This is a genomic window from Pedobacter sp. GQ55 (assembly GCF_059758925.1).
Genome location: NZ_JCAXEI010000020.1, coordinates 1 through 43,691, shown reverse-complemented (window position 1 = coordinate 43,691; position 43,691 = coordinate 1). Strand labels below are relative to the sequence as shown.

Here is a 43,691-nt window from a genome sequence, read left to right as displayed (position 1 = left end):
GCAGTTCCCTGACTTCAATCATTCCGTTTGGATCAAGGCCGTTTGTAGGCTCGTCAAGGATTAGCAGGCTAGGCTGATGCAATAAGGCCATTGCAATGCTTAACCTTTGTTTCATGCCAAGAGAGAAGCGCCCGGCTTTTTTACTTCCTGTTTGGGCAAGTCCAACCATGTGCAGCACTTCGCCAAGTCGTGATGCCGGGCACTGGTAGATGTGCTGCAGAATTTGCAGGTTCTCAGTCGCCGTCAGGTGTCCGTATATCGAAGGTGATTCAATCATCGCACCTATATCTTTCAAACTTTCCAGGCGATGTTTTTCGAATGATTTGCCGAATACCATTACCTTGCCGTGCTGGATTTTAAGTAGTCCGAGTATGAGCTTTAAGGTGGTCGTTTTACCCGCACCATTTGCTCCGAGAAATCCATAAATTGAACCTGTCGGAACTTCCAGATTAATGTCTTTTATTACCAATGAGCCGTCACCAAAAGCATGGGTTAGCTGCTGTGTCTCCAGGATTAAGTCGCTTTTCATGCCACAAAAGACAATCATTTTGGATGCCTCTGAAAACTTTTTAGACATGCACAGGCAAACGTTCTGCAAAACACTTGAAAACTGCTGCAAAGCAATAGAAGGTCTTTTTCTAAATTCTTCCTCTCGCACTTAACGCTAGCCAGATTTGTAATAGGTACGCGGGGTAGTTTTTACTTTGTTTCCGTAGTGATTGGCTAGCAAAATTTATCTGGCATGGAGTCAATAATTGAAATACTGAGCAATATATGTTGGTATTCAACGATGCCAATTTGAGTGAATTAGTTGACAGGATTGTCAATCCTGTTAATTAAAATTCTTATATTATCAACTATTGATTTGGGGTCATCAAGGTGAATGTAATGGCCGGCATCGGTAAGGTAGAGCAAAGCACCTGGTTTGCCAGTAGAATGAATCAGTTTTCTCCACCTCTCCATGTTTGCAGAATTTTTGATATGGAAAAAGACTTCCTGGTCATAATCCTTACTTCTTTGGGCAACTGGTACTTCGAATTTCCCACCTACGAAAAAAAGTAGGGGAACAGCAGGCAAAGGTAACCTTGTTATTTCTGCAAAATCTGTTTTTCTTAGCTCATTCAAAATCCTTCTTTCACTCCAGGGACCAAAATTTAGTGAATCTACTTTCTGATCCGGTTGGTAAAGGCGATTGTACAACATTTCATCAATCTTCTTCTCGGGTAGTCCCATTTTTCTAAAAATATCATTCCAATCATTTTTTGTTTCCGTAAAGTCGGCGGGATCAATAAATACAAGTCCCGAAATTTCTTCTGGATAGAAGCCGGCATAGCCCCGTATATATAACCCGCCAAGGGAATGTCCAACCAAGATATAAGGAGGAGCAATGTTCAATTTCTTTAGGATATCATGCAAGCTTTCTGCGGCGAACTTAACGGTTGGCATTTGGAAGATTTTATCTGATTTGCCTATTCCAGCTCTGTCGTAGGCAAAAACTGGTGCCATGGTCGAAACTTGTGCTATAATTTTCTTCCAATTCCCAAGATCAACACCCATTCCGCTTTCGAAAATAATTACTGGAGCATTCGGTTTTCTTTTCTCAAGACCCTGTGTGAAAACATGGTAACGATGGTCATTTACCTCAACAAGTTTCTCTTGCCCAAATGAAGCAAAGGATAATGAAAAAAGACAAAGCGTAATAATGGCTTTCATGCGGGTGATCTTTAGCTACTTTGATATTTTCAAGTTGGCGAAATCTCCGTTTGAGTTATTGCCCACCCAAAATCCAATTTTTTTACCAGCAGGATTTGGATTAAGCGTTGTAACCTCCAGGCAGGGCACTTCCCCTCCGTTCAACAAAACTTTAATCCTGTTCTCTTTCACTTCAATTTTGACATGGAACCAATCTGTTGCTTTCAGTGTTGGCGAATTGATGCCCGATTCGTATTTGTCCTTGTGTGTATTACGGAGCTGTTGAAATCCGAACTTTGGCTCAAATGAGTATTGTACAGCGTGGATCCTGCGCACCGAATCAGAAGACTGGAAATTGAAGGGACGAAAATAGACCGTTTCATAAGTTTCATTATCAATGCCATGGAAAGCAATCCCAATAAAACTTTTTTGCATAACATCACGGCCTTTTGCATCAAACTCAATAGTGCCTTCCGAAAAGAGTAAATCTTTTACCCAAGCAACTCCGGCTCCGGTACCTTCACTTAGTCTTACGATCGACCTGCCGTTTTCTGTAACCTGTTCAACGGTACGATTGTAGGGAATATACTCAGCTTGCTGTGATTTTGATTCTTGAGACCGCGCCATTGAGAAAGAAAAGCAGGTAAGAATGAACAATATGTTAAAATGTTTCATGGTTATGGATTTTAAACAACTAATAGTGAAAGGCTTAGTAAAACTAATAAATTAGTTTGAACTTTACAATAGGTACATTAAGGTGTTCATTTTTACATCTTCCAGAGAGCGCCCCAGACCTTACTCCGATTTATTCACAGCGACTATCGCTTCATCAATTCCCTTTGAAAAATTTTTTACTGAATATGTAACAGGAATATCTGGTATCAGCGGCCCATCATGCCCCTTCCAGTTTTCCCAATACCGGGTAGAATAGCCAACACTGATTTTGGTACGGGGCAGCTGAAAGCTCCTTACTTCTCCGAAATGGTTTACATTACCGCTGGTCGCTTCCCCAAGTATGGTTGCATAGGTATCTTTTTTCAAACTTACTGCATTCATCAGGGCAGAAGAGAAAGTTTGTTTGCCGACAACCACAAACAGCTTCTCTTTTCTATTCAAATCGCTTTGCCTGATGCGTTCGATAAAAGGTCCCAGAATTGCAGAGTTACCACCACTATTATACCGCAGGTCAATAACCAGGCGCTGGGGCTTATTTTTAGCGATAACTGCAAAAAGCTCATCATTGAAAACCGAAAACGGAAGTGAATTTTGTTCCTGACACCTGTTGTAGTTAAAATAAAGTGTGCCGGTTCCCGGATTATAATTATACCAGTAATATTCCTTGTTCATTTGCGAAAGCATTCCGTTTTTCACTTCTGCTAAAGGCAGGTTACGGGCATTTTGGCCTGCCACCGATTTAATGGTGCGTTTAATTGTTTTTCCATCAGGGGCGGTTAAATCAAATGTGACTTGATCCGTGCTGCTACTGATTCCAAGCCCTTTTAAAATAACCGGATTGTTGATGAAATGCAGAAAAGCTACCTCAAAATACGATGGGTTTTCGCTTTGGATGATTTCTTTAAAACGGTTGGTTACCTCAGCGATTGCATGCCCGTTTACACCGCTTAGCCGGCATAGTAAAATATCTGCATGAAGGGTGTCGGTTGCGGTGACATATATCCCCTCGGTAAACTTGTTAAACCTTATGGGCAACACTTTGGTGAATACCGGCCTTATTTGCGTATGCTCATCGCCAACCGCTACAATAAGTTTAAAAAGTTCCGCGATAAATGCCTCCTCATCCCGATGCGTTAAGCGTGATTCAATTGCAGCGATTTGCCCGTCGAAATCGGGTTTGCTAATCTTCGCAAACAGATTGATGTGCCTTTTAGGCAGGGTATCTTTTAAATAGTGCAGATCTTCCAGGTAATCGGCTTTAGTTAATGACTGGCAAAAACCTGCACCAGCCTGAAGTAAAATAAAGCTCAGAATAATTGTTATTTTTATCATGATTGTTCCTTTATCTTAGCGTTTACAAGACACCACAAACATACGAAATGTTGCAGGCTGGTTACACTCCGAATTAAACCAGCCCTTCAGCGAGCTCAGCGCAGCTAAATATCGTGAATACAAATCCTTTACAATTATTTAATCCGCCGGGATTATCTTTACGCCGTGGACTTCGCAGGGGAACAATTACTTTTAGAACGCATTAGGGCTTCAGATTATGAAGCTTTCGAGGAAATGCATAAACTGTATTACCCCTTGCTGTTCGGTCTGGCGCTAAAAAAACTGAATGACACTGATGAAGCGTATGACCTTTTGCAGGATATGTTCCTGGAACTCTGGGAAAAACGTCAAACTTTTCACATCAGCAATCCCCTACCCAACTACCTGAAAAACCGGCTTTGGTTTAAGCTCTCCGGTTACTTTCGCAGACAAGGGTTTCGCGACAAACACCTCACAGCCTTTGCGCAGTACCTGGACCGGGAACTTGTGTCACCTGAAGATCTGATTGAACTGCAGGACCTGGAAATGGAGTACCAGCAGCTAATAGACCGTATTGACGAGGTAGTAGATGCGATGCCTGACAAAATGCGTACAGTATTCCGCTTAAGCAGAGAAGGCAACTATGCCATTGCTGAGATCGCCGCCCAACTGGGTATTTCTCCCAAGACTGTTTCCCGTCAGATCAACATGGGACTGGAACACATCAGGCGGAGCATCGGCGACATACCGCTTTCTGCACTCCAATTGGTTATCCTGGTGTACTTAACAAAAAGCTAACCTAAGCTTAACAATTTCTTATGAGCCATAATGGCTTCCGCTGCTTATTACTAATATATGCAGCAATACAATCAACCATTTAAAGAACAGCTTGAGCGCTACCGCCGTGGCGCTTCAGACCAGCCAGAACGCAGCCGAATCTTCAGGTGGCTGATCAGGCTAGATTTGTTTGGCCCTATACCCCCCGAAGTCATAGTGGAGAAACAAAGGCAATCGGCTGCCGGCCTAAGAAAAGAGATTTTTCCTGAGCCTAAGATACGGCATCTTAATCATCCCATGTGGATCCGTACGGCCGCGGCAATATTGCTGCTATTGGGTGCGCTATGGATGTGGCAATACCAGCGGGATCAACCTTCAGATACCGTAAAATGGGCGCAGATGTCCACAGAGGCCGGGGAAATGAAAAAGGTGACGCTTGGCGACGGTTCAGAAATCGTGCTGAACGCGATGAGCTCACTGAGCTATCCGGTAAAATTTGCAGCTGGTAAACGCGAGGTCAGACTTACAGGTCAGGGCTTTTTTACCGTAAGCCACAATCCCTCTAAGCCGTTCAGGGTTGAAACTGGCAGGATCAGTGTCCAGGTACTGGGCACCTCATTTGACGTCAGGGCCTATGCCGATGATGCTGAAATACAAGTGGCAGTTGCGACAGGAAAGGTCGGAGTACTTGAAAACGGCAAAAACGGTTCAAAACCCCGATTCCTGACACCGGGACAGGGACTTAGCTACAAGATAACTTCAGGTGTCTTTATTTCGTCGACACTTGAGCCAAAGGATGCGGGCAGCTGGCAGCAGCGTAAAATATCTTTTAGTGAAACACCGCTCGCGACCATTACCAAAGAGCTGGAACGCCAGTACAAAGTGAAATTCATCTATAAAGATACACGCCTTAAAGACAAGCCGCTCAGCCTGAACGTGCGAAACCAGCGCATTGAAACAATAATGAAGGGCTTGAGCATTTCAGGAGAATTCAAATACAAAATAGAAAAGGGGACCATAACCATTATGCCTATGTAACACCAGACATTTAGCCATACACGGATGAAAAACGGAAGTGCTGCAAACACTCCCGTTTAAATGAAAATTAAAGATCCGTCATTATTTAGGACAACAAACCATTTAACAATCATGTACAATTTTACAAAAATTAATCTAACAAACTACTTGTTGGCTATGACAAGACTTGCCTTTTTTACACTGGTCATTTCACTCTCCCTCAGCAATCTTCTGGTTGCGGCCGAAGGGCATTCCCAGGGTTTGGAAAGCACTGTGGTCCAGATCACCGAAGACCGCCAGAGTGTTGCGTCTATGCTGGCCGAAATTGAGCGGCAAAGTCACTTTACATTTACCTTCCCTGCTGAGGTAGGCCGCAGGCAGATTTCCGGAACATCAGCAGGAAGGATCGCGGTAGCAGACCTGCTAAAAAAACTCAAAGACCGTTACCGGATCAACTTTACCCAGTTGGGTGAGCTGATCGCCCTGAGCCAGCTTCCTGTTCCACAGGAGGCAGGCACCATCAGCGGAAAGATCCTTGACAATAATGGGCAGCCGCTTCCCGGTGCCGGCATCCGCGTTGAGCAAACCGGGCAAACGACTCAGAGCGCCGTGGATGGTGCCTATCGTATTGACCTGCCAGCGGGAAAATATACCCTGGTGATCAGTTATATCTCCTTCGGTACCCGAAGGATTACCGATGTAACCGTTACTAGCGGCAGCAACACGCCATTGGATGTGGCCATGCAGGAAACTGCAAACGCCCTGGGCGAGGTTGTGGTTACCGCTTCCTATAAAAAAGCTTCGGTAGAAGGATTGTATGCACGTCAAAGGAACGCAGCTGGCATGACTGATGGAATCTCCGCAGATCAGATCAGGGCAACACCAGATAACAATACCGCACAGGTACTGAAACGAGTTTCTGGTCTTACCGTGCAGGATGAAAAGTTTGTAACCGTACGCGGACTTAGCGAGCGGTACAACAATGTAACGCTGAACGGGGCTTCATTGCCAAGTACCGAGCCTAACCGCCGAAATTTCGCTTTTGACATCATTCCCAGTGCGCTGGTTGATAATATCGTGGTCAGTAAAACAGCGACACCTGACCAGAGTGCCGAATTTGCCGGCGGGCTGGTACAGGTGACCACACGCGATATACCCGATGAGGATTATACAAGCCTTACCATAGGCAGTGGTTACAACACCAACAGCAAGGGTAAATCTTTTTACAGCCTGAAACGGGGAAATAGCGAGCGCTTCGGCTTCACGCCTCCCGACCGCAACTGGTTCAGCGGCGGTAAATTTGATGCCGCTGCATACCGGCAATACAGCATTGACCGTAATGAAGTACAAGTGGCTGAACTCAGTAAAACGATCCCCAATACCTTCGGTGCAAGAGACTATGGTTATCAGCCGGTCAGTAACCTCCAGTTTGCAGTCGGCAGAAGAATGCTCTTTAAAGGCGGCGACCTGCTGGCCATATCGGCCGCGGCCAGCAACCGCTATGAGGAACTGACGCTCAAAGAACAACGCTATTATCCCAGCTATTATTTTTACAGCGACTCTGCGTCCAGGGCTTACCAGTCCAGCAGCGCCCTGGCCGGCCTGGGCAGTATCGCCTACCAGCATGGTGGCCATAAGCTGGTTTTTAAAACTGTTTACAACCGCAGATTAACCAACCAACTTTTTGACTATTCGGGATTCTCCTGGTCTTCTCGTCCAGGACCTGTTCAGTTTAGCAACAATATATTGCAGGTAAGTTCTCTATGGAACAACCGCCTTGAAGGCGAACATGTGCTGAGCAGATCCCGGATCAAGCTGGACTGGTCGGCTGATGTCACTCGCCTGGATAAAGACCAGCCTGACAACCGCGTTTCCAATGCCTATTCGGTGAGCAATACGGATTCTTACTACGTACTGACCGATCAGAATGGTTTTTTAAGCGAAGGGCTGACCTCGTTCAATTCCTCACTGGATGAAAGGAAATATAACGGGGCATTCAATCTGCAGATGCCCATCAAGATCCTGGGCCGGGAACATAAATTGAAAGCGGGTTATGCTTATACCAATCGCAAGGCATCCACAGAGACATTAGGTATGCGTCTGTTTTACAACAACAGTACGGGCAAACACAACCCAGATGATTTTTACGATGCTGTTTTCGGATTGCCAGACTATAAACTGGCCGCAGCGGACCTGATGGCGCCTGGCCTGTTATATTATAAGATCACCAGCGTCAACGGGCTTGGCGCTTCAGATGACTACAGCGGGAGGCAGAATATTCAGGCAGCCTATGCAATGGCTGACCTGAAATTGACTGAACGTGTCCGACTGGTCGGCGGTTTTCGCATGGAGGACAACCAGATGAACCTTTCAGGGATCACCTACAGCCTCCAAACCGGACGCCCGATTGATTCACTGGTAAAATATCATAAAACTGACTGGCTGCCTAGCGTAAACCTGACCTGGAACTTTCGCCCTGATATGAACCTGCGTGCAGCTTACTCACAAACACTCGCCCGTGCTGACTTCCGGGAACGCGCCAATTATCTGTATTATGATGCCACCGAAAAAACGGTGATCACCGGGGCTACCAGGCTACAGGATGCAAATATTGAAAACATTGACCTGCGCTATGAATATTTTTCCGGGCCGGGCGAGATCTTGTCATTTTCGCTGTTTTATAAAAAATTCCGCAACCCGGTTGAACTCGTTTCTACTGCTGATGCTTCAGGTGGGCTGATCAATTATTATTTCAACCTGGAATCTGCTGTTAGTAAAGGCATCGAGGTGGATATGAGAAAGTCCTTCGGTTTTTTAAATGGCTCTTCGGATGTACTTAAACATTTATTCATTAGTGGCAATTTCTCCTGGATGAAGGCAAACGTAAAATACAATGTCAGCAAACTGCTGGCACTGGCCGGACAGGGAACCATTATAGGTGATGGTAACCGTGAACGGCCACTGCAAGGCTTATCGCCTTATGTGATCAATGGCGGCATTGGCTATCTTGGTGATAAAGCCGGTATCAATCTCAGCTATAACCGCTACGGAAGGCGGATCATTACTGCCGGGCAGTACTCCTATCAGGATCAGTATGAAAATCCGCGGGACGTATTGGACCTGCAGCTGAACGCCCGTTTTCTAAAAAAGCGATTGGAGGCCAGATTAAACATCAGCGATCTGCTGCAGCAAAAAAGCATTATCTATCAAAATGTATCTGTTACCCAGGGAAAAGGCAACGATCCCGGTGCTTTTCTTGGCATCGATGCTGCCCATCTGGATAGTCAGAACATCAACAACGACCCGAAAGGAAAAGCATTTAACAAAGCACTCGATTATGTCCGCTATAGCAGCTTCAGGGGTAGAAACATATCAGTAAACTTCACTTATAATTTTTAAAAACATGAGATTTAAAGCATATATCATCACATTCTGCTGCATACTCACATTAACGCAAAGCGCCTGTAAGAAGGAAGGGGTGCTCAGGGAAACCCCTGTTATTGGTAAGATCCGGCTCAAGAACGTGTCACTCGGCACAGCTGCCTATAGCATCAGCTTAAACAATACGGTACTGGAAGACTCATTAACCAGCACACCTGCCCAGGCCTATTTATATACCATTCAGGAGGGACAGAGCCAGCTGCAGGTCCGGTCAGCGTCAGACAAGAAGCTTTTGCTGGATACGGTGATCGCATTGCCGAAAAGACCCGTTGTCACCATACTTTCAATAAGCAGTGAACCCGGTGCAAAACCTGAAATCATCATTTCAGAAGATGCCAATGTCGCCCCTGCCCAGCGAAAGCTTGCATTTTATTATACCGGGGCCGGGTTGCAGCCAGGCCTTCCGGATCAGGCGCTACCTGATGAGGTGACGGTTACTTTGTTAAAGTTCGAAAACGCAAACCCGGTTAAAGTAGACACGCTTGCAAAGTTTGAGAACATTTTGAAGGGCAAGCTTTCTGAATTTCAGCTGATCGATTTTGATGACAATAGCAATACCTATACCTTCGACATCAGAAATAAGCAGGGACAACTCCTGGCTCCCGCTTTTGATCTTTCAAATCCCTACTCAGGGAATCTGCTGATGGGAAATTATACCTCATCACAGCAAATGATCTATGACCTGCAGGTCTTTGACATAGGCACCCAGTTTGTATATTATTCTTTTCCCCTGTTGTTATTTTAGGGCAAATTCTGCGCATACACTTCAATGGCGGGTCCTTCCCGCCATAGTTGTAATTAACAGGCAGATTACCGACAACTTTCACGTCACTTAACTCAATATGTGATGTAAACTCATTTTCCAGATGGGCTTTAATATGTTTTACGTGTAATTCACTCGTGCATACATTTAAGAAAGATTGACTAATTCCTCTACTTGTGTTTAACCTGTTTTCCCTAAGCCACGAATAATTAACCAAATATGAGAAACTAACATAAACTAAAATTATTAGTATAATGTTAATAATTTACTAATATATTTAGTATAACTTTGTAAAACCTAATTTTTGATTGTTATGAAAGAGTTAAAGCTGTTCAGGAGGGGCACAGCCCAAACCCTTATTCCGCTATATGCGGAAGCCATTCATGCCGGATTCGAGAGTCCAGCCGCTGACTATGAAGAAGCACGCATCGACTTAAACGAATACGTTTCCCATTATCCAGAAGCCACTTTTTTCGCCCGGGTAACTGGCGAATGCATGATCGATTCAGGCATTTATCCCAATGACCTGCTGGTGGTCGACCGCTCATTAACCCCGAATCAGGGCGACATCGTCGTGGGCATCATCGACAATGAATTTATCCTGAGATCGTATTATAAGAAGAACGGTAAAGAATACCTGATGCCAGACAACAAGTATTTCGCGCCTATTGAGAAAACAGATGCAACCCTATTTGAAATCTGGGGTGTAGTACCACATAGTGTTTTAGATCAAAGAAGGAGGAACAGTGCTCGCGTTAATAGATTCGAACAACTTTTACGTTAGTGCCGAACGGGTATTCCAGCCTGAGCTTCGCGATAAGGCTGGTTGCGTCCTGAGCAATAACGACGGCTGCGCCATTTCCCGCAGCAATGAGGCTAAGGAAGTGTTGGGCATCAAAATGGCCACGCCCTATTTTATGATGCGTGAACACCACGACCAGGGCAGGTTATGGTGGCGCTCGTCCAACTACACCTTATACCAGGATATGATGCGCCGGATCACAGGCATTGTGCGCAAAACCTTTCCCGACCAGGAGATCTATTCAATCGACGAATGCTTTTGCGACCTCACCGGCCATAAATTTGCCGATCTGGAAAAGGAAGGCACTGCATTACGCGCCAAGATCCTGCAATATACAGGAGTTCCAGTTTGCATTGGTATAGCCCCAACACGTACATTGGCAAAGATCGCCAACAAACTCGCCAAAAAGCGTAACGGTCAAACCGGTGTGTACCTGATGGACAGCCCTGAGAAAATTGAAGAGGGCTTACGGGCAACCGAAATCGGCGATGTTTGGGGTATCGGGCCGCAGTATGCCATCAAGCTCGTCAAAGCTGGCGTGTATACTGCCTGGGATTTTACCCAGCTGCCAGAGGATTACGTACTGAAACTGATGACTATTCAAGGCCGACGGACTTTCCGCGAGCTCAAAGGCGAACGCTGCATCCCCATGGAATATGTCCGCCCTGACAAGGAAGGCATCACCACCGGCAGGAAGTTCGGCCGCGTGGAAATGGAACTCGCACCAATCGAAGAGGCTCTTGCAACTTATGTGGCCAATGCTGCGCTCAAACTGCGCAGACAGCACTCAGTCTGTGCAAAGATCTTTGTGTTCCTGCACACCAGTAAGTTTGCGACACTTTCCGAAAGGTACACCACAGAAACCACGATACAGCTACCGGTCGCAACCAACGATACCGCGGTGATCATCAAAGAAGCCCTGAAAGGGCTGCGGAGGATTTTCATCAAAGGCTATCGCTACGAAAAGGTCGGCGTTGAACTTAAAGACCTGAAGCCGCTGAGCCAGGTACAGGCTTCGGTGTTTGAGCAAGTGAATCCCGAAAAGCAGGCTAAAATGCAGCGGGCGCTAAAGATCATGGACAAGCTCAATGTCGATTACGGCAAAGACACGATCCGTTACGGCGCGATGGGCTATGAAAAAAAATGGTTCATGCGTCAGGAATTCCTATCCCGGAAATACACCACCAGAATAGAGGACATCATTATCGTAAAAGCAATTTAATATGGCAAATTATCCGAATTCAGTCAGAATGACCCCGGAGCAGCGAAAGCAAGGCGATTTTAACCGATTGATGCCGATCATCACTGAAGCTTTGCTCCAAAAAGTATGGCTCTACCATAAAAAATTTGGCTCCTGGTACACACCGGAAGAGTTCAGCAAAGAATATTCCGGCCGTTTCATCAATAATTATGAAGTAGAGCAGCTGCTGGCAAATTTGGTTCTTCGGGACCCACGTAGCGGGAACAATGCCTTTCAGAAAGCGATCCTCCAGAAGACAGCACAATACCAGAAAGAGTTGGCCGACCTAACCGGCAAAGGAGAAAGATTTTTAAATAAAGTGATTGATTATTACAGAGATAAAAACACAGGGCTATGAAAATAAGAAGAAAAACACCAGTTTTTTCCGCAGTAGTGCTTCGGGTACTGGAAATAAGATTCAAAGAGATCATGAAAGTAAACCTTGCCAACGAAACCGTTTTTGATTTAGCGGTTAAAGGACGGGTACCCATAGAAAAATTCATTCTGGACTTTGACGGCTATATGGTACATCTGGTATCAGAATTCGGCGAGGTTGACCAGGTATACCAGTTCAATATTTATCAGGCGAAAATACTCCGAACTGAACTGTTTTATAATGACCTAAACAAGGTCAATGAATTAATTGTTAACTTGTGTCCAAAGCAGCAACATGGAAACTAAAAACACGGACCTACATAATATGGAGACCCTGGGCCACAATTTAAAGGCTAAATTTCCAGAAATCTCCGAGATCACCGCAGGGGCTGATTTCACTTGGTTTATCATCAATGTCAATGAAGCTGTTAATTCTGCACCCTTGGTCAAGGCCCTAAATGAATATCTGACCCCCTACATTGCTGAGCACGGCAATCCAAAAGAGGAGTATGATTTTAGCATAAAACGAGGGAAGGAACTCATTGACATCCTGCACTTCAATAATCCTGACGCAGCACATCGGATCACCCTGGACCTGTTCGGCCAAACACAAAATTTACGCGTTCAGGATGTAATGGGCGCAACGGGCGACTACACGATATTTAATGAAGATTTTGAAAAGATCGGCTACCTTTCTGCTGGTACAGCGCCGCCAACAAACGCGGACGGAAGTTTAGTCAACCCGGATGACATGGACAATTTCAACGATGAAGTGTGTGTGGATTTCAGCAATCCAAACATCTGGCAAATCTACCCTGATGAATTAAAACCGTACCTGAATGAGATTCTGCAAAAAGTGCAGGAGGACATCGATAACAATGCAAAGTCGCTCGAAGTAAATGTAGATGATCCCGAAGACCTCGCCTTCTGGGCAGAACAGTTCCAGCTCAGCGAATCCGATCTCCGTAAAGCAGTTCTTGCTGCTGGAAAATCTGTTGACAATATTACCACCTACTTACAAAAATAAATATGCCTGAACTACCCGATCTAGAAGTTTTCGCCGCCAATCTGGAAAAACGCTTTAAAAACAAAACGCTCGAAAAACTTGACATCACCGTCGCCAAAAAACTCAATGTACCGGAAAAGGAGCTGAAAGCTGCACTGGAAGGCCATCAACTCCAAAGTGTCCATCGCGAAGGCAAGACTCTGCAGCTCCATTTTGGAGGATCAAATGTGCTCGGTCTCCATCTGATGCTCCATGGCGAGATCCAGCTGATCGAAAAAGATGACGAGGTCAAATTCAAGATCATAGAATTCCATTTCAAAGGCGACAACAGCTTTGCCCTGACCGATTTCCAGAAACAGGCCACACCAACCTTGAACCCGGAACCTGTTGACGTACCAGATGCTTTATCAAAGGATTTTAACATCACCTACTTTAAAAATGTGCTGGCCAAAAAAAGCGTACAGGTTAAACAGGTACTTATGGATCAAAAAATTGTCCGCGGTATCGGCAACACCTATGCCGATGAGATCCTCTGGCATGCCAGGCTATCCCCTTTCGCGATAGCTAAAAAGATTCCGGAGAAAAAGGTAAAGGACCTGCACCAGGCGATTGACGAAGTCCTTCGCAAAGAAATCATGAATTTGACCAAGGCAATTCCCGACAGCTTCAATGCCGAGGTACGTGATTTTCTAAAGATCCACAACCCAAACCTGACTGAAAGTCCAACCGGACATCAGATTCTGGTTGATAAAAATGGTGGCCGAAAGACTTATTATACCGTAGAGCAGTTAGACTTTCAATAGCCATAAATCAATTCAGCCGGGAAATTGTTATCTTCGGATAACCTGAAGAAGTATGTGTGTCCGTTATACGCTAACCGCCGAGGAGAAGCAGGTTCTTAAAGAGAACCCCTACCAGATGACCGGGCCTTATGAGCCGGATGCTAACATCGCGCCTACTGATTTTGGCTTTATCGTCACATCCGACGAGCCCGATCTCATACAGAAGATGCATTTTGGCATCATACCACACGATGCCAAAACCAATAAACTGACTTACGATACCTGGAATATCCGCAGCGAGGAAGTGATGGAGAAAAGGACCTATAAGCCGCTTATGGTCCACCGCAAGACCTGCCTGATCATCATGGACAGCTTTTATGAATGGCAAAGAAAAGACGGTGAAAGTCTTCCTTACCGCTTTACCGTTCCCGGAAGGAAAACCTTCTGCGTTGCCGGTTTATGGAGCCGCTGGGTTGATCCGACCGGTGCAAATTACGATACTTTCGGAATGATGACCTGTGCTGCCAATGACCTGGTTGGCGAAATACACGAGAAAAAGAGAATGCCGGTGATCCTTCATAAGATCGATGAAAAGAACTGGCTAAACAAGAAACTTTCTGTCGATGAACTTTTAGCACTTTGTGTACCCTTCCCAGACAAGTGGATGCACCGATACCGCGTAAGCAAGAAAGTTAATAAAGTCTCTACCAAGCTAAATCCGAACAAGGGCATTGAACTGACCCTTCCTTTGGATCTCGATGAAGAAACCATGAAACCCATATTACCTAAAGAGCCCAAACCTAAAAAACCAAATATTCCGAAAGAACCGCCACCTGCTGACCAGCCTGATTTATTTAGTTAGTTTTTTTAAGTATTTACGCTGAGCGGCGGAGTTTCCTGATGTTCGCCTCCACCCTAAGGTAAAACCGTACCCTTTTGATGTCTGTCTTAGTTTTAGCCATCCCTTTCCGGCGCACAAGATCAGCTTTGTACGCGTTACAAAACCTTTTTTTTAGTTTCCTGGGTAAATGGCCAAACTGGTTAAGTGGCGGCAGATTGCCGATGTTTAGCCTGCGCTTTTCAAAAGACCTGCGGGTAATATCCCCACCCACTTTATGGAGCAGTAAATACCGGTATTTTCTTTTGTTCGCCATGAGGCCAAATTACAAAATTTTCTCAAGCCCCGAATACTCAAACTCTTTCCTTGACCAATTGTTCACTAATAAAGATGATTATGAACTCATTTGATATACAATTGTTGGAAAGCCATTTAACTATTGAACCGCAGGACAATGGGACATACCGGGTCATGGAAGGTGAAAATAAGCTCGGCGTAATTTATCCGGAACCCATGGGCGACCAGGTGATCTGGAACACACAGGACGACATGAACTTTGATTTTGTCCAGCAGATTGGTGAGCTGATTACCGAACATAACATGTAACTTTAATTCTTAAAGGACCTTTAACCAATTAACGATGAGCGAAGAGATCGACGAACCTTTTGAAATCGAAGTCCAGGACTTGCAGTTACTGGTTATTCCCCTGGAAGATGGTACCTTCGATGTCTATAAAACAGGAATTAAACTTTGCAATGTCTTTGCGGACATTGGCATCGATACCGAACCGGTGTGGGCAACCAGTGATCTGATCAGTCAGGAATTGGTTGATGAAATTGGGTATGCGATAGAAATGAAACAGATATAACTATGGATTATGGAAAAGTGCCGGATTCGGAAATCCCGGTGATTGATTTTAAGCTTGCTCCAGACGGAGCGCAAACGCTGAAAACTTTAAGTGGACTGGCAAAAGCGGCCAAGCCGGAATTTTATGTGGGCGCGAGTAAATGGGGTCGGAAGGAATGGCTGGGCGTACTTTATCCTGTAAAAACGAAAGAGGCGAATTTCCTGTCTGAATACGCAAAAATTTTTGACAGTATTGAACTTAATGCGGTATTCTACTCCATCCCTTCAGCTGATATCGTAGATAAATTCAGGCGGAAGGTGGAAGATGCCGGGAATCGCAACTTTAAATTCTTTCCGAAATTCTCTAGAACCATATCGCACGTCAAAAGGCTGGAGGATTGCGAGGTGGCTACTCAGATGTTCCTGGAAAATATTAGTCGTTTGGGCGATATGCTTGGGCCCTGCTTTCTTCAAATGGGGGATAATTTTGGTCCAAACAATTTTCTGAAACTGGAAAGCTATCTGAAAAGTTTACCGACTGATCAGCAGTTTTTCTGCGAAGTGCGGCATGAGGACTGGTTCGGTAATCCTATCGCAAGGCGACAGTACTTGAGTATGCTGGCTGAAAATCGTATCGGTGCGGTCATTACAGACACTGCCGGCCGCAGGGATGTATTACACATGGAATTGAGTACTCCTGAAGTATTCATCAGATTCGTAGCCCTAGGTGGAGATCACCTGCAAACAGATTATGCCAGAATTGACGATTGGATATCCAGAATTAAAAAGTGGGTAGATCTGGGATTACAAAAAGCCTATTTTATGATCAATCCGATCGACGAGCGAAACACCCCGGAACTTGCCTGGTATGCGATAACCCGGTTTAACAGTGAACTTAATGCAAATCTGCCCCCAATCCGCTTTATCCCCCCTGCTGAGGTAACGATAGCTCCGCCACTGCCAGGCTTTTGATATTTTTAGTTCGAAGATTAATCTTTCCCCAACGGCCTTCCCCAAGGTGATTTAATATCTGCGACATTTCCTAGTCCTATAGGATCGCAAAGTTTAAGTCGAGCTTAACGTGTTCTACTTCTATTTTGCTTAGATCAGAATTATCATCAAATATATGGAGTAACGTCCAATGAACTAATATGATACTATTTTTGAAGGACATGGTCATCAATCTAGAATTATTTCGAATTTGGCCAATCTTTCGCGGAACACGGTTCTTACCAACTCTTCACTTTGAAATCTACACTTTAATCCTAACCCTTTTTAATAAAAATTATTTGTTGTTGTTGCAAGAGGGTTTAAATTTTATTTAGGTTCAACTGCCTCTGCCGTTTCTACTGTTTCACCATACTCTTTGATGATAAGTTGACCTTTGGTCCCTGATTTTTTCTTGAATGAAAACGTAAGGTCCCGTTCTTTCATAAAAAACGAATTTTCGTTTTCTGGATAGATTGAAAAAGTTTTTTCACCTATCGTTAATTTAAGGTGGTCGCCATCAATATCAACAATCATATTTCCAGTTTGACTGCCTTTGTAATTGCCCGTCAGTTGTTGTAGCTGATTTTTCGAAAGTGATATTGGTTCGCGTTCATTGATATATTTTGCCGGTCCATGGTCATAACTAAATACTCGGGAAAGTTTCCATTGATTGTTTTTCAACAGCCAGAGATTTGCAAATGGAGCGTGGCCATCCAGACGCTCTGGCTTACCTTTTGGTGTCAGGTAAAACACGTGTTCACCGGTGAACAATGCGCCATATACGGTATCATTTTCCCGGAGCAAATGCAATTTCACTGTGCTGTCTATGGCTTTGCGACGCAAACGAAAATCACCATTGCACAGGTTTTTAATACTTTTCAGCATGGCAGCTTTACCCAGGGTGATGCCACCCTTGTCATGATAAAATTCAATATCATCTGCGATCAGACTGGACTGCAGCGCGGAATCGCAACCGTTGTAACCTTTCCAGAATAAACTGTCTTGTTGCCTGACGGTACGCTGGATCGCTTCAACATTTTCCTGCGCGTTTAGTACAACTGGTGTGCTGACGAAAATTAGTAGCGTCAGGATGAGTAGGTTATTGTAGATTTTCATTGTTATCTCTTTTTAATTAGACTTCCGAAGATCCAAAATGTTTCAACGTGGACAGGTCATTTGCAAATGCCGCTTCGAAGTTGCCGGTTTCACGAGGCTAGCCGGTTCTAAATTATAATCTTATGTAAGTTTCTCCAGTTTCATAGTCTTCATCATCCAATTTACGTGGATACTTGCCATATTGGGCAACAGGCTCGCGTACCTCCAGACCAACTGATAGTTGTTCAAATAGTATGCGTCTCTGATTTTTGCTTGGAGTCCAGGCTAATGCAAAGACATTTATTTTTGCCGATGGGTATTTTGCTATTATTTGTCCTACAATGGTTCTTGAAGTTACCCCGGTAGTCACAACATCGTCTATCAGAATAATCTGCCGATTTTCCAGACTAAACCCTAAGTCACGCAATCCATACACACCGGCAATTTCCTGCTCCCTTCCTAAAGCATTAAATCCTTTCAAGGGCTTCGTTATACGCTTTTTACACAACAACTGCGGAATATATATACCTTGGATCCCGGTGGCAATCCCCTGCCCTAGCGTATCCATAGCAGTCACTTTTTCATCCCCAGCCTTCAGTTCAGTACTCCTCAAAGCCCTGATCACAATGATCTCCTCCTTCAGTTGGTGAGCCCGCAATTCCCGAAGCGCACACTCCAATAGATATGCCGTTGCAGAGGGACTATCGTTCTTGAAATCAAGAATCAATTGCGCATTATTATCCCAGTTCGATTTCCTGGGGAAATAATAAAATAAATGCCAAAGCTTGATGAATCCTCGTTCATCAAATTTAATTTTCCGCTCCATTTACTTTTATAGATGGTACGGACTAAAGTATATATATCACCAATCCGACCGTTAATATTTCAACTAAATATTTTTTATCGATCTGATTTTCTTTGACTTAAAATTCCTTTCCCTCAGACCGACAAGCTATTTAATAATTTGATAACATGCTGAGCTTAACAGATTTCATTTTAAATTATACACATTTGTAATTTAAATTGCGAGATTTATAACAGGGGAAATAACCAACTGATTTTTTATTTTCATGTTAACTGGAAAGGTTCATAGTTCTGAGGATACCCTATTGCTCTCTCAATTGAGGGATGGCAAAAGTATGGCCTTTGAAGCCTTGTACGAAAAGTACTGGGCGGATGTGCTGGATGAAGCTTTTCGGAGGCTGGGTGATATCGACCAAGCAAAAGACGTTGCCCAGGAAGTGTTTACTTACCTTTGGACAAGAGCTACCGATAATCCCATAGCAAATTTTCCAGCATGGCTAAACACTGTCGTTAGAAATCAGGTCTACAGGCAGATCAAAAAACAAGGGAACTTTGTCCCGATTCCAGAAATAATGCTGGAACTCGAAAGCCACGGTGACCACGCTGATGCTAAAATTCTGAGCTCAGAATTGCAAAGAACCTATCAAGCCATGATTGATGCCCTTCCTGAACAACAGCGGGTCATATTTAAAATGCGCTATGAGGAAAACCTTACTCCAGAGGAAATTGCGTCTGCATTGCAAATCTCCCCAAAAACAGTTCGGAATCATCTAGGCCGGGCGTTGGGTAAGCTGAAAACTGCATTGGTACTATTTCACGTACTATTGTTTCTCAGCGGTAAGTAAGCATATCCCATTTTATAGCTTAAACTCCGTTAAAAATATATTTTCATAGTGACTGGGCAAAATGCTGATTTAGTGACACGTGTATTAAAAAGTGATACATGGATCATATTCAAAAAGAACAGTTTCTGCTCATTCTTGAAAAGTATGAACAAGGAAATGCAACTCCCGAAGAGGTTGAATTTTTGGAGGCTTATTATAGAGCGTTTTCTCTACGCTCCTCTTACACTTCAGGCCTAAATAAAATAGAGCTGAGCGATTTAAAAAACGAAATACTCAATAATATTTATAAAAATACTTCCAATAATAAAATTGCATCGGACAGCAAACCTAATAAAAAGCTGTGGCCGCGGATTGCCGCAGCTGCTTCTCTCATTGCAGTTATTGGTGCAGGTTTGTTTTATTTCAACGGCAAGGATAGCCGGTTAGATCCGGATAAAACCGTATACAAAAATGACATTGCCCCCGGCAAACAAGGCGCAACCCTTACCCTTGCCAATGGTAAAAAGATCGTTTTGTCGAGTGTTTCCGATGAGGAACTGGAGGAGCAGGCAGGCATGAACGTTTCTAAAACAGATGCTGGTGCACTTGATTATGAAAGGATTATCTATCCGCCACTTTCAGCTTTGGGGGCAACAGATGATTACCATACACTGTCAACGGCCAAAGGCGAAACGTATCGTGTAGGCCTGCCAGATGGAAGTACAGTCTGGCTGAACGCAGAATCTTCACTGAAATATCCAGCCAGTTTTGTCAATCGGGACAAGCGAAGTGTGACTTTGACTGGAGAAGGATATTTTGAGATTGCAAAGGACAAAATACATCCATTTATAGTGGAAACAGACAAACAGAAAGTAGAAGTCCTGGGTACGCATTTCAACATCAGCAGCTACACTGGTGAAAAGAATACCAAAACTACTTTACTGGAAGGTAGTGTGCGCATTACAGCGGGGGGTACTAGCAAAGTCCTCCAGCCAAACCAGCAATCCATACTGACTGGCAATACCATAAGAGTACAACCGGTCAGTGCCGAAGACGCTATCGCCTGGAAAGACGGCCTATTTGTATTTGAAGACGAGCCATTGGAACAGATCATGCGCCGTATTGAGCGCTGGTACAATGTAGAGGTCGTCTACAGTGAAGGCGTGAGTAAGACCAAGCTGTACTGGGGGAGCGTTTCCCGGTACGATAAGGTCAGTTCCGTACTGGATGTATTACAATCAACCAAAAATATATACTTTAAGATTGAAGGAAGGAGGATCTTGGTGATGAAATAGATTTACCAGACAAACGGAAAAATCAGGCTTTCTGACTAACCATCCTTCGCTTAAAGTAAAGAACCAGATCCCGGTTCTACACCTGGACCTGGTTGAAGTTCTGATCTATCACCCCTAAACGGAGTTATTTTATTAGAAAAACGCAGTTGACTGTCAATTTTCGACGAGAGTCAGGCAGCTGCAAATCAATCAAAACGGAAGTAAAATTATGAAATTTATTCATCTATTTAGATGCAATATTCCATATGTCGCATCTAATCAACTGTGGCGTATTATGAGAATTATCATCGTCATCATGACGGCGTTTTTGGTTCAGGTCAGCGCGGCTTCGGTGGCGCAGCAACTGACACTAAAAGACAACAGCATTACGCTGAAAGAGGTGTTTACCCAGATCAGGAAACAGACAGGCTATACTGTATTATGTGAGTCAGACCTGATGGATAGCAAAGGGCCGGTGGGTGTGAACTTTAACAAGGTTCCACTGGAAACGGCACTTCAGCATTTGCTTAGTAAGCAGAATCTAACCTATGAGATAAAAAACAAAGCGATCATTGTGACGGAAAAGGAGCCTTCCTTTCTGCACAAGGTGGTTGATGCATTTACTCCGCCTATTGATGTCATTGGTTTTGTCTACGATGAAAGAGGAAACCGTCTGACTGGCGCGACGATCGGTTTAAAAAAATCGAACTATACCATGAAGACGGACGAATCCGGGAGATTTGCATTTGGCAACCTTAATGATGATGATATTGTGATTGTCAGTTATGTGGGGTATAAAATAAAAGAAGTTCCTGTAAGTAAAAAGCAGATGGACATCTATTTAGAACAAGAATCTGCTGAGCTAAAAGAAGTGGTTGTGGCCTATGGTAAACAGGAACAAAGGTCGATCACGGGGGCAGTTACAGTTGTTAAGGGTGAGCAAATCCAAAACCTACCAAACAGAAGTTTTGACAAAAGTCTGCAGGGCTTGATACCGGGGCTAGTGATTACCAGCGGCAGCGGGCAGCCGGGTGGTGCACCGAGTAATTTTATTTTGAGAGGAATTGCGACTGGAGGAAGCGGATTAGACGGTAATCCCGTTCGTAATCCACTGATAGTTATAGACGGTGTACCTGTTTCGCAAACTCCAACTATGAGTCTGAATAGTATAAGACAAAATCAGACTTTGGCTCAAACCAGCAACCCACTTGCACATCTAAACCCATCAGACATTGAGTCCATTTCAGTGCTGAAAGACGCTTCTTCTGTAGCGCTTTATGGGTCAAAGGCAAGTAACGGGGTCATCTTGGTCACTACTAAAAAGGGTAAAGCTGGCAGAACAAGATATACGGCTAGGCACCAGACTGATATCGCAACCAGGGAAGATAATGGCGAGCAAATGCTAAACCAGGCACAGTATATTGATCTTTTTGTGGAAACCTACCAGACTTCTAATCCAGGTACAACCAGGGAGCAGGTAATCAATAAACTGAAAGCTGAGTTTCCACTTCGGACTGATGGCAGTTTTTATCCCCAGGCTGATTGGGTAAACGCGGTTTCCAATCAAGTAGCGGTAACCCATAGTGATGAACTTAATGTTTCCGGAGGAAATGACCAGTCAAATTTTTATTTCAACCTGGAACATACCGGTCAAAAAGGAGTGATTAAAAACAGCGGGTACCAGCGCAGTTCATTCCGGTTCAATTATGAAAACAAACCTGCCCAATGGCTGAAATTTGGTATAAATACCACTATGTCTTATAATGTGCAGGACTTTGTAAATGAAGATGTTTTCAGAAGTAGTCAGCTAATGTCCCCACTGAATCCTATCTATAGCGAAAACGGGCAAATGATCTATAATTACCGCTACGGAGCATATGGCAACACGTCTTCCTTTGTCTATTTATCTCCAAATCCTTTGGCGGAACTTGAACTCAATATCAATAGGAACAATGCATACCGGGGGTTAGGTAAAGGCTATCTGGAAGCCAAATTCCTGAAATATTTTACAATTTCTTCTGCTATAGGATTTGATTTTATGCTTAATAAGCAAAAAATGAAGTTTCATCCATATCTGGCAACAGGATCATTTAGTTTGACCACTCCTGGAAAAATAGAATCGCATGAAGTGAATACAACTGGTTTGATTGTTACCAATACATTGAATTTCACTAAAGTGATCAACGAAATCCATAGTCTGAATATTCTTGCTGGACAGGAGGTGCAATTACAAAATAATGGATCGTTATTTATCGGTATCACAAATATTGCTAGCAACCCTGGCTTGGAAGTTGTCAGCAGACAGACACCTACTAGTGGAGAAGAAAAACTTGACAGGCAACGCCAAGTTTCTTATTTCAGCCAGCTCAACTATGGATTGCTGAATAGATATTTTGTGACAGGGTCTGCAAGAACTGACGGTTCTTCCCGTTTCGGTCCCAACAATCGATATGGTACTTACTGGTCTATGGGTGGAGCATATGTCCTGAGCGAGGAAGCTTTTGTGAAATCGATGGATCCATGGTTGAACTATCTGAAACTGCGTGGAAGTTTTGGACCAGCGGGGAATTCTGCTGGTATTGAAGAATATTACCGGTTGAATCAATTGTTGCTTTATAACTTTCTGGGTGCACCAGCTGTAACACCAGGGGATGTGACATCCCTAACCGGTAATTCTAGTATCAAGTGGGAGCAAACATTCGTCTGGAATGCAGGCTTGGAATTAAGGTTCTTAAAGAATCGTGTGTTTTTTACAGCCGATGTTTACAAGCGTGAAACTAAGAATTTTATTGCAACGTTACCGCTCCCTGAGTCTGCTGGTTTCGGTTCTTATAATGCCAATATTGGAGATATCAAAAATACAGGACTGGAACTTAGTCTTTCCGCTGATTTGGCCCGTTCAAAAGATTTTACCTGGAACACCGTAATAAACTGGAGTAGGAACAGAAATATGCTGACAAAATCTTTCTACCACGAATCCAAACCCGCTGGAGGACCTGGCAGCTATCTCATTAACAAAGTGGGTGAGGAATATAATTCATTTTATCTGCCGGTTTGGGCTGGTGTGAATTCTCAAAATGGCCGTCCACAGTGGCTAGATGTCAACGGGAACATGACGGAGAACTATACCAATTTGAAGTATATCATAGCTGGAAAATCACAGCCTGATGGAATTGGTAGTTTTACCAACATGTTCAGCTATAAGAGATTTACTTTGTCAGGTATGCTCTACTTTCAATATGGATCAGAGATACTAGTATCGAATGCCGTTTCACAAAATGATGGCTTTGATCCATACATCAACCAAAGTACTGCGGCATTAAATCATTGGAGAAGTACCGGTGAGAATTCGATAAATCCACGCCGTTTATTTCAGGGCAGGATAACACTTCCAGGTCAACAAACGGTTATCGATCCTACAAATAATTTTTCAACCAGAAGACTTTTTAATGGCAATTTTGTAAGACTTAGCAATCTCAGTTTAGGTTGTGATCTGCCTGCATCTCTTTTAAGAAGACTTCATATAAGTAACGCAAAGGTGTTTGTCCAGGGTACAAACCTGGCTTTGTGGACGAAGTACTCAGGACAAGACCCAGAAAACATAGATGCTTTTGGATCAGGACAAAATCTACTTTACCCGCAGTCGAGAACTTATAGCTTAGGCATCAATATCTCACTTTAAATTAAGGACGATGAAAAAAACAATTTATAAACTCCTACTAATAATGTGTGTAACTGCATTTTTTTCCTGCAAAAAAGATTTTCTCGACATCGCCGAGACTTCTGAACTATACCGGGAAAATTATGTTAATGATCTCAATAGCATGAATGAATATCAAAATGGTATTTATCTTCAAATGAGTAACAGTAACATCGGCTATCTTGCGGCCTACCCGGAATATGTTGCGGATAATGTTAAAATTAATGACCCGGTTTTTATGGAAATATATAACTGGTCGCAAAAAGTTGAGACAGAAAGTTTTCTTACTGGCTATTGGCGCTCAAATTATCGTATCGCCAGATCGAGTTCATTTATTATAAATGATATAGAACGTTACAGGAAAGAGAATCCTACTAAGGCGGACTACATGAAAGGCCAGGCTTACGCTTTAAGAGCACTGGCACATTTTAATCTGATTGGCATATTTGCGCAACCTTACGGTTACTCTACTGATGCGTCACATCCCGGGATTCCATATATCACTACCTCAGATATTTCCCAGCAATATACCAGGCAAACGGTGAAAGAGGATTACGAGGCGATGATTACTGACCTGACAAAGGCGGTTGAACTGATGAACAGAACCTCATCTACGGATATTCGGTATATGAACCTGGAGGCAGCAAAAGCACTACTGTCCAGAATTTATTTGTTTAAGGGAGATTATGCGAATGCCTTGAGTTTGGCGAGGGAGCTCTGTGTTGCACGCCCACTGATGACCGTGGCCAAAGGTTATCCAAATGAACTTTATTACAATAAGCCTATTGCTGATACTGAAGTACTATTTCACTTAACACCTTCGGAAAAACCTGAAAGCAATTTTTTTGGTCTCTATGCAAAGGATCCTTATTTCTTATTTTATGCTACCGACGACCTGGCTACAATTTTGAAGGAAAACGGGACCGATGCACGTTCGAACTGGGTGGTTAAAAATAATGACAACTGGGAAATCAGCAAGATTCCTTCCAGTACCACGGGAAGCCCTTCATTGAGAACTGTACCGAGTGCCGACTATTATGAGCCGGTAGTACGGTCTTCAGAAATGTTTTTGACCGCCGCAGAGGCGGCAGCCAAAACAGGAGATGAATCATCCTCGAGGCAATTTCTCAACCAGGTGATCAAACGTGCAGATGCTTCTGCTGTTGAGATTACCGTAACAGGCGCGGAGCTTTTAAGCCGCATTTATAAGGAACGCAGAAAAGAGCTTTGTTTTGAGAATCTGCGTTTTTTTGATTTGCAGCGCTTAAGAATGGATGTGAACCGCACGGATGTGTACGACAATGCCCAGACACGCTTGTCTTATGGAAGTGACAAGGCTATTACCCCAATCCCAACAAGGGAGGTTGAATTAATGGGCCTGCAACAGAATAAGGGGTATTAAAAATCAAAATAATCAAAATGAAGTTAAGACATATAAGTATAGGAATTGTTCTGATGTTGCTTTCCTCATCAGTATTTACGAAGGTGAAAATCAAAACAGGGAATGATCAGATCATTAAAGTTAATGGGGATGCCCCACCGGGATACAACGCGCAGGAAATGGAGATTACGCTGTTTCCAACTTCAGTGGTATCATTAGGAAAGCATTTTTCTGATGATAAACTTATCACGAAAAATGTGGCAGTTTTAAAGCGGAAAATAAGTTTCAACACGAAGGTTTCTCAGCCAATGTATGTCTGGGGTGCATTTTTGGATAGAAGAATTTTACGTACCGATGGACACAGACCACTTGCGCTCTTTTTCCTGGAACCCGGTGATGATATTAACATTTCTTATAGGAACGGGATTCCATTTTTTTCTGGTAAAGCAGCTTCAAAGTTTGAATTGATCTATAAAATCAGTTCGGCAATGGACAGTCTCGACCGGGCAAACGGAATCTTTGGTGTGAAGTATCAGACGGAGGTGCCTGCTTCTTTGGATAATTATTTGTTTTGGACTAAAGTTCTCAACGAAAAGCTGGTTCATATAGATCGTTTGCTTAAGGTATATCGGCAAAAAATATCCGGCTATGCGTTTAATGTCATTAAAGAAGGTGCATACAATGATGTAGAGTTTTTGCGGGCAAGGAAGTTTGATTTTCTCAGTGAGAACGTTAATCCGAATGACTGGACACAGCATAAACTGGGTCTGGGTAATAAAGAACTATGTAATATTTACGATAATACGATGAACAGTGAAGCCGCCGCTTGGTTGCAGAATAGGGCCGGGGAAGTAAGAGACCCGTATTACTTATATCGCATTCTAGGTCTCAAACTTCATAGACAAGCCGGGTGGTTTTATCCCGAAAAGAAGGGACAGACATTTTTGATTGGCTCGACAAAGAACCATGACCGGGTGGCGCGTTATCACTTGGCCAAGCATATGTACTCAGGCCGTAAACGAGACCAGGTTTTGTCTTTCATGTTCCAGGTATCTGACTATTTTGAAGATGGCTTTGATTCAAAAATTGAGGGTATACTTGCTGATTTTTACCAACTGAAATTGTCTGATCCAGGGTTTCTTGCCGTGGTAAAAAGCGCAGAAGATAAATGGCGAAAGGAGTTTCTCGGTAATACTTTTATAAAGGATTTTAGCCTGAAAACCGTTGAAGATAGATCTTTTACGCAGGCAGAGCTCAAAGGAAAAGTGGTTATTTTTGATTTCTGGTTTACAGGCTGTACTGGATGCGTGCAGATGGCTCCGGCATTGGCCAAAGTAGAAGAGCATTTCATGGGGAATCAGGATGTACTTTTTGTAAGCGTGTCTATAGATCAGCAAAAACCGCAATGGCAAAACAGTATTCTCCAAGGAAAATATACTTCCAAATCAAGTTTTCATGTGTACACAGGTGGTCAGGGTGATAAACATAAACTGATAAAGGATATGGACATTACGGGGTATCCTACTTTGTTGTTCGTGACTGCTTCGGGACGGGTGATGAGGGTGCCTAAAAAGGCGGATCCTAGAGTGAACAACCAAGCTTTGATTGCGTTGATTGAAAAGGAATTGGTTTTGATGAGGGATGGACCTTATGTTTTCGAAGAAAATGGCCGCAAAACAGCCTATACGATTAATGGTGATCAGTTTGCTAAAACTACAGCAAGTACCTTAAAGATTCAAACTGACCAATACGGAAAAACCTTTGACGCCTCCTTGCAAAAAGTGCTGTCGGTACAGGCTTCAGAATCTGCAAGGCCTGAAAAACTTTTTGCGTTGTCAGACATAGAAGGTAATTTCGATAAATTCCGGATGTTATTGCAAAACAATAAGATTATAGACGGAAATTACAACTGGACATTTGGCAATGGTCACCTCGTATTTACCGGTGATATGTTTGACCGCGGTGAACAGGTTACGGAATGTCTGTGGCTGATCTACTCCCTGGAAGAAAAAGCTAAGGCTGCCGGCGGTGAAGTGCACTTTATATTGGGTAATCACGAGATCATGAATCTGCAGGGCAATTTCAAATATGTCAAGGATAAGTATAAGGAGAGCGCAAAGATCATTGGTAAGACGATCAACCAGCTTTATGCAGAAAATACTGAATTGGGTAAATGGCTTCGCACAAAAAATGTAGCCGAGAAAATTGGCGACTTGTTGTTTGCACATGGTGGCTTTTCATCAAAAATCAACCAGTCCGCAATGAGTATTGCAGATATCAACCGCTTGGCACGTCCATATTATGACAATGATCTTGGAGAGGATAAATATGCTGATTCCAACACGAATATAGTGATGAGCATGTCTTATGGTCCTTTCTGGTACCGTGGTTATTATGGCGTTCCTGACAGTCAGTTGAAACGGGTTGAAGGCATAGTGGACAGTATGCTGATCAAATATGATGCGAAGCACATCGTTACTGGTCATACCATTGTTGCTGATAAGATTACAACGCTTTATAACAACAAGGTGATCAATACGGATGTGAAACACGGGAGCAGTACGTATGACCAGTCCGAAGCGCTTTTGATCGAAGGCAAGAGCTTCTACCGCGTCACCTATAAAGGAGAAAAGTTCCTCCTGTTTAAAGAAGAATAGAAATGGCACTACAAGGAATTTCATACACGGAACACAGGCGAATGCTCGAAAAACTGAAGTCATTGCAAGATCAAGATGTGGGAGTATTTGCTGCTGCACTTAGCAACCTGTACAAATAATATCAGGAAGTGACACTAAATATGAAACTGGTAATCCTGGATTATCAGGCAGTAGGGGCTGCGGTCCACAAACGGAAATCCAAAGTAGTTAAACAAGTGACCCATCTTCCCCTCTCGACCAGTAAGGTGGATCTCTCTCAGGGAAAGGGGAATGCACCGTGCATATGTGCTGGAGTTGAAAGTTTAAGGTTCTAAATTTGAATTTAGGTAGTTAATTGCAAAGCGTGCGCAGCCGGATGGCTGCGCCGTTTGTTTTGAATCAAATGTCATTAAAATCCATTCTAGGTCTACCCTAATTATTGTTAAATTAAAGTTTAATCGCTATCTTCATAGTACCTGATCAGGACAATCAGGCTTAATTTGAGATTGTGCTACTTCTGTGCTCCTAAAATCTAGAGTAGCTATGTAAAAATTTGAAATACAAACATTTACGGAATCGAGTAAATAGACTGAAAATCCATGTGTCGACTCGCATCTTTGATATTGTGTTATGGTATTATAACTTGAGCTTTAAGTACTGATCAGCAAGTAATTTCGCCTTATCTTCATTATTTGCTTTAATATATTTCAAAAAGCTTTTTTCAGTTGTATGTCCCGTTGCTCCCATTATTAGTAACGTAGGTACTCCGGCCTTAAACATATTTGTGGCATAGCTCCTACGGCAGGTGTGCGTTCCAATCTGCGTCCAAAGTTCTAGCATTTCTATATTTACCTGGTTACCTTTGTTGTTCCTCACCTCAATAAATTCATTTAAACCTGCTAATCTTGCCACTTCTTTAGCTCCAATGAGAAATCTAAAGTAAGGTGTAGAAGGCAGTTCATTTGAATACTTCAAAATATACCGTTTGAGCCTGTCCATAACAGGAATTGTTATCCTATCCCCTGTTTTGATTTGCTTTACACGGATAAAACCTTCCTCTACCTTCTCAATTGTCAGACTGTTCAGATCACTAAATCTTAGCCCTGAATAACATCCTATTATAAATTCGTCACGAATCCGATCCAGTTCCTCATAAGGGTACACCAATGAAAGCCCGCCTTGTGTATATCGGAAAGTCTTACTGGAGTCTGAAAGGTCGCAAGCGGCAATCTTTTCAATTTGATCCAAAGTTAGTGCGATATCATCAGCCTCGTATTCCGGGCAAATAAAGTCATCAGCGTTATAGGATACCAACTGCTGGGCCTCTCCCATCACAGTTTTAATATCCTTGATGAAAGCGGAAAATGTAGATACCTCCTTTTCTTCAATCTTAAAACAGAAATCACGGAACTTATTGTAGAAAGATGCATTGATCTGATCGAAAGTGAGGGTTTTCTTTTTAGCATAAACCAGATAACGCTTTACAGCTTTAAGCGTCTTCTCATAGTTACGTATACTATTTTCACTGTAAACACCTCCTTTATTTTTACCTTTTTTAAGCAACCTTTTACCGGCCCGGGTATCCTCTATCAGTTTTTCAAAAAAAACAATGAAAGTCTCCTCCGGCCCCTTAGTAGCCCTTTTTTGCTCGACCTCTACAACGGTCTTATATAGCTTGTCGAGTTTATCAACAACAAACGCTTTAGATAGATCAGCGCTCTTATTGTCGTTAATTATCGTTACCAGGCTTAACGCTATATCCGAGAGCCGGTGATTGTAAACAACGGCAAATGGGGCTGTGTTCTTAATTGGCTTGACCCTATCTTTCTTATTGCATTCAGGCTGGTAGAACTTCTTATCGATGCTAATTCCAGGAAAATATCTGATGCGTAAACCCTGATAGGAATAGGAAATCAGAAAGGGATATTTTCCATCTGTTCCAGCGTTAGAGTCTAAGTAAAATTTCGGCTTGGTCATGAGTGAGATTGTTAGTTTTGAGGGTAAATCCTTCTGACAAATTTACTGACACTTTTCACCAAAAACAAGTAACTTCTGACAAAATCACTGACACTTTTTTCGAGTCCCAATGCGTCTAAGATTAACTTTATAAAATTGAATTATCATAGTTTAAATAGCATTAAAGGCATATTTTTATGCGTCACTATGAAACTTTACAACAGCCTATAGAACCACAAAAAAGGCTCCTCCCCGGAGCCTTTTTTGTGCAATTAAACTGGAAGTCTGTTAAGTTCTATGTCGTCAGGAGTTACAAAAATTAATGGAACTTTCTCTACATCCACGTAACTTGAATCGAGACCAAAACTTCGTTCCTCAGATAAGCTCAAACGCTTCAGAACAAAGTAATAATCCATTATTGAACGTTCATAGAAACTCAGTTTAGAAAACTTCGATAAATGTTTTTCTAACAGGACAAATCTAAAGTCGCCGGCAATCTTATGTTTATTTAAAGACGTATACTGGCTTGTAATATCAACTTCACCATTTTTCACCAGATCTTCAATCACTTTCCTGTATAAAAGATTAACTCTTTGTTCCACCCTAAATCCAAGCTTAAAATCAATACGGATCAGCTTTCCCGGAATCAGGAATTCAACCTTATAATCGCGGGTAAATGGCTCATCAACAACATCAACATGTACAAGCCAATAAACATCAGCTCGCTTGGGTTCCTTCTGGATAATTGAGTAAATAATCTTTGATTCTATTTCTGTTTTAAAATTGGCACTGGTAAGGTATACCAACTGGGAAGAATATTTTGGAACTGAGATGTCACTACTTAGTTCACTTATTATCTCAAAATAATCCTCAATTTCAACGTATTTAACAAACCGGTTTTTTATCTTCCTGGCAACATACCAGCTCCACATTACAGTAAACAAAGCAGATCCAATCAAAACCGTTACCCAGCCTCCATGGAAAAACTTAGCCATATTTCCGATCAGGAAAGTAAGTTCCAGCAAAATATAAATCACTAAAAAAGTTCCAATTACATATATCGGGACCTTTTTACGTTTCATATAAGCGGCAATCAATATCGTAGTAGAGAGAAAGGTTAGGTTTATAGCCAAACCGTAAGCCCCTTCCATTGCTCCTGAGCTTTTAAAAATCAATACAATTCCAATACATCCCGCCCAGAGGATCCAGTTTATAGAGGGAACATAAATCTGTCCCTTTTGATTACTTGGATAATTGATTCTAACTTTTGGCCAAAGATTTAACCTTACCGCTTCAGATATTAAAGTAAAAGAACCGGTGATCATAGCCTGACTAGCAATTACGGCCGCGCAAGTTGCCAGCGCAACCATAAACAACAGATATTCGGATGGTACTATTTCAAAAAAGGGATTCAAAGTGGCGTTGTAATTACCATGCTGCAGCACCCAAACACCTTGGCCAAGATAATTAAGAATCAATGTTGTTTTTACAAAAACCCAACTAACCCTAATGTTCTTTCTTCCACAATGCCCCATGTCTGAATAGAGTGCCTCGGCCCCTGTAGTACATAGAAATACCCCGCCTAATATTAATAAAGCCATAGGATTATTCACCAACAGCTCATAAGCATAATACGGGTTTAGCGCTCTTAAAATACTTAAGTCCTGCACCACAAACAGTAAACCTAATAATCCAAGTGTACTAAACCACAGAAACATCACCGGTCCAAACAGCTTCCCTACCAAATCAGTCCCGAATTGCTGTATTATAAACAATGCAGTAATGATAGCCAGAACTATAGGAATTACCGATACAGTAGGAAATTTCAATTGCAAACCTTCAACAGCAGAGGTAACTGTTATACTTGGTGTAATTATACCATCCGCCAACAGTGCGCAACCGCCAATTATTGCAGGGATAACAAGCCACTTTGCATTTTTACGAACAAGGGAGTATAAAGAAAAAATACCACCCTCACCTTTATTGTCTGCTTTCAGTGTAATCACAACATACTTAACAGTAGTCTGCAGGGTTAAAGTCCATATGATACAAGACAAGGCACCAAGAACCAGATTTACATCAATATTTTGCCCTCCGTTAACCACCGAATTAAAAATGGCTTTTAAGGTATAGAGAGGAGAAGTTCCAATATCACCGTATACGATCCCTAAACTTACAAGTAAACCTCCTGCGGTGAGCGCGCTTAAATTCTTTTGACTCGACACTTATCTTATTTTGTTTTGGTGGGTAAAATTACAGTAATTCTTATCTATATGCATAGTTTTCAGACTTTTTTTAACCCCAACATGTGGTATTTACGCCACAACTTTAGGCTCTCCGAACGTTAATACTTGTTAAATATTGTTAAATATTTTTTTATTGAACAAAATGATTGATTTTTTTGTTTTATTATTTATATTTTTGGCAATACCAAACATGAGCAAGAAACACAGAATAGCGCTTCTCTTTCATATCTCCTGCATAATTTGCATGGGTGTCTTTGGCAGCGTTAACGTTTTTGCGCAAAAGTCTGACAGTACAATAAACGCCGTCAGGGCAAAGAGAATTAACAAAACACCTCAAATCAAGGTCAACATACCAACATATAAGCCTAAATACAACTTAGGATTTATACAATATAATGATGTGATCTCTAATGCAAAAGTTGTTCCAACCACTCAAACTAAACAAGATAAAATCCTTACTGTTTTAAAAGTTTATCCTAATCCTGTTGATGATCAGGTAAATTTGATGCTAAGACTTGACCGCGAATCAAATCTTTCTGTCAAAATCATGGATTTGCTGGGCAATGAAGTAGTAACACTCTCAAATGAGCGTATTTCTTCTGGGGAACAAACCAAAAGCTATACTATTCCTAATCGGTTAAACCCTGGCATCTATTTTCTAAAAATAGTAGCAGGCTCTGAAACAGTAGTAAAACGCATTTCAGTTTTATAGTCAATATTTAATCAATCTTCTTAATTGTTTCGTCTGCTCAGAATGCATAATTTAGCAGCAGGTTAGTGTTATTCACAAAACATCGTACAAATGAAGGTAATCGCTATAGGTCGTAACTACGCCGCACACATTAAAGAACTAAACAACCCAACACCGGAAAATCCGGTTATATTTCTAAAACCTGATACCGCAGTATTAAAAGACAACAAACCTTTTTACATACCAGAATTTTCTTCAGACATACACTATGAACTCGAAGTGGTTTTAAAAATTTGCAAAGAAGGCAAGCATATTTCCGAAAAGTTTGCTCCAAACTATTATGAAGAAATGGGTCTCGGCATAGATTTTACTGCGCGCGATATCCAGACACTACATAAAGAAAAAGGTTTGCCATGGGAGTTAGCTAAAGCTTTCGACAATTCTGCTGTCATCAGCACTTTTGTTCCCAAAACCCAATTCACCAACATATATAATCTAGACTTCGAGCTAAAGATCAACAATGAGAACAGGCAAATTGGGAATACTAAAAATATGCTCTTCCCGTTTGAGAGAATAATTGCCTTTGTATCTAAATACATAACTTTAAAAAAAGGCGATCTTATTTTTACCGGGACACCCGAAGGTGTTGGCAAGGTTCTGCCAGGTGATAAATTGGAGGCCTGGCTGGCGGGTCAGCAACTACTTAATTTCGATATAAAATAGCATTAATGATTAAACTGAACTTAACACTAATACTTATTGTTCTTTCTGTAGTATACTCAAAAGGGCAACAAGTGTTCAGCGGCAGCAAATACCCACTTGTAGATTTCAGGGCTCCACTAGACATCACACCACCAGCTCTGGCCGGTTCATTTGGAGAATTAAGGGCTAACCACTTTCATTCTGGCATGGATTACCGAACCAATCAACGAGAGGGCTATCCGGTGTACGCCATTGCGGATGGCTATATCTCCAGGCTTCGGGTACAGAACAGCGGCTTCGGTCTTGCCCTCTACATTAATCATCCAAATGGTTACACCTCTGTTTATGGTCACCTTCAGCGCTTTAGCCCTAAAATAGCACAACAAGTAAAAACCATTCAATATCAAAAGAAAAGTTATGAAGTCGATTCGTTTCCTAACTCACTGCTTATACCAGTGCACAAGGGAGATGTTATTGCTTATTCTGGCAATACCGGGAGCTCTGGAGGCCCTCACCTTCACTTTGAGATCAGAGATACTAAAACAGAAGCTACAATTAATCCGCAGCTATTTGGACTAGAAATATCAGACAATGTCCCCCCCGTGCTTTATTCCATGTATGTTTATCGTTTAAATAAGAAACCATTTAACGAATTTACACCTAAACAATACTTTCAGATTAGTGGGGGCCCTGGCAATTACCACCTTAATAAAGTAAACACAATCAATTTAAGTGGCGAGGTGGGCTTTGGTATTGTTGCTACCGACAAACACAATGGTGCTTCAGGAACAAATGGCGTTTATTCTATTCAGCTCGAGATAGACGGTAAACCAGTTTACACCTCGGCCCTTGAAAAATTCCAGTTTGAGAATAGCAGGGGTATCAATTCGCATATAGATTACCCATCATTTATTAATACTAAAAGAAATATTCAGAAAAGTTTTGTTGATCCGGGCAATCCTTTAAACATCTACAGCAACCTGGTAAACAGTGGCCGAATAGAATTTACTGACGGCAAGCTGCATCAGGTAAAGTATATTATATCGGATGCTACAGGCAATAAAAGTATTCTGTCGTTCAATGTGCAGGCTGATGAAAAAGCTATAATAAACACCCCAGAGCCCGTGGCAGGCACTCATTACTCATATGCTACAATCAATGAGTTTAACAATCCAGATGTAAAGGTAATCCTTCCAAAAGGCACACTCTATAATGATCTTAACTTCATATACAAGATCTTACCAAAACCGGCAACAAACGCATTCTCTAATATACATCAGATCCATAACTCTTTAACTCCATTGCATTTGGGATTTGAAATATGGATTAAAGCAGACAGTTCAATTAATAAGTACAAAGAAAAGGCCCTTATCGTTAGTACTTCAAAATCGTCACAAGGTGGATATTATGAAAATGGATATGTAAAAGCCAAACCACGCACTTTTGGAAGTTTCTTTATAGCCATAGACACGATACCACCAAACATAATCCCCATCAATGTATCGGATGGAAAAAGCATGATTGGAATAAGTAAAATGTCGTTCAAAATCAGAGATAACCTATCCGGGATTAAGAGCTTTAACGGTTATATTGACGGAAGATGGATATTAATGGCGTTTGACACAAAAACAGCCTCTCTATGGCATACATTTGATGACAGTACCCCTCCTGGCAAACATACATTGGAGGTTATTGTTTCAGACATGAAGGACAACATCAAAAATTATTCAATTTCTTTTTATAAATAGCATTATGAGTGAGTTAAAAGAAGGCCAAAAGGCCCCCGATTTTACAGCCAAAGATCAGGATGGCAACAATGTATCCTTATCACAATTTATCGGAAAAAAAGTCGTACTGTACTTCTATCCTAAAGATGACACTCCAGGCTGCACGGCAGAAGCATGTGATTTCAGAGACAACTATCAGGGACTAACAGCAAAAGGAATTATAGTATTGGGTGTAAGTGTTGATGACGAAAAATCACATCAGAAATTTGTCGCCAAACACAGCTTGCCATTTACACTCCTCGCAGATACTGATCAAAAAATCGTTGAAGCTTACGGTGTCTGGGGCGAAAAAAATATGTACGGAAAGAAATATATGGGAACACATAGAACTACTTTCCTTATTGATGAAACCGGCATCATTTCACACATCATAAAAAAGGTAGATACTAAGAATTCAACCGCACAGGTTTTAGCGTTACTTTAGTACAGACTTTTCATCTTTTTGCTTACTTCCAACAAGATGCTGAATCTTTACATTTAGCTCATCAGGACTAAAAGGTTTAGAAACATAGTCATTCATTCCAATTGCCAGGCATTTCTCAAGCTCTCCCTGTATGGTATGGGCTGTCATAGCCACAATTGGAATGCCTGCCTTTTCAGCACCCATGCGGCGTATGTATTTAGTGGCTTCATATCCATCCACTTCAGGCATTTGCAGATCCATTAAAATAATATCAAAATCCTCGTTCTTATATTTTTCAATGGCTATTTTTCCATTTTGTGCAATTGTGGTTTCATATCCTCTCTTTTGCAATACCTTGATAACCAAAAGCTGATTAATTGGATTATCTTCAACAATCAGCACTTTGATTCCCCTTCCAGGTTCATCTCCAGTGTCAGATCCGACAGCAACATGGTTATCCTTCTCAAGATCACTTATTTTCACAAAAGGCATTCTGAAATAAAACACCGACCCTTTGCCTGGTGTACTTTCCAAAAATATTTTTCCATGCTGTAGTTCAACCAGACGTTTAACCATACTTAACCCTAAACCCACACCTCCAAATTTACGTGAAGCACCACTTGTGCCCTGCTCAAACAACTCAAATATTTTCTGTTGCTTTTCTATTGGAATTCCAATCCCCGTATCTTTTATTCTGAACTCAATAACCACACTCTCCTTGGTTTCTTCTATAAGATCTGCAGAAATAACCACCTCACCTTTTTCTGTAAACTTTATAGCATTGGATACCAGGTTCACAAAAATTTGAGAGAGCCTTATAGAATCTCCAATAAAAATATTAGGCACTCTTGCGCCTATAGAATAGCTTAAACTAATTTTCTTAAACTTAGCATTAGATTCCACATAAAGACAGGCATCTTTAATTACATCCCTAACTTTTAGCGGTTGTTTAATAAAATCAACATCCTCATTTCCAAGTCCGGAAAAATCCAGAATATCATTTAATATCCTCATCAAATGGTCAGCAGATTTTATAATCATCTCAATTGCTTCAAGATGTTCTTTATCAACCAGGGAATCCCTAATATAGCTCGCAAACCCCTGAATACCATTCATAGGAGTCCTTATTTCATGGCTCATGTTTACAAGGAAAACATGCTTGGCTTTCTCAGAAGATTGAGCTCTCTGTCGCTCAGTTACAAGTTTGGCTTCTGTAACCTTTGAATCGGCTACTTTATGTTCCAGGGTCTCGGTCATTTCATTAAATGCAGTAGCTACCCTTCCAATTTCATCATTTGCAAAAACCCTTACACGGGTTTCCAGTTGCCCTTTCTTAACTAGTTCGGCACCCTCTACGATAACATCCAGACCTTTCTTAATACTTTTGTTGATAGATATGGCAATTACAATACTGGTTGTACCAATTGTTATCGACAGCGCCAATACCAATTTAAGCACCATACTTTCTAACCACCTTGCACCTTCCCCAAGTGTATAAGAAAACCCATCTTCTAAAATAGTAAGCTCGGTATTAAGCCTTTCAATTTCATTCAGCAAAACCTTTATCTTTTCCTTATCTATCTTTGGAGCTGTAATTAGTGCATGAAGTTCCTCACCAATTCCAAGGAGTTCATCCAAAACCGGCTCAGCTTTTTGCCATGCAACAAAAGCTTTATTCAAGTAATACACCTTACTAAATCTCTTGGTGAGGCCAATCATATTATCAATATCATCCGGATGATTTCTGCCTTGCAAAAAACCCGCTCTTACTGCATCCAGATCAGGATTTACCTTTTCCATTTCTATTCTGGCAATTTTATCACCAAAAGGAACCTTCAGGAATTCTTTAAAAGCGTGATAATTGTTTTCATCATAAGTGTAGCCATACTCCCTGAGGTTCAGGATAGCATTCTTCTGCGATTTAGACCATAGTCCTTCCCCACCCACGTAAGATCTAACTGCCGACAGTGTCGTAATTGAGAACCATAAAGTGCACAACTCTACCATGACCAAAAAAGTGATTATACCAATGGTAAAATATAATTTTCTGGATATAGATATATCGTTGAGCTTCTTTCGTAACAAGGAAATAAGCATAGTTAGAATTTTAATCAAATGTAAAGCCCTATTTTTTTTTACATTTTTTTAAAAATAATCCTTTTAACCCGAACAAGGCATCGATTTACTCCATTCATTTTGTTCAAAAAACAAGCAAAATACCATTAAATCAGGCAGGACGGCAGCATTAGCCAGCTTGCAATCACAGTGCTCACACAAAAAAGGGGTGACTCAATTCGAATCATCCCTTGATAACAATATTCTGACCAGGAATTAACCTCTTGATTTAATTTTATGCCCGGACACTGCAAAATAAACAATATATGAATAAGCTGGGATCATTGCATATAAAAATGCATGTTGAAAATCTATGTGTAATTCATCTTTCATATAGCCATACACCAAAGGCCAAACCGCCCCTCCTGCAATACCCATGATCATAATGGCCGAGCCGGTTTTTGTAAACTTACCCAGGCCTTTAATACCTAGTGGAAAAATAGCTGGCCACAATAATGAATTGGCCAATCCTAACAATGCAACAAACCAAAAGGAAATTACTCCAGTGGTAAACACTGAAAGAAGAGTAAATAAAATACCTACGCTGGTACAAACCCTAAGCGCAGCTTGTTGGCTTATAAATCTTGGAATGGTAATGATACCAATTAAATAGCCTACCAGCATAAATCCTAAAGTAAATGCAGTGGCATTATCTCTGAATACCTGAGGCACTGTACCCAGTTCCCTGGCATAAGTTCCAATGATATCACCTGCCATTACTTCTACGGCTACACAAAAGAAAATCGCTAGTGCTCCCAAAAATAAATGCGGGAAACTAAATATTGTTTTTTTTGAGGGATTCAATGTCTTTTCTGAAACTTCTTCCTCCTCCATGTTCACTTCAGGGAGGCTCACAAACTTAAGCCCTATGGCAAACAATGCCAGCATAATTGCCAATGCTATATATGGTGCATGAAGCTGATCTAATAACTCATTTAAAATGGTTTGTTTTTCTACTTCGGATGCCGCTTGTGCCAATCTTGCTTCGGCTGCATTTGCACCTTTCAAAAGCAGACTCCCGAGCACAATCGGCGCGATCATCCCTGCTGCTTTATTACAGAAACCAGCTATTGCTATACGCTGCGCAGCACTCTCAATTGGCCCGATGATACTTAGATAAGGATTCACCGCAGTTTGTAACAAAGCCATTCCAGAACCCTGTACGAAAATTGCCGTTAAAAACAAAACGTAACTACTTTTTTCCGCTGCTGGAATAAACAATAAAGATCCTACTCCCAAAACCACCACACTAAGCACTAAACCATTGTGAAAGCCGATTTTTTTAAGTATCCACGAACTGGGAATTGCTAGGAAAAAATAAGCAATATAAGAGGCAAAAGTTACAAGAAATGCTTGTAAGTCGCTATCCAGATCAAATGCTTTTTTTGCGAACGGAATTAGAGAGCCATTAGCCCAGGTTATAAAGCCTAAGATGAAATAAAATGCACAGCATATCACCATTGTAAATACTGGTGTTCTTTTTTGTTGTTGAATTTGATTCATTTTTTGATTAGTCATGGTTAAAAATCAGGTTTGTTTAGGTTTAATTATTGCTTTTGTTGTTTTATCAAAAATAAATCAGTTTTACTTTCTAAAAATAGAAAATTATACCACAAGTTGCTTACCTGAGGCATTCATTAAACCAAAGTATGCTATTTACACTTAATATTTACGCATTTTGTTTGCGCAAACGTTTGTGTATCCTATCAATTACTATGTTATTGGAAAACAGCAACGCTATTTCGGCAGCAAACTGCCAGAGTAGTAAAAAAACTTGTCAATACCGAAGTTGAACCCTAATCCTTTTGCCTTCAATCTTAAATTTAGCGGGGCCGGTTCTTTCGAGCTTATTGAGTAACGAATAGATGTTACTAAATCTCGAAGCGGAACCGGTATATAAGGTTTTACCAATATTACGATCGGCATATATTACATCTACCCCATACCAGCTTTCAATCTTTTTCATGAGGGACTCAAGAGTTTCATTATTGAAGGTAAAGAAGCTTTGCTTCCAGGTTAACGCTTCTTTTATATCTATATCATAATTATGGGCATTCTTATCAATAAGCACTGAATGCGGGCTTGGTTTTAGAATCAAGGATCGATCGGTGCTTCTTAAAATTTTAGATTGGGGCAATAAGTTTGCTCGAGAATCCTTATTTTCAATTGCGCCTGTATTATTAAGGTAAATAAAAAAGCCTGTCGAAAGTGCCAATAGAATAATGGCGGTGGCTCCATATTTTAAGAATTCATAATCCCATTTCTTTCCCAACTCAGGGTTTGGAGAAATATATACTTCATCTTCAGTAGGTATACGATCGCCATATTTTTCCATAAAGTTTGCAAATGCCGCAGGTGCACTTGTAAAACTTCTCATCTCCATTAGCTCAGCTTGTCTATAAGACGGATCCGTCAGCTGATCAAACAAAATCTTGTTTGTCTTGCTTTCAGATATCCATATCTCCAAATCACGCTCGTCAATTCCGTTCAGCTCCCCTCTAATCTGCTTACCTATGAGGGACACTATTCTTTTGATTTGTTCTTCTGATTGCATCCTTTTTCGATTGATGCTATTATTACGATGCGAAACCTCAATCGTACCAATCAAATCGTTTTTTACCTATAACCCATTGCCTGCAGATCAAACAATTCAGCATACCTCCCTTTCTTGAGGATCAATTCTTCATGACTGCCTATTTCTATCAATTGACCCTTCTCTAGTACAAGTATTCTATCGGCCATGCGCACAGTAGAAAATCGGTGAGAGATTAGTACAGCAGATTTCCCTTTTGTTAATTCCGCAAAACGTTGAAAAACTTCATATTCAGCCCGTGCATCAAGGGCCGCTGTTGGCTCATCAAGAATTAAGAGTTGTGCATCCTTCATATACGCTCTGGCCAGAGCTACTTTTTGCCATTCTCCACCAGACAACTCCACTCCTTGAGAAAAGCGTTTGCCAAGCATCTGATCGTAATGAAAAGGCAGCTTTTCTGCCAGCACATCTGCTAAGCTTTGTTTTGCTGAATTTTCTATCAGAGCTCTGTTATCCTGTTCTTGTATATTTCCAACAGCAATATTTTGCGCAAATGTCATTTGGTAACGGAGGTAATCCTGAAATATAATACCAACGTTCATCCGCAATTCATCCAGGTCATATTCTTTTAAATTCACCCCATCTAGCAATATCCTACCCTCTATTGGGTCATAAAGTCTTGCCAGTAATTTAACCAATGTTGTTTTGCCAGAGCCGTTCTCTCCTACCAATGCAAGCTTCTCATCAGGATGAAGTGTAAAACTTAAATGGCGGTTAGCCCAACGTTCTGAATGTGCATATTGAAACCCAACATCTTCAAACTTAAACCCTTCTCTAATGGGATTTGGGAAAGGCTTAGCCTTTGGTAAATTCCGTATTTTAGCCTCGATTTCAAAAAACTCAAAGAAATCACTAAGATAAATAGCACCTTGAGAAACTGCTGTGAAACGTAACAACACGCCTTCAATTAACGAACGCATCTGCCTGAACGAGCCTGCCAGAAATGTAAGTTCACCGATAGTAATGCCTCCGCTTATGGTTCTATATATGATATAAACATAAGCAAGGTAATACCCCGCACTTCCTAAAAAGGCAAAAAAGGTGCCCCATACAGAGCGTTGTAAAGACAAATGTTTATTCTCTGTATAAAATCTTTCTGAAAGCGTTCTGAAACGACTGATGATAAAGCCAGAAAGATTAAATACCTTAACTTCTTTTGCCGTTTCATCACTAGCGCCCAGATAACGAACATAATCAAGTTCTCTTCGTTCCGGTGTCCTCTTTCTTGAAAGTGCATAACTCTGATCATTAAAATACGATTCACCCAAAAAAGCAGGAAGAATAGTAACCAATAATACAACTATAAGCCATGGATTAAAGGCAACCAATCCTACCGCAAGGAATCCCATGGTAATCAGGTCCTGGATCTGACTCATTACTTGCGATAATAGTACTGTACGGCCAACCGTTTGCTGCCTTGCCCGCTCAAGTTTATCATAAAAAACGGAATCTTCAAACTGGTCCAGATCTAAGGTTGCAGCATGCTTCATAATCCTTACGGATGTATAGTTGGAAAACAAATCACCCAATAAACCATCCATCAAATTAATAGCACGGCTCAGAATATCAGTTAGTATGGCCAATCCAAACTCAAGCGCCACCAGTTTCCACAGATATTCCTGGGATTGGCCAGTTCCGTCATTACTTAAGTGCACTACTTCATCAATGATATGCTTACCTACCCAAAGGATAGCAAGGGGCATAATTGATCTGGCAATTCGCAGGGCAAAATTACCTATCGTCATCCACCTGCTGGTTTGCCATACCAGTTTAAAAAACTCGGGTAAATTCCTAAACGCGGCTATCCGCTCTTTAAAGGTTAAAGATTTTACGTTTAAATCTGCAGTCGATTTTTTAGGGTCCAAATGGCATTAAATTTTCACTAAATTAGAAAAAGGACATCAATTAAGGCTTTTTATAACAAGAAATCCTCCTGTAAATGCACCCAAGAGATGGATTGGCACTTTGGAATATTATACAAGCCTGCCTCTAAGAATGGAGACACCCCTGGTTTTCTGATTTTTAACCGTTTGAACAGAAAGTCCTAGCTTCTCTGCAATCTCTTCGTTACGCAGCCCTTCAATATAACTCATAGAAACAATTCTACTGCATTGTTCTGGCAGGCCATTAATTTCGAGGTAAATATCCCTCAGAACCTCGGCACGGATCATCTCATAAATAAAATCTGGTTCCTGATCTCCAATCCGCATCGCAAAATTCAATTGCCTTTCTTTGGCATGATTGTTCTTGCTTAGATGATCCATACAGGTGCGCTTGGTAACCATATACAAATACGACCTTAAATGTTCCGAACAACTAATATGATGATTGCATTTCCAAAGCTTCTCAAAAACCTCTTCAACGATATCCTCAGCTTCCTGCACATCAAACACATACTTGTTCGCAAAATAACATAGAGAAGAAAAATATTGCTTAAACACCTGGCCAAAAGCCCGCTCATCGCCCTCACCGAGTTTAACGAAAAGATCTGATTCATTCCAATATTTTAATTGGTTGGCATGCATCTATTTTCTTTGTTTGGTATACGACTAACATAAATATAAATAAATATTTTCTAAATGTTAAAAAATTATTTTTCAATTGCCGGTATAATTTAATACTACACTCTTTCAGCTTAAATTAACAAAAAACAATTTAGTAGTACCTAAAACAGGTATTTTCCGACCTGTGTTTTTTTACCCATGTCTTTTAATATTCCTTTTTATTATTAACTGAGTATTTTTTAAAATATAAGCCCTATTATTGGGATATTTATTTTAACTGTGCGCATGAATGCTTGCGCAGTTTTAGTTAAGTTTGTCATATTAATCAACAACCCCAATTAATGAAACATACAATCAAAGAATTAGAAGATATTGCTTCTCAGGTAAGAAGGGATATTGTTAGAATGGTACACGGCTGCCAATCT

General features: G+C 41.5%; 37 protein-coding genes. 23 read left to right on the top strand and 14 right to left on the bottom strand.

The window, feature by feature from the left end; translation table 11 throughout:
- The 4 genes from AC6CH7_RS26255 to AC6CH7_RS26240 all read right to left on the bottom strand — a co-directional run.
- Positions 1-529: ATP-binding cassette domain-containing protein (locus tag AC6CH7_RS26255; RefSeq protein ID WP_498265525.1), on the bottom strand; the 529-nt coding region annotated here is incomplete at its 3' end.
- 278 nt (positions 530-807) lie between these two features.
- On the bottom strand, positions 808-1,713 hold the full coding sequence (locus tag AC6CH7_RS26250; protein ID WP_498265524.1) for an alpha/beta fold hydrolase: 906 nt from the start codon (positions 1,711-1,713) through the stop codon (positions 808-810).
- A 15-nt stretch (positions 1,714-1,728) separates the two neighbouring features.
- Positions 1,729-2,367, bottom strand: coding sequence for a 3-keto-alpha-glucoside-1,2-lyase-like domain-containing protein (locus tag AC6CH7_RS26245; RefSeq protein ID WP_498265523.1), 639 nt, complete (start codon positions 2,365-2,367; stop codon positions 1,729-1,731).
- Positions 2,368-2,487: 120 nt separating this feature from the next.
- Complete coding sequence (locus AC6CH7_RS26240; RefSeq protein ID WP_498265522.1) at positions 2,488-3,699, bottom strand: S41 family peptidase; 1,212 nt, start codon at positions 3,697-3,699, stop codon at positions 2,488-2,490.
- A 165-nt stretch (positions 3,700-3,864) separates the two neighbouring features.
- Between AC6CH7_RS26240 and AC6CH7_RS26235 the strand changes: the two genes are divergently transcribed.
- The 11 genes from AC6CH7_RS26235 to AC6CH7_RS26185 all read left to right on the top strand — a co-directional run bounded on the left by AC6CH7_RS26235 (position 3,865) and on the right by AC6CH7_RS26185 (position 14,743).
- Entirely contained in the window at positions 3,865-4,476 is a 612-nt protein-coding gene (locus AC6CH7_RS26235) for a sigma-70 family RNA polymerase sigma factor (RefSeq protein ID WP_498265521.1), read from the top strand.
- 57 nt (positions 4,477-4,533) lie between these two features.
- Positions 4,534-5,493, top strand: a complete 960-nt coding sequence (locus tag AC6CH7_RS26230; RefSeq protein ID WP_498265520.1) for a FecR family protein — start codon at positions 4,534-4,536, stop codon at positions 5,491-5,493.
- 60 nt (positions 5,494-5,553) lie between these two features.
- Positions 5,554-8,871: a TonB-dependent receptor gene (locus AC6CH7_RS26225; protein WP_498265519.1), complete on the top strand. Its 3,318-nt coding sequence runs from the start codon at positions 5,554-5,556 to the stop codon at positions 8,869-8,871.
- A gap of 4 nt (positions 8,872-8,875) precedes the next feature.
- Positions 8,876-9,658: a hypothetical protein gene (locus AC6CH7_RS26220; RefSeq protein WP_498265518.1), complete on the top strand. Its 783-nt coding sequence runs from the start codon at positions 8,876-8,878 to the stop codon at positions 9,656-9,658.
- 331 nt (positions 9,659-9,989) lie between these two features.
- Positions 9,990-10,460, top strand: a complete 471-nt coding sequence (locus AC6CH7_RS26215) for a LexA family protein (protein ID WP_498265517.1) — start codon at positions 9,990-9,992, stop codon at positions 10,458-10,460.
- Complete coding sequence (locus AC6CH7_RS26210; RefSeq protein ID WP_498265516.1) at positions 10,423-11,700, top strand: Y-family DNA polymerase; 1,278 nt, start codon at positions 10,423-10,425, stop codon at positions 11,698-11,700. The genes AC6CH7_RS26215 and AC6CH7_RS26210 overlap by 38 nt, the downstream gene beginning before the upstream one ends.
- 1 nt (position 11,701) lies before the next feature.
- Complete coding sequence (locus AC6CH7_RS26205; RefSeq protein WP_498265515.1) at positions 11,702-12,076, top strand: hypothetical protein; 375 nt, start codon at positions 11,702-11,704, stop codon at positions 12,074-12,076.
- Entirely contained in the window at positions 12,073-12,399 is a 327-nt protein-coding gene (locus AC6CH7_RS26200; protein WP_498265514.1) for a hypothetical protein, read from the top strand. Before AC6CH7_RS26205 ends, AC6CH7_RS26200 begins: the two co-directional genes overlap by 4 nt.
- Positions 12,389-13,120, top strand: coding sequence for a DUF3606 domain-containing protein (locus AC6CH7_RS26195; protein ID WP_498265513.1), 732 nt, complete (start codon positions 12,389-12,391; stop codon positions 13,118-13,120). Before AC6CH7_RS26200 ends, AC6CH7_RS26195 begins: the two co-directional genes overlap by 11 nt.
- Positions 13,121-13,122: 2 nt before the next feature.
- Positions 13,123-13,902, top strand: a complete 780-nt coding sequence (locus AC6CH7_RS26190) for a DNA-formamidopyrimidine glycosylase family protein (RefSeq protein ID WP_498265512.1) — start codon at positions 13,123-13,125, stop codon at positions 13,900-13,902.
- A 52-nt stretch (positions 13,903-13,954) separates the two neighbouring features.
- Positions 13,955-14,743 (top strand): SOS response-associated peptidase, encoded by a 789-nt coding sequence (locus AC6CH7_RS26185; RefSeq protein ID WP_498265511.1) that lies wholly within the window; start codon positions 13,955-13,957, stop codon positions 14,741-14,743.
- A gap of 13 nt (positions 14,744-14,756) precedes the next feature.
- Here the strand turns inward: AC6CH7_RS26185 and AC6CH7_RS26180 are convergent, their stop codons facing one another.
- Complete coding sequence (locus AC6CH7_RS26180; protein ID WP_498265510.1) at positions 14,757-15,035, bottom strand: hypothetical protein; 279 nt, start codon at positions 15,033-15,035, stop codon at positions 14,757-14,759.
- An 80-nt stretch (positions 15,036-15,115) separates the two neighbouring features.
- On the opposite strand from AC6CH7_RS26180, the gene AC6CH7_RS26175 reads away from it, so the two are divergent.
- The 3 genes from AC6CH7_RS26175 to AC6CH7_RS26165 are packed head-to-tail and all read left to right on the top strand — an operon-like array spanning position 15,116 to position 16,537.
- On the top strand, positions 15,116-15,325 hold the full coding sequence (locus AC6CH7_RS26175; protein WP_498265509.1) for a hypothetical protein: 210 nt from the start codon (positions 15,116-15,118) through the stop codon (positions 15,323-15,325).
- Positions 15,326-15,359: 34 nt separating this feature from the next.
- Complete coding sequence (locus AC6CH7_RS26170) at positions 15,360-15,587, top strand: hypothetical protein (protein WP_498265508.1); 228 nt, start codon at positions 15,360-15,362, stop codon at positions 15,585-15,587.
- 2 nt (positions 15,588-15,589) lie between these two features.
- Positions 15,590-16,537 (top strand): DUF72 domain-containing protein, encoded by a 948-nt coding sequence (locus AC6CH7_RS26165; protein WP_498265507.1) that lies wholly within the window; start codon positions 15,590-15,592, stop codon positions 16,535-16,537.
- A gap of 345 nt (positions 16,538-16,882) precedes the next feature.
- Here the strand turns inward: AC6CH7_RS26165 and AC6CH7_RS26160 are convergent, their stop codons facing one another.
- Positions 16,883-17,671 carry a nuclear transport factor 2 family protein gene (locus AC6CH7_RS26160; protein ID WP_498265506.1) on the bottom strand — a complete coding sequence of 263 codons (789 nt, stop codon included), beginning with the start codon at positions 17,669-17,671 and terminating at the stop codon, positions 16,883-16,885.
- A 112-nt stretch (positions 17,672-17,783) separates the two neighbouring features.
- Positions 17,784-18,476 (bottom strand): ComF family protein, encoded by a 693-nt coding sequence (locus AC6CH7_RS26155; protein WP_498265505.1) that lies wholly within the window; start codon positions 18,474-18,476, stop codon positions 17,784-17,786.
- A 244-nt stretch (positions 18,477-18,720) separates the two neighbouring features.
- Here AC6CH7_RS26155 and AC6CH7_RS26150 point away from each other — a divergent pair, with 244 nt between their 5' ends.
- The 5 genes from AC6CH7_RS26150 to AC6CH7_RS26130 all read left to right on the top strand — a co-directional run bounded on the left by AC6CH7_RS26150 (position 18,721) and on the right by AC6CH7_RS26130 (position 28,290).
- Positions 18,721-19,299: an RNA polymerase sigma factor gene (locus AC6CH7_RS26150; protein WP_498265504.1), complete on the top strand. Its 579-nt coding sequence runs from the start codon at positions 18,721-18,723 to the stop codon at positions 19,297-19,299.
- Between the two features lie 98 nt (positions 19,300-19,397).
- Complete coding sequence (locus tag AC6CH7_RS26145) at positions 19,398-20,573, top strand: FecR family protein (RefSeq protein WP_498265503.1); 1,176 nt, start codon at positions 19,398-19,400, stop codon at positions 20,571-20,573.
- Between the two features lie 274 nt (positions 20,574-20,847).
- The gene (locus AC6CH7_RS26140) at positions 20,848-24,234 is read left to right on the top strand and encodes a SusC/RagA family TonB-linked outer membrane protein (protein WP_498265502.1); all 3,387 of its coding nucleotides are present in this window, start codon (positions 20,848-20,850) and stop codon (positions 24,232-24,234) included.
- 10 nt (positions 24,235-24,244) lie between these two features.
- Positions 24,245-25,654 (top strand): RagB/SusD family nutrient uptake outer membrane protein, encoded by a 1,410-nt coding sequence (locus AC6CH7_RS26135; RefSeq protein ID WP_498265501.1) that lies wholly within the window; start codon positions 24,245-24,247, stop codon positions 25,652-25,654.
- Positions 25,655-25,671: 17 nt separating this feature from the next.
- Positions 25,672-28,290, top strand: coding sequence for a metallophosphoesterase (locus tag AC6CH7_RS26130; RefSeq protein WP_498265500.1), 2,619 nt, complete (start codon positions 25,672-25,674; stop codon positions 28,288-28,290).
- A gap of 615 nt (positions 28,291-28,905) precedes the next feature.
- Here AC6CH7_RS26130 and AC6CH7_RS26125 read toward each other — a convergent pair.
- Both AC6CH7_RS26125 and AC6CH7_RS26120 read right to left on the bottom strand, forming a co-directional pair.
- Positions 28,906-30,246, bottom strand: coding sequence for a tyrosine-type recombinase/integrase (locus AC6CH7_RS26125; RefSeq protein ID WP_498265499.1), 1,341 nt, complete (start codon positions 30,244-30,246; stop codon positions 28,906-28,908).
- A gap of 251 nt (positions 30,247-30,497) precedes the next feature.
- The gene (locus AC6CH7_RS26120) at positions 30,498-32,450 is read right to left on the bottom strand and encodes a KUP/HAK/KT family potassium transporter (RefSeq protein WP_498265498.1); all 1,953 of its coding nucleotides are present in this window, start codon (positions 32,448-32,450) and stop codon (positions 30,498-30,500) included.
- 163 nt (positions 32,451-32,613) lie between these two features.
- Between AC6CH7_RS26120 and AC6CH7_RS26115 the strand changes: the two genes are divergently transcribed.
- From AC6CH7_RS26115 to bcp, 4 genes are all read left to right on the top strand, one after another.
- Entirely contained in the window at positions 32,614-33,183 is a 570-nt protein-coding gene (locus AC6CH7_RS26115; RefSeq protein ID WP_498265526.1) for a T9SS type A sorting domain-containing protein, read from the top strand.
- Between the two features lie 90 nt (positions 33,184-33,273).
- The gene (locus tag AC6CH7_RS26110) at positions 33,274-33,885 is read left to right on the top strand and encodes a fumarylacetoacetate hydrolase family protein (protein WP_498265497.1); all 612 of its coding nucleotides are present in this window, start codon (positions 33,274-33,276) and stop codon (positions 33,883-33,885) included.
- A 5-nt stretch (positions 33,886-33,890) separates the two neighbouring features.
- Positions 33,891-35,612, top strand: coding sequence for a M23 family metallopeptidase (locus tag AC6CH7_RS26105; protein WP_498265496.1), 1,722 nt, complete (start codon positions 33,891-33,893; stop codon positions 35,610-35,612).
- 4 nt (positions 35,613-35,616) lie between these two features.
- Positions 35,617-36,075 (top strand): thioredoxin-dependent thiol peroxidase, encoded by a 459-nt coding sequence (gene bcp / locus AC6CH7_RS26100; protein ID WP_498265495.1) that lies wholly within the window; start codon positions 35,617-35,619, stop codon positions 36,073-36,075.
- Here the strand turns inward: bcp and AC6CH7_RS26095 are convergent.
- The 5 genes from AC6CH7_RS26095 to AC6CH7_RS26075 form a co-directional block, all read right to left on the bottom strand.
- Positions 36,067-38,151: a response regulator gene (locus AC6CH7_RS26095; RefSeq protein WP_498265494.1), complete on the bottom strand. Its 2,085-nt coding sequence runs from the start codon at positions 38,149-38,151 to the stop codon at positions 36,067-36,069. The genes bcp and AC6CH7_RS26095 overlap by 9 nt on opposite strands.
- 234 nt (positions 38,152-38,385) lie before the next feature.
- On the bottom strand, positions 38,386-39,672 hold the full coding sequence (locus tag AC6CH7_RS26090; RefSeq protein ID WP_498265493.1) for a sugar MFS transporter: 1,287 nt from the start codon (positions 39,670-39,672) through the stop codon (positions 38,386-38,388).
- Between the two features lie 274 nt (positions 39,673-39,946).
- A complete protein-coding gene (locus AC6CH7_RS26085) occupies positions 39,947-40,723 on the bottom strand; it encodes a DUF4974 domain-containing protein (RefSeq protein ID WP_498265492.1) in 777 nt (258 codons plus the stop codon).
- Between the two features lie 62 nt (positions 40,724-40,785).
- Complete coding sequence (locus AC6CH7_RS26080) at positions 40,786-42,627, bottom strand: ABC transporter ATP-binding protein (protein WP_498265491.1); 1,842 nt, start codon at positions 42,625-42,627, stop codon at positions 40,786-40,788.
- Between the two features lie 108 nt (positions 42,628-42,735).
- Positions 42,736-43,287, bottom strand: a complete 552-nt coding sequence (locus AC6CH7_RS26075) for an RNA polymerase sigma factor (RefSeq protein ID WP_498265490.1) — start codon at positions 43,285-43,287, stop codon at positions 42,736-42,738.
- Positions 43,288-43,691: the final 404 nt, after the last annotated feature.

Coding starts and splice junctions, on each gene's coding strand:
- AC6CH7_RS26190 (WP_498265512.1), top strand. CDS start 13,123: ATGCCTGAACTACCCGATCTAGAAGTTTTCGCCGCCAATCTGGAAAAA.
- AC6CH7_RS26185 (WP_498265511.1), top strand. CDS start 13,955: ATGTGTGTCCGTTATACGCTAACCGCCGAGGAGAAGCAGGTTCTTAAA.
- AC6CH7_RS26110 (WP_498265497.1), top strand. CDS start 33,274: ATGAAGGTAATCGCTATAGGTCGTAACTACGCCGCACACATTAAAGAA.
- AC6CH7_RS26195 (WP_498265513.1), top strand. CDS start 12,389: ATGGAAACTAAAAACACGGACCTACATAATATGGAGACCCTGGGCCAC.
- AC6CH7_RS26205 (WP_498265515.1), top strand. CDS start 11,702: ATGGCAAATTATCCGAATTCAGTCAGAATGACCCCGGAGCAGCGAAAG.
- AC6CH7_RS26115 (WP_498265526.1), top strand. CDS start 32,614: ATGATTGATTTTTTTGTTTTATTATTTATATTTTTGGCAATACCAAAC.
- AC6CH7_RS26145 (WP_498265503.1), top strand. CDS start 19,398: ATGGATCATATTCAAAAAGAACAGTTTCTGCTCATTCTTGAAAAGTAT.
- AC6CH7_RS26245 (WP_498265523.1), bottom strand. CDS start 2,367: ATGAAACATTTTAACATATTGTTCATTCTTACCTGCTTTTCTTTCTCA.
- AC6CH7_RS26215 (WP_498265517.1), top strand. CDS start 9,990: ATGAAAGAGTTAAAGCTGTTCAGGAGGGGCACAGCCCAAACCCTTATT.
- AC6CH7_RS26225 (WP_498265519.1), top strand. CDS start 5,554: ATGAAAATTAAAGATCCGTCATTATTTAGGACAACAAACCATTTAACA.
- AC6CH7_RS26250 (WP_498265524.1), bottom strand. CDS start 1,713: ATGAAAGCCATTATTACGCTTTGTCTTTTTTCATTATCCTTTGCTTCA.
- AC6CH7_RS26240 (WP_498265522.1), bottom strand. CDS start 3,699: ATGATAAAAATAACAATTATTCTGAGCTTTATTTTACTTCAGGCTGGT.
- AC6CH7_RS26160 (WP_498265506.1), bottom strand. CDS start 17,671: ATGAAAATCTACAATAACCTACTCATCCTGACGCTACTAATTTTCGTC.
- AC6CH7_RS26220 (WP_498265518.1), top strand. CDS start 8,876: ATGAGATTTAAAGCATATATCATCACATTCTGCTGCATACTCACATTA.
- AC6CH7_RS26085 (WP_498265492.1), bottom strand. CDS start 40,723: ATGCAATCAGAAGAACAAATCAAAAGAATAGTGTCCCTCATAGGTAAG.
- AC6CH7_RS26180 (WP_498265510.1), bottom strand. CDS start 15,035: ATGGCGAACAAAAGAAAATACCGGTATTTACTGCTCCATAAAGTGGGT.
- AC6CH7_RS26150 (WP_498265504.1), top strand. CDS start 18,721: ATGTTAACTGGAAAGGTTCATAGTTCTGAGGATACCCTATTGCTCTCT.
- AC6CH7_RS26135 (WP_498265501.1), top strand. CDS start 24,245: ATGAAAAAAACAATTTATAAACTCCTACTAATAATGTGTGTAACTGCA.
- AC6CH7_RS26125 (WP_498265499.1), bottom strand. CDS start 30,246: ATGACCAAGCCGAAATTTTACTTAGACTCTAACGCTGGAACAGATGGA.
- bcp (WP_498265495.1), top strand. CDS start 35,617: ATGAGTGAGTTAAAAGAAGGCCAAAAGGCCCCCGATTTTACAGCCAAA.
- AC6CH7_RS26075 (WP_498265490.1), bottom strand. CDS start 43,287: ATGCATGCCAACCAATTAAAATATTGGAATGAATCAGATCTTTTCGTT.
- AC6CH7_RS26200 (WP_498265514.1), top strand. CDS start 12,073: ATGAAAATAAGAAGAAAAACACCAGTTTTTTCCGCAGTAGTGCTTCGG.
- AC6CH7_RS26165 (WP_498265507.1), top strand. CDS start 15,590: ATGGATTATGGAAAAGTGCCGGATTCGGAAATCCCGGTGATTGATTTT.
- AC6CH7_RS26105 (WP_498265496.1), top strand. CDS start 33,891: ATGATTAAACTGAACTTAACACTAATACTTATTGTTCTTTCTGTAGTA.
- AC6CH7_RS26155 (WP_498265505.1), bottom strand. CDS start 18,476: ATGGAGCGGAAAATTAAATTTGATGAACGAGGATTCATCAAGCTTTGG.
- AC6CH7_RS26230 (WP_498265520.1), top strand. CDS start 4,534: ATGCAGCAATACAATCAACCATTTAAAGAACAGCTTGAGCGCTACCGC.
- AC6CH7_RS26170 (WP_498265508.1), top strand. CDS start 15,360: ATGAGCGAAGAGATCGACGAACCTTTTGAAATCGAAGTCCAGGACTTG.
- AC6CH7_RS26090 (WP_498265493.1), bottom strand. CDS start 39,672: ATGAATCAAATTCAACAACAAAAAAGAACACCAGTATTTACAATGGTG.
- AC6CH7_RS26130 (WP_498265500.1), top strand. CDS start 25,672: ATGAAGTTAAGACATATAAGTATAGGAATTGTTCTGATGTTGCTTTCC.
- AC6CH7_RS26175 (WP_498265509.1), top strand. CDS start 15,116: ATGAACTCATTTGATATACAATTGTTGGAAAGCCATTTAACTATTGAA.
- AC6CH7_RS26095 (WP_498265494.1), bottom strand. CDS start 38,151: ATGCTTATTTCCTTGTTACGAAAGAAGCTCAACGATATATCTATATCC.
- AC6CH7_RS26140 (WP_498265502.1), top strand. CDS start 20,848: ATGAGAATTATCATCGTCATCATGACGGCGTTTTTGGTTCAGGTCAGC.